The organism is Amycolatopsis sp. NPDC004772 (genome assembly GCF_053601215.1).
In genome coordinates this window covers 50592-108262 of sequence record NZ_JBSGBK010000003.1, presented here as the reverse complement: position 1 = coordinate 108262, position 57671 = coordinate 50592, and the positions used below count along the sequence as shown (strand labels likewise).

The 57671-nt window shown below is 70.6% G+C and carries 53 protein-coding genes, 1 tRNA gene and 1 pseudogene (2 of these 55 cut by a window edge); 38 read left to right on the top strand and 17 right to left on the bottom strand.

What is annotated here, in order from left to right:
* The 5 genes in view from ACWEF6_RS03105 to ACWEF6_RS03085 are tightly spaced (at most 25 nt apart) and all read right to left on the bottom strand, a layout consistent with a single transcriptional unit that may run on beyond the window.
* Positions 1-368 carry the 5' portion of an FHA domain-containing protein gene (locus ACWEF6_RS03105; RefSeq protein WP_449681384.1) on the bottom strand. 217 nt of this gene lie to the left of the window's left edge, so the window shows 368 of its 585 coding nt (coding positions 1-368); it begins with the start codon at positions 366-368; its stop codon lies beyond the left edge, outside the window.
* Entirely contained in the window at positions 365-1015 is a 651-nt protein-coding gene (locus tag ACWEF6_RS03100; protein WP_449681383.1) for a 4Fe-4S single cluster domain-containing protein, read from the bottom strand. The genes ACWEF6_RS03105 and ACWEF6_RS03100 overlap by 4 nt, the downstream gene beginning before the upstream one ends.
* Positions 1012-2868 carry an AAA family ATPase gene (locus ACWEF6_RS03095; RefSeq protein ID WP_449681382.1) on the bottom strand — a complete coding sequence of 619 codons (1857 nt, stop codon included), beginning with the start codon at positions 2866-2868 and terminating at the stop codon, positions 1012-1014. The genes ACWEF6_RS03100 and ACWEF6_RS03095 overlap by 4 nt, the downstream gene beginning before the upstream one ends.
* The gene (locus tag ACWEF6_RS03090) at positions 2865-4157 is read right to left on the bottom strand and encodes a hypothetical protein (protein ID WP_449681381.1); all 1293 of its coding nucleotides are present in this window, start codon (positions 4155-4157) and stop codon (positions 2865-2867) included. The genes ACWEF6_RS03095 and ACWEF6_RS03090 overlap by 4 nt, the downstream gene beginning before the upstream one ends.
* A gap of 25 nt (positions 4158-4182) precedes the next feature.
* Positions 4183-6534 (bottom strand): serine/threonine-protein kinase, encoded by a 2352-nt coding sequence (locus ACWEF6_RS03085; protein ID WP_449681380.1) that lies wholly within the window; start codon positions 6532-6534, stop codon positions 4183-4185.
* A 280-nt stretch (positions 6535-6814) separates the two neighbouring features.
* On the opposite strand from ACWEF6_RS03085, the gene ACWEF6_RS03080 reads away from it, so the two are divergent.
* The 9 genes from ACWEF6_RS03080 to ACWEF6_RS03040 are packed head-to-tail and all read left to right on the top strand — an operon-like array spanning position 6815 to position 20775.
* A complete protein-coding gene (locus tag ACWEF6_RS03080) occupies positions 6815-8251 on the top strand; it encodes a hypothetical protein (protein ID WP_449681379.1) in 1437 nt (478 codons plus the stop codon).
* Complete coding sequence (locus ACWEF6_RS03075; RefSeq protein ID WP_449681378.1) at positions 8248-9711, top strand: hypothetical protein; 1464 nt, start codon at positions 8248-8250, stop codon at positions 9709-9711. The genes ACWEF6_RS03080 and ACWEF6_RS03075 overlap by 4 nt, the downstream gene beginning before the upstream one ends.
* The gene (locus tag ACWEF6_RS03070) at positions 9708-11219 is read left to right on the top strand and encodes a DUF4407 domain-containing protein (protein ID WP_449681377.1); all 1512 of its coding nucleotides are present in this window, start codon (positions 9708-9710) and stop codon (positions 11217-11219) included. Before ACWEF6_RS03075 ends, ACWEF6_RS03070 begins: the two co-directional genes overlap by 4 nt.
* Positions 11220-11238: 19 nt before the next feature.
* Positions 11239-11952 (top strand): vWA domain-containing protein, encoded by a 714-nt coding sequence (locus tag ACWEF6_RS03065; protein WP_449681376.1) that lies wholly within the window; start codon positions 11239-11241, stop codon positions 11950-11952.
* A gap of 8 nt (positions 11953-11960) precedes the next feature.
* On the top strand, positions 11961-12995 hold the full coding sequence (locus tag ACWEF6_RS03060) for a protein phosphatase 2C domain-containing protein (protein WP_449681375.1): 1035 nt from the start codon (positions 11961-11963) through the stop codon (positions 12993-12995).
* Entirely contained in the window at positions 12992-15775 is a 2784-nt protein-coding gene (locus tag ACWEF6_RS03055; RefSeq protein ID WP_449681374.1) for a CHAT domain-containing protein, read from the top strand. Before ACWEF6_RS03060 ends, ACWEF6_RS03055 begins: the two co-directional genes overlap by 4 nt.
* A gap of 16 nt (positions 15776-15791) precedes the next feature.
* Positions 15792-17225 (top strand): hypothetical protein, encoded by a 1434-nt coding sequence (locus ACWEF6_RS03050; protein ID WP_449681373.1) that lies wholly within the window; start codon positions 15792-15794, stop codon positions 17223-17225.
* Entirely contained in the window at positions 17222-19603 is a 2382-nt protein-coding gene (locus ACWEF6_RS03045; RefSeq protein WP_449681372.1) for a caspase family protein, read from the top strand. The genes ACWEF6_RS03050 and ACWEF6_RS03045 overlap by 4 nt, the downstream gene beginning before the upstream one ends.
* Before the next feature lie 14 nt (positions 19604-19617).
* Positions 19618-20775, top strand: a complete 1158-nt coding sequence (locus tag ACWEF6_RS03040) for a toll/interleukin-1 receptor domain-containing protein (RefSeq protein ID WP_449681371.1) — start codon at positions 19618-19620, stop codon at positions 20773-20775.
* On the opposite strand, the gene ACWEF6_RS03035 is transcribed toward ACWEF6_RS03040, so the two are convergent.
* The 6 genes from ACWEF6_RS03035 to ACWEF6_RS03010 all read right to left on the bottom strand — a co-directional run bounded on the left by ACWEF6_RS03035 (position 20756) and on the right by ACWEF6_RS03010 (position 29824).
* Positions 20756-24646, bottom strand: a complete 3891-nt coding sequence (locus tag ACWEF6_RS03035) for a CHAT domain-containing protein (protein ID WP_449681370.1) — start codon at positions 24644-24646, stop codon at positions 20756-20758. The genes ACWEF6_RS03040 and ACWEF6_RS03035 overlap by 20 nt on opposite strands.
* 10 nt (positions 24647-24656) lie before the next feature.
* Entirely contained in the window at positions 24657-26201 is a 1545-nt protein-coding gene (locus ACWEF6_RS03030; protein ID WP_449681369.1) for an AAA family ATPase, read from the bottom strand.
* A 13-nt stretch (positions 26202-26214) separates the two neighbouring features.
* Positions 26215-26697 (bottom strand): hypothetical protein, encoded by a 483-nt coding sequence (locus tag ACWEF6_RS03025; protein ID WP_449681368.1) that lies wholly within the window; start codon positions 26695-26697, stop codon positions 26215-26217.
* A 194-nt stretch (positions 26698-26891) separates the two neighbouring features.
* Positions 26892-28628: a hypothetical protein gene (locus ACWEF6_RS03020; protein ID WP_449681367.1), complete on the bottom strand. Its 1737-nt coding sequence runs from the start codon at positions 28626-28628 to the stop codon at positions 26892-26894.
* Positions 28625-29071: a hypothetical protein gene (locus tag ACWEF6_RS03015; protein WP_449681366.1), complete on the bottom strand. Its 447-nt coding sequence runs from the start codon at positions 29069-29071 to the stop codon at positions 28625-28627. The genes ACWEF6_RS03020 and ACWEF6_RS03015 overlap by 4 nt, the downstream gene beginning before the upstream one ends.
* 111 nt (positions 29072-29182) lie before the next feature.
* The gene (locus ACWEF6_RS03010; protein ID WP_449681365.1) at positions 29183-29824 is read right to left on the bottom strand and encodes a hypothetical protein; all 642 of its coding nucleotides are present in this window, start codon (positions 29822-29824) and stop codon (positions 29183-29185) included.
* A gap of 227 nt (positions 29825-30051) precedes the next feature.
* On the opposite strand from ACWEF6_RS03010, the gene ACWEF6_RS03005 reads away from it, so the two are divergent.
* From ACWEF6_RS03005 to ACWEF6_RS02990, 4 genes are all read left to right on the top strand, one after another.
* Positions 30052-30978, top strand: a complete 927-nt coding sequence (locus ACWEF6_RS03005; RefSeq protein WP_449681364.1) for a hypothetical protein — start codon at positions 30052-30054, stop codon at positions 30976-30978.
* 263 nt (positions 30979-31241) lie between these two features.
* Positions 31242-34646: a hypothetical protein gene (locus tag ACWEF6_RS03000; RefSeq protein ID WP_449681363.1), complete on the top strand. Its 3405-nt coding sequence runs from the start codon at positions 31242-31244 to the stop codon at positions 34644-34646.
* An 89-nt stretch (positions 34647-34735) separates the two neighbouring features.
* Entirely contained in the window at positions 34736-35086 is a 351-nt protein-coding gene (locus ACWEF6_RS02995) for a UBP-type zinc finger domain-containing protein (protein WP_449681362.1), read from the top strand.
* 87 nt (positions 35087-35173) lie between these two features.
* Positions 35174-38281: a family 78 glycoside hydrolase catalytic domain gene (locus ACWEF6_RS02990; protein WP_449681361.1), complete on the top strand. Its 3108-nt coding sequence runs from the start codon at positions 35174-35176 to the stop codon at positions 38279-38281.
* Positions 38282-38298: 17 nt separating this feature from the next.
* On the opposite strand, the gene ACWEF6_RS02985 is transcribed toward ACWEF6_RS02990, so the two are convergent.
* Both ACWEF6_RS02985 and ACWEF6_RS02980 read right to left on the bottom strand, forming a co-directional pair.
* A complete protein-coding gene (locus ACWEF6_RS02985) occupies positions 38299-39063 on the bottom strand; it encodes a DUF1206 domain-containing protein (RefSeq protein ID WP_449681360.1) in 765 nt (254 codons plus the stop codon).
* A 66-nt stretch (positions 39064-39129) separates the two neighbouring features.
* The gene (locus ACWEF6_RS02980) at positions 39130-41916 is read right to left on the bottom strand and encodes an ABC transporter substrate-binding protein (RefSeq protein ID WP_449681359.1); all 2787 of its coding nucleotides are present in this window, start codon (positions 41914-41916) and stop codon (positions 39130-39132) included.
* A gap of 408 nt (positions 41917-42324) precedes the next feature.
* Here ACWEF6_RS02980 and ACWEF6_RS02975 point away from each other — a divergent pair, with 408 nt between their 5' ends.
* Together ACWEF6_RS02975 and ACWEF6_RS02970 are read left to right on the top strand one after the other, a co-directional pair.
* Positions 42325-42861 carry an AMP-binding protein gene (locus ACWEF6_RS02975; protein WP_449681358.1) on the top strand — a complete coding sequence of 179 codons (537 nt, stop codon included), beginning with the start codon at positions 42325-42327 and terminating at the stop codon, positions 42859-42861.
* A 98-nt stretch (positions 42862-42959) separates the two neighbouring features.
* Entirely contained in the window at positions 42960-43616 is a 657-nt protein-coding gene (locus ACWEF6_RS02970) for an MFS transporter (RefSeq protein ID WP_449681480.1), read from the top strand.
* Here the strand turns inward: ACWEF6_RS02970 and ACWEF6_RS02965 are convergent.
* Positions 43578-43650 (bottom strand) — tRNA-Lys (locus ACWEF6_RS02965). The two genes, ACWEF6_RS02970 and ACWEF6_RS02965, sit on opposite strands and share 39 nt — an antisense overlap.
* Before the next feature lie 165 nt (positions 43651-43815).
* On the opposite strand from ACWEF6_RS02965, the gene ACWEF6_RS02960 reads away from it, so the two are divergent.
* Positions 43816-45000 (top strand): Ig-like domain-containing protein, encoded by a 1185-nt coding sequence (locus tag ACWEF6_RS02960; RefSeq protein ID WP_449681357.1) that lies wholly within the window; start codon positions 43816-43818, stop codon positions 44998-45000.
* Here ACWEF6_RS02960 and proP read toward each other — a convergent pair.
* The 3 genes from proP to ACWEF6_RS02945 all read right to left on the bottom strand — a co-directional run bounded on the left by proP (position 44997) and on the right by ACWEF6_RS02945 (position 47645).
* Positions 44997-46424 (bottom strand): glycine betaine/L-proline transporter ProP, encoded by a 1428-nt coding sequence (gene proP / locus ACWEF6_RS02955; RefSeq protein WP_449675752.1) that lies wholly within the window; start codon positions 46422-46424, stop codon positions 44997-44999. The genes ACWEF6_RS02960 and proP overlap by 4 nt on opposite strands.
* A 275-nt stretch (positions 46425-46699) precedes the next feature.
* Positions 46700-47032, bottom strand: a complete 333-nt coding sequence (locus tag ACWEF6_RS02950; RefSeq protein WP_449681356.1) for a hypothetical protein — start codon at positions 47030-47032, stop codon at positions 46700-46702.
* Between the two features lie 178 nt (positions 47033-47210).
* Positions 47211-47645: a helix-turn-helix domain-containing protein gene (locus ACWEF6_RS02945; protein WP_449681355.1), complete on the bottom strand. Its 435-nt coding sequence runs from the start codon at positions 47643-47645 to the stop codon at positions 47211-47213.
* A 199-nt stretch (positions 47646-47844) separates the two neighbouring features.
* Between ACWEF6_RS02945 and ACWEF6_RS02940 the strand changes: the two genes are divergently transcribed.
* From ACWEF6_RS02940 to ACWEF6_RS02835, 22 genes and pseudogenes are all read left to right on the top strand, one after another.
* Positions 47845-48189, top strand: a complete 345-nt coding sequence (locus tag ACWEF6_RS02940; RefSeq protein WP_449681354.1) for a helix-turn-helix domain-containing protein — start codon at positions 47845-47847, stop codon at positions 48187-48189.
* On the top strand, positions 48186-48449 hold the full coding sequence (locus ACWEF6_RS02935; RefSeq protein WP_449681353.1) for a hypothetical protein: 264 nt from the start codon (positions 48186-48188) through the stop codon (positions 48447-48449). The genes ACWEF6_RS02940 and ACWEF6_RS02935 overlap by 4 nt, the downstream gene beginning before the upstream one ends.
* Before the next feature lie 52 nt (positions 48450-48501).
* Positions 48502-48678 (top strand): hypothetical protein, encoded by a 177-nt coding sequence (locus tag ACWEF6_RS02930; protein ID WP_449681352.1) that lies wholly within the window; start codon positions 48502-48504, stop codon positions 48676-48678.
* Positions 48679-48773: 95 nt separating this feature from the next.
* Positions 48774-48995: a hypothetical protein gene (locus ACWEF6_RS02925; protein WP_449681351.1), complete on the top strand. Its 222-nt coding sequence runs from the start codon at positions 48774-48776 to the stop codon at positions 48993-48995.
* Positions 48992-49618 carry a hypothetical protein gene (locus ACWEF6_RS02920; RefSeq protein ID WP_449681350.1) on the top strand — a complete coding sequence of 209 codons (627 nt, stop codon included), beginning with the start codon at positions 48992-48994 and terminating at the stop codon, positions 49616-49618. The genes ACWEF6_RS02925 and ACWEF6_RS02920 overlap by 4 nt, the downstream gene beginning before the upstream one ends.
* Positions 49615-49995, top strand: coding sequence for a hypothetical protein (locus tag ACWEF6_RS02915; RefSeq protein WP_449681349.1), 381 nt, complete (start codon positions 49615-49617; stop codon positions 49993-49995). The genes ACWEF6_RS02920 and ACWEF6_RS02915 overlap by 4 nt, the downstream gene beginning before the upstream one ends.
* Positions 49992-50498: a hypothetical protein gene (locus ACWEF6_RS02910; RefSeq protein WP_449681348.1), complete on the top strand. Its 507-nt coding sequence runs from the start codon at positions 49992-49994 to the stop codon at positions 50496-50498. Before ACWEF6_RS02915 ends, ACWEF6_RS02910 begins: the two co-directional genes overlap by 4 nt.
* A complete protein-coding gene (locus ACWEF6_RS02905) occupies positions 50468-50878 on the top strand; it encodes a hypothetical protein (RefSeq protein WP_449681347.1) in 411 nt (136 codons plus the stop codon). The genes ACWEF6_RS02910 and ACWEF6_RS02905 overlap by 31 nt, the downstream gene beginning before the upstream one ends.
* Before the next feature lie 121 nt (positions 50879-50999).
* Positions 51000-51269 carry a hypothetical protein gene (locus tag ACWEF6_RS02900; protein ID WP_449681346.1) on the top strand — a complete coding sequence of 90 codons (270 nt, stop codon included), beginning with the start codon at positions 51000-51002 and terminating at the stop codon, positions 51267-51269.
* Positions 51266-51538, top strand: coding sequence for a hypothetical protein (locus ACWEF6_RS02895; RefSeq protein WP_449681345.1), 273 nt, complete (start codon positions 51266-51268; stop codon positions 51536-51538). Before ACWEF6_RS02900 ends, ACWEF6_RS02895 begins: the two co-directional genes overlap by 4 nt.
* A complete protein-coding gene (locus tag ACWEF6_RS02890; RefSeq protein WP_449681344.1) occupies positions 51535-51906 on the top strand; it encodes a helix-turn-helix domain-containing protein in 372 nt (123 codons plus the stop codon). The genes ACWEF6_RS02895 and ACWEF6_RS02890 overlap by 4 nt, the downstream gene beginning before the upstream one ends.
* On the top strand, positions 51903-52655 hold the full coding sequence (locus ACWEF6_RS02885) for a hypothetical protein (RefSeq protein ID WP_449681343.1): 753 nt from the start codon (positions 51903-51905) through the stop codon (positions 52653-52655). The genes ACWEF6_RS02890 and ACWEF6_RS02885 overlap by 4 nt, the downstream gene beginning before the upstream one ends.
* 79 nt (positions 52656-52734) lie before the next feature.
* Positions 52735-53340 (top strand): ERF family protein, encoded by a 606-nt coding sequence (locus ACWEF6_RS02880; protein ID WP_449681342.1) that lies wholly within the window; start codon positions 52735-52737, stop codon positions 53338-53340.
* Positions 53337-53699 carry an HNH endonuclease gene (locus ACWEF6_RS02875; protein WP_449681341.1) on the top strand — a complete coding sequence of 121 codons (363 nt, stop codon included), beginning with the start codon at positions 53337-53339 and terminating at the stop codon, positions 53697-53699. Before ACWEF6_RS02880 ends, ACWEF6_RS02875 begins: the two co-directional genes overlap by 4 nt.
* Before the next feature lie 141 nt (positions 53700-53840).
* Complete coding sequence (locus tag ACWEF6_RS02870) at positions 53841-54203, top strand: hypothetical protein (RefSeq protein WP_449681340.1); 363 nt, start codon at positions 53841-53843, stop codon at positions 54201-54203.
* Complete coding sequence (locus ACWEF6_RS02865; protein WP_449681339.1) at positions 54200-54583, top strand: hypothetical protein; 384 nt, start codon at positions 54200-54202, stop codon at positions 54581-54583. The genes ACWEF6_RS02870 and ACWEF6_RS02865 overlap by 4 nt, the downstream gene beginning before the upstream one ends.
* A gap of 45 nt (positions 54584-54628) precedes the next feature.
* Positions 54629-54868: pseudogene (locus tag ACWEF6_RS02860) on the top strand (WhiB family transcriptional regulator); the annotation flags it as partial.
* 182 nt (positions 54869-55050) lie between these two features.
* Positions 55051-55863 (top strand): hypothetical protein, encoded by an 813-nt coding sequence (locus tag ACWEF6_RS02855; protein WP_449681338.1) that lies wholly within the window; start codon positions 55051-55053, stop codon positions 55861-55863.
* Positions 55863-56492, top strand: coding sequence for an ATP-binding protein (locus ACWEF6_RS02850; RefSeq protein ID WP_449681337.1), 630 nt, complete (start codon positions 55863-55865; stop codon positions 56490-56492). Before ACWEF6_RS02855 ends, ACWEF6_RS02850 begins: the two co-directional genes overlap by 1 nt.
* Before the next feature lie 34 nt (positions 56493-56526).
* Positions 56527-56748, top strand: a complete 222-nt coding sequence (locus ACWEF6_RS02845) for a hypothetical protein (RefSeq protein WP_449681336.1) — start codon at positions 56527-56529, stop codon at positions 56746-56748.
* Positions 56749-56751: 3 nt separating this feature from the next.
* The gene (locus ACWEF6_RS02840) at positions 56752-57297 is read left to right on the top strand and encodes a hypothetical protein (RefSeq protein WP_449681335.1); all 546 of its coding nucleotides are present in this window, start codon (positions 56752-56754) and stop codon (positions 57295-57297) included.
* A 146-nt stretch (positions 57298-57443) separates the two neighbouring features.
* Positions 57444-57671, top strand: the beginning of a protein-coding gene (locus ACWEF6_RS02835; protein WP_449681334.1) for a hypothetical protein. It continues 675 nt past the right edge of the window; only the first 228 of its 903 coding nucleotides appear in the window; it begins with the start codon at positions 57444-57446; the stop codon falls past the right edge of the window.

Here is a 57671-nt window from a genome sequence, read left to right as displayed (position 1 = left end):
AACAGCCCCGCCACCGGCGACAGTCCGGGATCGCGGCCCAGCAGCACGGAGCCCGGCTGCGGGACGTCGACCGCCTGCCCGGCGAACACCAGGCGAAGCGCCCCGCCGCCCCGCCGAGTGCGGGCCGGCGCGGCCTGAGCCGCCAGCGGCTCCAGGCATTCGACGCACACCAGGTTCGCCGGATCGGGGATCTCGGCCTGGCACGCCGGGCAGACCGCCGCCGGCGAAGCAGGTACCCGGTCCGGGGCGGGCGCCGGCTCGCCGGTCTCGGCGGACCGCGGTTCCTCCGCTTCGGCAAGCAACATTCCACAGGTCTTGCACAGGGCTTCGTCGTCGGTGTTGCCGGTGTTGCACACCGGACAGATCACGCCAGCCACGTGACGGCCTCCGAGGTGATGCCCCGCGCGGCCAGTCCGGCACGCAACCGGTCGAGGTCGCCGCGACGGGGGATGCCGATCAGCCGGACGACGTCCGCGTCGAGGGACAGCTGCATCGCCGGCGCCGGCGCCCCTGCGGACCGGCCGTAGCGTTCGGCCCCGAGCGGGGTGAGGACGACGATCTCCTGGTTGTCGGAGCCGCGCAGCGCGGTGCCACCGTTGCGGTTCTCGACGTACGGCCCGGCCACGACCGCGTCGCAGCGGCTCAAGGCATCGGAGCAGTCGGACCGGGCCGACAGCCGGGCGTGGGTGTAGCCGGAGAAGACGAGCAGGTCGATCGGGCGGTCGCGCCCGCGGCGCCATTCGTTCAGCCCGGCGAGCAGGGCGGCCAGGGCGAGTGGCTGCTGGAAGGGCTCGCCACCGGACACCGTGACCCCGTCGATCGCACCGTCGAGCGAGCCGAGCCAGCGCACGACGGCCGCGGGGTCGACCTCCTCGCCCGCCTCGGGGTCCCACGTGTCGCGGGACGCGCAGCCGACGCAGCCGATCGTGCAGCCCTGCAGCCAGATCCCGGCCCGGACGCCGTGGCCGAGCACCGTGAGCGGGTAGTGCATCCGGTTCAGGCGGATCGCGGTCATGCCAGCTCCAGTTCCACGTCGGGGCCGTGGCGGGACACACCGGCGATCGTGACCCGGGTGCCCGGTGTGTGGTTGCCGTCGAACAGTTCCCGGGCCAGCGGGTTGATCAGGAACGATTCCAGCGCGGTGCCGATGCCGCGGCCGCCGTGGGCCAGGTCCGCCGTGCACCATTCGCGGAGCCGCTCCCGGGCCGGGCCGGTGACGTCGACCGTCACCCCCTGTTCTTCGAGCACCCGCCGGAGGATGTTGTCCAGCTGCTGGCCGAAGATCTCGGCGGCAGCAGCGGGGGAAATGAAGCCGAACACCACGATGTTGTCCCCGAACCGGTTGAGCAGCTCCGGGCGCGACAGCGAGGTGGTGAAGTGGTCGGCGATGGCGGCTCGGACCTTCGTCTCCACCACCTCGTAGGCGTCGTCCGGGGAGATGTTCGGTTCACGCCTGCCGGTCGCGGGATCGACCGTGCTCACCCCGAGGTTCGAGGTGAAGATGAGCACGCACTCGGAAAAGTACGTGGTCGCGCCCCGGCCGTCGCTGAGCCTGCCGTCCTCGAGGATCTGCAGGAACTTGTCGAGGATGCGTGCGTGTGCCTTTTCGATCTCGTCGAAGAGGATCACCCGGAACGGCTGCCGGCGCACGGCGTTGGTCAGCTCGCCGCCCACCTCGTACCCGACGTAGCCGGGTGGCGCACCGATCAGCCGGTCACCGGAATGCTCGGCGGAGAACTCGCTCATGTCGAACCGGAGGTAGGCGCTTTCGTCTCCGAAGACCAGCGAGGCCACGGCTTTGGCGAGTTCGGTCTTGCCGACACCGGTCGGGCCCGCGAAGAACAGCACGCCGCGTGGCCGGTTCGAGGAGATCCGGGCCTGTGCCCCGGACAGGCCGAGTGCGGCACGCTTGAGGATGTCCAGCGTCTTGCGGACCGGGTGCTCCTGGCCGATGACCTTCTCGGAGACGCTTTTCTCGCCATCGGCGATCCGCTTGTGGAGGAAGCTCCGCCGCCACGGGTTGTCCAGCACCCCGAGCTTGTACACCCGCACGGCGTCGGGCAGGTCGGACAGCTGGAGCCCGCGGTCGCGTGCCAGCCGGGTCACCCCGGACATGTCCCGCAGCGTCAACCCCTCCGAGCGTTCGGCGAACGCGTGGTACCGCTCGGCCGCGTCCGGATCGCCGGCGCTGCCGAGGGATGGTCCGAGCAGCCGGGCGGTGTCCTCGCGGTCCCCGAGGTCGGGGCGCGGGAGTCCGATCACCCGGAACCGCTCGTTGTCGGCGGTGAGCCAGACCGGCAGATCCAGCTCGCGGTCGACCAGCCACAGGATCGGGTTGTACAGCGGGCTAGGCCGGTGGCTCGGCCCCGGACCCGGCGCGGCGGTGCGCGAAAGCTTGAGGCAGAACAGGAAGAAGTCGCGCTCGGCGGCCTCCAGCCGCGACACGTCGACGGCGAGCCGTGAGCCGTAGTCGATCAGGCAGGCCGCCCGGCCCTTGCGGGGATCGGTGACCGCGGAGAGGTAGCGCGGCAACCGGTCCATGGACGGCGGCTGGGTCTTCGCGACGTCTTCCCCGAGCATCCGGCGGGCGGCTTCGGTGGCCCGCCTGCCGCGGTCGTCGTCGGTCGAGGGATACACGGACAGGCCGTCGACCTGGTCGTAGACCAGGAGGAACTCGTACCCGCTGCGTTCGAAAACCTGCCACAGCAGCTGCCGCAACGGCACCAGCTGGGGCGGACGCCCGGGCGGGCGTCGCAGGAAGACGTCCCGGATGTTGTCGTGCAGGACGTACTGGGAGTGGACCGCGAGCGTCGAGTCGATCTCGCGGACGAAGGCGGGCAGCTCGGGGCCCGTGGGCTGGTCGGTCACCGGCCACGCTCCCGTCGGATCTGTTCGTGCTCGGGGTGTCGCCGGTCCATGCGCTTGGCCACCGGAACCACCCGTTCACCAGGTGGCACCAGATGTCGTTCGACGACGTGCATGCCGGAACCGTCGAGCGCCGTGCGGAGTTTGCCGAGGTCGTCGCACCACTGCTCTTCGCGCTCGGCGTCTTCCCTGCGGGCGTCGGCGCCGGGCCGGTCTTCGAGCCGGATGACCGCGGCGCGCACCTCGTCCTGGTTGATCACCAGCTGCACGGCGTGCCGGTGCCAGTCCGGGCGGACCAGGCGCAGCCGGTCGGGGTTGCCGGTCACGGTGGCGAAGCCTTCGTCGACGGTGTACCCGAGTTCGGCCAAGGTGTCCGCGACGGAGGCCCGCACATAGCTGTGCTCGAGCTCGCGGCGGACCTGCTCGGCGGCTTGCGCGGCCCTGGCCTGCAGGCCGGCGTCGAGCGCCCGGCGGCCCGCCACGGCCGACTCCAGCTCGGTGCGCACCGCGGCCAGCTCCGGATCGGGCGAGGCGGGGATCGCCTGCAGCAGCCGGGCGGCCGAGACCGCCTCGGCCCGGCGTGCGCGGGCCCGTGCGTCGGCCCGCTGAACCCGCAGCCGGAGCTCATCGAGCAACGTGTCGTGGTCGACGTCGGGCCGGGGCACGGCGACCTGCGCGGCGGCCGCGAGCACCTCGGCCCGGTCCTCGGCGGAGGCTTCGGGCGTAAGCCTGCCGAGGATGCGGGTCACGGCCGCGAGCGCGCTGGGCGGCGTGGTGCGCTGCTGGGTGGCCTGGTGCGCCATCGCCTCGTGGTACTTGTCGAACGCCTCCCGCGCGGTGACCGGCCGCTCGAGATCGACGGTGTGCCGCAGTACCGCCAGCACGGCGCCCTCGGTGCGCCGCCGGAGTTCCTGTTCGAAGCGGTCGAGCTCCGTGCGGGTCGAGGCGCACCAGGCGTCCAGCTGCGCGGGCGACTCCGCGCACGGCGTGAGCGGGTGCGGCAGCCCGGCCGCCAGATCCGCAGGAGCGTGCCGGCGCAGCACCTCGATCCGCGCGTTGAGGTCGATCACGCGGCGGGCGGCGGATTCCCACACCAGCAACGCCGCGTTCCCGGCCTCCCACTCCGCCCGGTTCCGCTCGGCCCGGTCGCCGACCTTGGTGAGGCCGGCGCCGAGCAGGTCCACCGACCGAGCCGCGACCAGCGCCCCGGCCTGGACGCCGCGCGCGGCCAACCAGACCGAGCCACCGACCACCGCCACCACCGCGACGCCGATCATGCCTTCGCCACTCATCGAGTACCTCTGTTCGTTCGCGCCGTCATCGGGTCAACGCCGTCCGGCGTTCTTCGTCGTGCGCCGCCGACCACCGGCGGAACCGGCCCACCGCCCAGGCGACGTGCGCGATGGTGGCGGCGACCGCGGCAAGGGGGACCAGCCAGGTCAGGAACATGAGAGCCACCAGCGTCACGGCGATGCCGACGGCCCAGAAACGGGGTGCGCCGCGGAGCCTGCCGCCGATCCGGCCCAGCGCCACCTGGAACGCCTGCCACAGCGAATACCGCGGGTGGTAGTCGGCAGCCATCGTGTACGCCAGGACCGACTCGGCCGCGAAGTGGGTGGCCACCGGAAAAGTCACCAGCGCAAGGGCGGCCGTCTTCGCGGAGAACATCAGGACGACCAGCCAGAGGCCGCCCAGCACCGCGGCGCCCGCGAAGGCACGGCCGAGCGCGCTGCCGCGGCCTGCTTCGCGAAGCCGTTCGCGGCCGGCCCACGCCGCCTGGCGAGCACGCTCGGCCTGCTCGGCCTGCTGCCGGGCGAGCACCACCTGCTGTGCTTCGGCCTGGGCGAGACCCGAGACGAACAGGCCCGCGTAGGCGCGGGCCGGCTCGCGGCCGGCCCAGCGAAGCAGGTCGGTGAACCAGTCCACGGGAACCGGGAGCCGCCGCACGCGGTCGTCGAGTTCGCGCAGCCAGTCGTCCCCGCACGGCGCTCCGGCGGCGAGCTCCAGCATCGCGGCACGCGCGGCGGATCGGTGCTTCGTCGTGCTGAAAACACTCGCCAGCCGAGGATTGCGCTTGAGCGTCGCGACGGCCGTGCGGAGCTCGCCGACGGCGGCGGTCCACCGGGTGGCCACCCCGGCCAGCTCGGCCGCACCGTCGAACCCGGCGAGCACCTCCAGCAAGCGGCCTTCCCAGAGCTCGTCGACGATCTCCCGGGCCTGCTCGGTACCGGCATCCCCGTCCGGCCCTTCCTGCGCCCGCCGCGCCAGCTGGCGCAGCTTCGGCTGATCGATGTGGGCCTGGCGGTAGATCGGTGGCTGCCGAGGGTTGAGCCCGGCCAGCAGCCGAAGCAGCTTGGCGTTCGGTTTCTCGGTGCTCTGTTCGAGGCGGCCGAGCAGGTCGAGACGGTCCTCGACCACGCCGACCGGGTACTGGTCCGGGTTGTCGAACTGGTGCAGCCACTGCGTGAGCGCCGTCCACGACGGACTCGGCGAGATGCCGTACCGGCCCGCCGCGAGGCGCCACTCGAGAGCCATCGCGACCGCGAGACTGCCGGGATCGCGGAACCGCTTGCCGCCGAACTCGAACTCGGTCGCGTCGACGGGCACCCGCCGGTCGGGTACGGCCGGGGAGCCGCCCGCGAGCCACTCGCGGACCTCCGTCCCGCTCCAGCGTTTTCCCTCGTCGGAAACCAGCAGGCCGGCGCACAGCCGGTTGAGCCGCGGGTCGGTGATCGCGTCGACCGGGACCGGCTTCGTCGTGACGAACTTCTGGATCATCAGGTCGTCGAGCCCGTGGAACGGCTGCTGCCCGGTCACCAGCTCGAGGACCAAGATGCCGAGCGACCACCAGTCCAGGGCCGGCGAGACGTGTCCGACGCCCGTTTCCGGGGCGGAGTAAGACGGGGTCCGCGCCACACTCGTGAAGTGCGTGGTCGCGTTGAGCCGGCGGCTCAGGCCGAAGTCGGCCAGCACCAGTTCGATCTTCGGGCTGGTGCCGCGGATGAGGATGTTCTCCGGTTTCAGGTCGCGGTGGGTGATCCGCCGCGAGTGCAGCGCCTCCAGGCCGTCGGTGAGCTGCCGGACGATCTCGTTGACGCTCGCGGTGTCGAACGCGTGCTTCCCGGCGCCGGCGTCGCGCAGATTCCCGTTGGGCAGGTACTCCATCAGCTCGAAGAAGCGGCGGCCGCCGGGGAGCGTGCCGGTCTCCACGACCTGCACGACGTGCTTCGACCGGATCGAGGCGAGCTGGGCCCACACGTCGGCGTCCGGCTTGATGTGCGCGTAGTACACCTTGAGCACCAGTTCGGCCCCGGGGTGCGCGGAGTCGGCGACCTTGACCAGCTCCGCCTCGCCGCCGGACCCGGGCAGCGCCTCGAAGCCGCTGAGCCGAGCGGCCAGTTCGGCCGGGAGCGCTTCGGCGGACAGCCCGGACCACGGGCGAGCCGGCGTGCCTGCTTCGCGTCGCGTGGCGTGCGGCCGGGGGACACCCCTGTCTTCGCGGCGGGTGGCGTTCGGGCCGGCGGGATCCTCGCGGCGGGTCGGGTTCGGTCCGGCGCCGGACGCGGATTCGCGGCGGGTGGCGTGGGGTGCGCTCGCGGCCTCCTCGCGGCGGGTGATCCCGGATCCGGCCGCGGCGTTTCCCCGGGGCGTCGCGTCGGGCTCGGCCATCCGATTCGTCCTCCGGCTCTCGTATTCGATACGGCAGCATCCTGACGGACTGCGGGGTGCCTGCGTGACGGGAGCACCGGGAATTGTCATCTTTCTGTCCGATAATCCTGGGCGCCGGTCCATTGGCCATCCGGCAGAATGGCTCTTGCGCAACGACTTCGTGATTTAACGGTCGGACGGGTAACGGCGATACCGGCCGGAGCGAATGAACGGAGGCGTTGCCCGTCGTGCGTCGGCCCGGCGGGTCGCGAAATCGCCCGAACCCGTCCGGAGGACACTGATGACGAGCACCGAAGCGGTCGCGACCGCGGTGGCGCAGGCGCTGTTCCAGGTCACCGCCGACGGTGCGGTTTCGGTGGTGGCGTCTTCGCTCGACGGGCCGGAAGCGGAAGCCGGGTGGCTCGGTCTCGTGCAGCCGCACCTGAGTTTCGCCGAGACGATCAGCCCGTCGACGCCGGTGTCCGCGTTGAGCTACGTGGTCTTTCCCGGAGGGTTCGCCGCTGTCCTGTACCGGACCTGGGACCCGCAGCGGCCCGGTGTCGTCGAAACGCACGCGTTGCTGGGTGACGAGAACACGGTGACCGCGGAACTGGCACTGTCCACCGCGAACTGGGAGGACCGTCCGGCCGGGACACCCGCCGACCGGCGGCTGCCGTCGCTGCTGGCCGGTGAACTGCGGGAACCGGATGCGCCCGAGCAGTTTCGGGCCCGCGCGCTGGCGCAGGCCGACCTGCTCGCGCATTCGCTCGCCTGGCTGCTGCAAGCGCCGGACGGCCCGATCGGTTTCGTCGGATGCCCACCAAGCGACCGGGTCGCAATCCTGTGGGCTTTGCGCGAAATCGCCGCGCCCGAGTTGCCGCCGCGCAGGTGGACTTTCGCCACCCATGACGACGGTGTGGTGAACGGTGGCCTCGATATCACATTCTTCGAGTCGCCGCCGGAGCCGGCCGGAACGACGGGAACGATCGTCATAGACCTGCAGCGCGGCCAAGGGGCGAGCCCGCACAACGAATACCGGGCAAATGCGCTGGTCTACCGCTATGAATACGGCGTCGAGCCGCCGGGTGCCGCCGTGATGCCCGCTGTGCTGGCGCCGCCCGCACCCGTGCCCGTGGCAGCGGCGGTCCCTTCGGAACCGGCTCCGGACCCGATACTCCGGTCCACGCTGACCTTCGCGCGGTGGACCGAGCTCGTCCGCGTCCTGGTCACCGCCCGCGACGTGCGGGCCGTCGACGGCGCACTGGTGGAGCTGGAGTACGAGACCGCCGGAATCGACGACCGCGACGACGTCCGCAGGGCGTTGGAGAACCAGGGCTGGGCGATCGCGGCCATCCGGCGGCGCGTGCCCGTGGAGCTTCGCGACGCCATCTTCGACCGGGTCGCCGCGGTGGCGTTCGGTGCGACCCGCCCGGGCCGGGAGACCGCGGCCGCTCGCGACGACGCGCGCCGGCTCGCCGCGGATTCGCGAGCCACCGACGTCGTGCGTGCCGTCGCGCGTGGCGGTTTCGGCTTCGAGCTGGTGGACGTGCTGGCCGGCCGGTGGCTGGCCGAGCAGGAGGCGGCCGAACCGCCGGCGTCGTCCGAGCCAGGCCGCGTCGCGCGGATCCTCTCTCGCGCCGGTGTGCCCGTTCCGGCACGGGGCAGCCGCGTCGTCCTGATCGCGGTCCTGCTGCTGGGGCTGGTCCTCGGCGTCTTCGTGGGCGGTGTCCTTTGGTGACGCCCGCCGGAGCGCCGGACATCGACCTGCCCCTTCGCGCGCTCGGCAAGCTGGGCGCCAAGCTGGGCTCCGGTGGGCAGGCGCACATCTACGACGCACCGCGGCTGAGCCTGCCCGACGTTTCCGGCCCGCTGGTCTACAAGCAGTACAAACCCGGCAAGGCACCGCCGCAGGGGATGGGCAAGATCATCAGCCTGCGGTCGCGGCTCCTGGCCGACCCCGCCAAGCTCCACCGCCTCGACGCGTCGACCACCTGGCCGGTACGGCAGGTCGTCGACGGCGACGGCACGCTCCTGGGCCTGGTCCTGCGCCGGATCCCGGACTCCTTCATGGACAAGCTCCGGCTGCCGAGCGGCGCTGTCGGGACCAAGCCGCGCGAAGTCCAGTTCCTCTTCATCGCGCCCGACCTCGCGGTGCGCCTCGGCACGCCGACCCCGACCCCCGAGGAGCGGCTGACGATCTGCCGTGACTTCGCCGCCACGCTCGCGTTCCTCCACGGCGAGCTGAGTGTGGCGTTCGGCGACATCAACGCGCGCAACGCGGTGTTCCGCCTCGGTGCCGACCCGACGGTGATGTTCGTCGACTGCGACGCCGTCCGGCGGGTGGGCGAAGTGGCACCGCAGCTCAACGCGCCGGACTGGGATCCGCCGGAGGGCAGCGAGGTGCTGACCCGGGCGACCGACCTCTACAAGCTCGGGCTCTTCGTGCTGCGCTGCCTGACCCCGGACCACAACAGCTCGATCAACCGCGACCCGAACCAGGCCCGCGGCGTGCTCGACGTCCACGGCTTGAAGCTGCTCACGACGGCGCTGCGCGGCGATCCCGCCGACCGGCCCTCCGCCGAGGAGTGGCACCGCTACCTGCGCCGCGCGCTCGGCGAGTCGCTCACGCCGCCGACCCTCGAGCGGGTCGACCTCGACCGGACCATCGTCGCGGCCGGCGAGCCGCTCACGATCACCTGGTCGGCCGAGGAGGCCACGACGGTCGAGGCGACCGGTCCCGGTGTTCCCGGCACCTCGGTGCCGGGCGCCGCCGGGACGGGCACGATCGTCCTCCACCCCGCCCGCACCGGCCGGATCACGGTGACCGCGCGCAACCAGCTGGGTGAGGCTTCGGTGCTGACCGACCCGGTCGCCGTCTTCGACGTCCCGTCGTTCCACGACCTGCCGGTGCCGATGCCCCAGCTGGACCTGCCCCGGCTGAGCCCGGCGCAGCTGCCACCCGTGAGCCGGGTGCTCCCGGAGTTCCCCCGCGGCACCCCCGTGCCGCTGCCGCCGATGGCCAACGCCGTCGATGCGTGGGCGGCGCCGGAAACGCCGGCGCCCCTCGAACCCGTCGCGCTGCCGGCCCCGCCGCCGCTCTTCGGGGCCGGCCTGTCCGCGGTGCCACTCGACCTCACGGCGTTCTTCGCCGATCACGAATCCGTCGACGACCACGCCGACCAGGAAGTGCACCCATGACCAGCCCCGCGCGCCGTCCGGCGCGGCGCCTCCGCTACCCACTGGCCCGCCTGGCGGGAGCCCAGCCGGACGTGCTCGCCAAGGCGAAGACCGACCGGATCAAGTACTCCGCGATGGGCGGTGTGCTGCTGACGACCGCCGGGGTCGCCGGCGTGTCCGGCGCGTTCGCGCTCATCAGCACGCTGAAGCTGCCCCCGGCGGTGGCGGCGTTGGCCGGCGTGCTCTGGGCGGTCGTCATCCTGAACCTCGACCGGATGCTGATCGTCAACATCCGGCGCCAGTCCGGCTGGCTGCGCAACCTGGGGGCGGCGGTGCCGCGGCTGCTGCTCGCCGTCGTGATCGGCTCGGTCGTCTCGATGCCTCTCGTGCTGCGGATCTTCGAACCGGAGATCGCCAACGAGATCCAGGTGATGCACTCGGACAACCTGATCGCCGCGCAGGAAAAGCTGAACCGGCAGTTCGCCGACATCGACACGACACAGAAGAAGGTCGACGAACTCCAGGCCGTCGCTTCGGGACAGAGCCAGCCCAGCGTCAGCGGGGACACCGACGTCGTCGCCGCGCAGCAGCGAGTGACCGCAGCCCAGCAGGCGTATGACAAGGCCGCGGGCGAAGCCCAGTGCGAGCTGGTGGGCAGCTGTGGTACCCACGAACCCGGAGTCGGCCAGGCGTACCTGCAGGCCAAGGCGAAAGCGGACCAGGCGAAAGGCGACCTGGACACGGCCAACTCGCAGCTGAACGACGCCAAGAAACGGGCGCAGGACAAGATCGCCGGCGGGGCCGCCTCGAACGCGAAGGCCGCCGCGGCCGAGCTCTCGACCCTCGTGCCCCGGCTCGAGGAGCGCAAGAAGGCGCGCACTGAAGCCCAGGGCCGGCTCGACCGCGGCGAACTCGGCAACGACGGCCTGCTCGCCCGGATGGAGGCGCTCGACCGGCTGACCGAGGGCAGTTCGCAGATGCAGCTGGCCAAGCTGGCCCTGGCGTTGCTCTTCCTGCTGATCGAAGTGCTGCCGGTGGTGGTCAAGCTCCTGTCGCTCGTCGGAGAGCCGACCTTGTACGACAAGCTGCTGGCCAAGGAGGAGAAGACCCTCGAGAAGCGGGCCGGCGGCCGCACCGACCTGACGCTGGAGATCGAACAGGACCTCCGGGACCAGCAGCTCCAGCAGGCGAAGCTGGCCAACAAACAGCTGGTGGACCAGCAGGCGCAGATCGCCAAGGCGGCGATCGAAACCTGGGGCCGGATCGCGAAGAGCCGCAGCGACGAGGAGCTCAAGCGGTGGTACCGAGTGCATTCCGGGGAGCCGGAACCGGCCGCCACGCCACCACCGCCCGCCACGCAACCCGTTGCCGTGACCGTGCCACTGGGGCCGCTGAAGCCGCCGGCGGCTGCGCCCGGTGCCGGGCGGCACCGGGTGAGCACGAGCCAGACCTACCGGCAGTTCAAGGCCGACGCCGGTGCGCCGCCGAACCCAGTGCCGCGCAACGGCACCGCCGTCACGCACTCCTGATCGCGAAAGGAACACCACCATGGAAGCGCACGGCGCCAAGTTGCTGCCGTTCTACATCGTCATCGACGCGTCCTATTCGATGTCGGGCAAGAAGATCGACTCCGCCAACCGGATCATCGTCCAGGTCAGGGACGCCCTCGCGCAGAACCCGATCCTCTCGGACAAGGTCCGGATCGGGCTCGTGGACTTCGCCGACGACGCCCAGGTGCAGCTACCGCTGTGCGACGTCCTGGATCCGAGCCTGTCGATGCCGGTCGTCAAGCCGCGTGGTGGCACGTCGTACGTCGCCGCCTTCCGGCTGTTGCGTTCGACGGTCGCGGCGAACATCAAGCAGCTGAAGGGGGACGGCTTCAAGGTGCACCGGCCCGCGGTGTTCTTCCTGTCGGACGGCGCACCGACCGACCCGCAGGCCGAGTGGCAGGCGGCCTTCGCCGAGCTCGTCGGGGACAAGGCTTACCCGAACGTCATCGCGTTCGGTGTGGACGACGCCGACGCGCGCGTCCTGCAGTCCTTGATCCACCCGTCGACCGGCGGGAAGCAGATGCAGATGTACCTGATGGAAAAGGGGGAGGACGCCGCCAGGGCGATCACCGCCATGGCCGAGATCATGATCTCGAGCGTGCTCGAGTCCGGGCGCAGCCTGTCCCACGGAGAATCGGGGATCAAACTGCCCGACAAGGAGGACTTGCCTGCCGGGGTCACCGCGCACACCGCCGACGACGACTTCGTGTGATGTCCGAAATGGACGGGACAGCGAGCACGACCGCGGCGGCGCACTCGCCGGAGGACGTCCTGCCGCGGACGGCCGAACCGGTCACCGGGCCGCCGGCCCCGGCGTGGCGCGGCGAGTTCCGGATCACGCCGTTCGCCGTCGGCGACCCCGGCCGGGCGGCCACCGTGCCGTCCTATCCGGATCCGGACCACTGGGACCAGCGCGACACGGTGCTCGACGGCTTGCTGCTGAACAGCGCCGAGGGACGGCCGCCGATGGCGCTGCGCGCGGCCAGCACCCGTGGCCGTGCCCACCGGTTCGCCGGCAAGGTCCGCCAGGACGCCTACGCCTTCCGGTGCGACGGCCGGTTCGTGGTCGCGGCGGTCGCGGACGGCATGTCGAGCCGCCCGCTGTCGCACCTGGCCGCGAACGTCGTCACCCGGCACGGCTGCCACCTGGTCGCCAAGCTGCTGGAGACGACGGACCCCGAAGCGCTGGATTGGGCGCACGTCCTGCGGGTGCTCGCCACGAAGGTGATCAACGCGGGCCGCCGCCAGCTGCAGGTGGCCGCGCAGCCCCGCGTCGTCGACCCGGACGCGCCGGAGGTGGCCCAGGCCCTCGCGACCACCGTCCTGTTCGCGGTCGTCGACATGCGCCCGGCTCTCGACGGCCATCCGGTTCACCTGCTGGCCCACGGCGACACCTCGGCCTGGGTGCTGCGCTCGGGTGCCCGCTGGGAGCCACAGCACCCGGTCAAGAACCAGGGGGCCACCGTGGCTTCCTCGGCCACCGCCGCGCTCCCGTACCTGCCCGAGCACCCGCCGCCGGTCGTCCGGACGCACCTCGCGCCCACCGACGTGCTGGTGCTCGTCAGCGACGGGGTGGCGGACCCCCTCGACGACGGGACCGGCCCGGTCGGAAGGTTCCTCGCCGCGAACTGGCGGCGTCCGCCCGAGCCGCTCGCGTTCGCCGCGCACGTCGACTTCGCCCGGCGGTCGCACGACGACGACCGGACCGCCGTGGCGATCTGGCCGGGGGAAGCCGGAGCGGGAGTGCTGCGGTGACGGGGACGCTCGCAGAGAACGCCGTCGTGATGCGGTGCCAAGCCACGGTGATCCGGGCGCTCACCGGCCGGTGTGCCGCGGCCGAGGTCGCCGAGGCGACTGCCCGCCTGGCGCAGCTGCCCACGGACCACCCCGAACGCGCCCGGATCGCCGCCGCGATGCTCATGGCGTTGTTCCGCGCGACCCATGCGAGCAACGGGGCGGCGACCGAGTACGCCGCCTCCGCCGGTGACCTGCTGCGGCTGGCGGAAGCCGACCCGCCCACCGACCCGCAGTGGACGCAAACGCGGGCCCTGGCCCGGATGAGCGCGCTCCTGCACGCCGGGATGCAGGGGGAGCTGACCGATCTGACGCCCCTCGACGACGAACTCGGCGCCCTTGGCGACCTCGCCGGGGACAACCCGGAAATGGCCCCGGTTCTCGGCGTGCTGCGGACGATGTCGGGGTTCATGCGCGCGGTGAACGACGGCAACGAGAGCGTGGTCCGCCGCGTGCCCGACGAACTGGCGGCCCACATCGAGCAGCTGCGGGACCGGCCGGAGTTCGCGCCGCTGCTGGGCATGCTCGAACCCATGAGCCGGGCCTTCGCGGCCAACCAGCGCGGTGACCACGCCGAGACGCTGAAGTGGTTCGAGGCGAGCCGGCAGTCGGCCCAGCAGCTGTCGGGTCAGGATCTCGTCCAGCAGACGATGATCGACACGGTGACCCGCATGGAACCGTTGCGCGCCCTGCTCGGTGGGGCCGGCGAGGAGATGACGGAGGAACAGGTCGACCGGCTGCGGGAGCTGGCCGACCGGCCCGACGCCGCTGCGCACGACCGGGCCCTGACCCACCTCGCGCTGGGCGGCGCCTACCTGCGGGCCGGCCGGGAAACCGACCTCGGCCGGATCGACCTCGCCATCGGCCACTACCGGCAGGCACTGGAACTGCTGCCGCCCGAGCACCCGGAGCAGGCGTTCTGTCGTTTGTCCGTCGCCCTCGGCCTGTTCCGGCGGTCCGAGGTGGCCGCGAACACCGATGGTCTGGATGAGGCGGAGGAGCTGCTGCGCGGAGCGTGTGACCGGCTCGGCGGCCCGCAGCACCCGCACTGGGTCATGGCGAACGAACTGCTCGGCGCGGTCCGGGAGCGCAACGGGCACCACGACGACGTGGGGGAAACCGGCCTGCTCGCGCAGCGCAGCTACGCCTGGCGCGCCCTGCTGGAGTCCGACGCGGCCGGCGCGAAGATCGCGGTCCGCGATGCCGCCGACGGTGCCATCAGCCTGGCACGCCGTTGCCTGAACGCCGACAACCTCGTGGCCGCGTTGCGTGCCTTGGACACCTGCCGTGGTCTGATGCTGTTCGCGGCGACCGAACTCGCGAAGGTGCCCGCCCGGCTCGATGCGGCCGGGCACGCCGAGCTGGCCCGGCGCTGGGAAACCGAAGGTGCCGAGTCCGGCGGGCTCCGTCGCGAGGTACTTTCGGTGCTCACCCAGGCTTCCGACGAGGCGGGCAGCCTGCTGGACCCGCCGAGCGTCGACGACATCCGCACCGCACTGGCGAACCTGGAGGCGGACGCGCTCGTCTACCTGGTACCGGCGGAATCGCCGCTGCCCGGTCTCGCGGTCATCGCTCCGGCCGACGGCCCGCTCGCGTGGATGGCCTTGCCGGAGCTGTCCGTCCACGACGACGAGGGCGTCGAACGGTATTTGATCGCCCTGGCCGACCGGTCCCGCGAACTCGTGACGCTCCCGGCCGAGCCGGAGGACATCCCCCCGGCCCGCGACCTCTCGGCCGTGCCGGAGGACGATCCGCTGACCGGCAGCTTCGACGCGTTGTGCGACTGGGCTTGGCGCGCGGCCATGGGCCCACTGCTGGACGGGTACCTCGGCGGGCGCACGCCGCGTGCGGACGGTGCTGTGCCGCGCATCGTGCTGATCCCGATGGGCGACCTGGCTCGCATCCCGTGGCAGGCCGCCCGGCGGCGAGATGGTGTCCACGCCGTGGAGCTGGCCGCGATCTCGCAGGCCGTCTCGGCTCAGCTGCTGTGCGAGAACGCCGCGCGCGCGCCGGTTGCGCTGTCCGCCGGGGGCCTGGTCGTCGGTGATCCGGACACCGGCCACGTCGCCCTCGGCCTCGACGCCGCCCGGCTCGAGGCACACACGGTCCGGCAGGAGTTCTACCGGGGCGCCCGGTACGTCGGCCGTCGGCCGAACGGGACAGTCAGCCCGTCCGGGCGTGGCACGGCGGATGAGCTCCGCCGGTGGCTCACCGATTGCGGACCCGGCGCCGGAGCCATGCTCCACCTCGCCTGCCACGGTTCGTTCGCTGCGGGGCTCGACGACGCGAAAGCCTTCCTCCTGCTGGCCGCGGCGGATCCGGCCGAACCGGGCTGCGGCGAGCTGTCGGCGGAGGAAATCCTCGAACTGCTCGTCGCCGTGCCGGAGCGGCAGGTCGGCCTGGTGGTCCTCGCCGCCTGCCACACCGGGCGGTCAGTGCACGGCTATGACGAGGCGTACAGCCTCGGCACCGCCTTCCTGACCGGCGGTGTCCGGTCGGTGCTGTCGACCCAGTGGAGCATCCCGGACGCGCAGACGCCGTCGATGATGTACCTGTTCCACCACTACTGCCGCCGGGAGGGGCTGCCGCCCTGGCAAGCGCTGCGGCAAGCCCAGATGTGGATGCTCGATCCCGCCCGGGTGCCGCCGGCGGGCATGCCCGCGGAACTCGTTGCGGCCGTGCCGTGCGGTGCACCCGCGCCGGTCGCCGCCTGGGCCGGCTTCATCCACTTCGGACACTGAACGGAAGGACGAACCGTTGACCGGAGACACGATCGCCGGGCTTCGCGCCGAGCTGGCGGACCTGGACGGCCCGGCCAGACTGAGTCCCCTCGTCCGGCTGGCGCAGCAGCTCGCTCAGCAGTACTGGCGGGCGGGCCCCGGCCGCCCGGCGGCCTTACCGGACCTCGACGGCGCGATCGCCGCCTGGCAGGAGTGCCTGCGCTACCTGCAGGAGGGCGACAGCGTTCGCGCGCAGGTCACCGCCCAGCTCGGATGGCTGCTGGGCGCGCGGTACAGCCTGCACACCGAAGACGACCGGGACCGGGACGTGGGGCTGCGGGTGCTGGGCGAGGCGTTGGACTCGCCGCACCTCGCCAAGGTGCACCGGGAGATGTGCCGGGTGCAGCTCGGGCAGCTCAGCTTGTTCAAGGTGAACAAGCTCTTCCAGACGCCGGGTGCGGCGATGCAGCTCGTGACCGGCGGTGCCCCCGCGGACGTCAAGGCCGACGTCGACCGCGCGGTCGCCTGCTTCCGCCAGGTCCTCGCCGAGGGGCCGTCCTCCGCCGACCTCGAGCGCACCGTGGAGCCGATGCTGGCGGTGGCCGAGATCATGCAGACCATGGTCGGCGGCACCGGCTTCGACCTGCAGGCGATGATGGGGGCGATGGCGAAGATGCAGGAGCTCCAGGGGCGCTTCGGCCGTCTTTCCGGGACGAATGCCGTTTTCCAGGGGACGGAAACGTTCTTCTCCTTCGCCGACATGCGGGCGGTCATGGAGACCGCGCCGATCGACCGTCCCGTCGCCGTCGTGGAACAGGCGCCGCCGGAGTCGGCTTCGCCGCAACCCCGGACGAAGCCCGAGCCGGCACCTGCCGACAGCGATCGGCTGCGGAGCTCGCTGGCGGGCAAACTGGGCACCACCGACTCGGATCGGCCGGTCTGGGCACGCGCCGCCGATCTGCTGCTGCCGGACGCTCCCGGGCTCGAGATCGACGTCGTCGACGAATTGGTCGCGCTGGCGACGATGGTCGCCGAATCGGGGGAGAGCGACGCCGAAGAGGCCGCCGTGGACCGGTTCGTCCTGGCCGTGACCCTGAACCTGCGCAACCGGCTCGACGACGACGGCGACCGGGCCGACGCGGTCGCCGGCGCCGAAAGCCTGCTGGCGGCGGTGCTCGCCCTGCCCGCCGATCACCCGGCCACCACGACGATGCTGCTGTCCCTCGGCGCGTTCCTCGACGAAGCGCGGCCGTTCGGCGAGCCTCTGGAAAGCGTCGCGGGCGAATTCGCGGACCGGGTCGACGCGGTGCTCGCGGCCGGCGTCGCCGACCCGGCCGACCTCGCGGCCCTGCACGCCCTGCGGTGCCTCTGCCGCGCCACGGAGGCCGTGGGTGACTTCCGGCGCGCCGCGGTTCCCCCGGACTACCCCTGGCGCACCGCGCTCAAGGCGGCTGCGCAGGAGATCGGGTGAGCCCGGCGGGACGGCGCCGGGCGCTGCTGATCGGCGCGCGGACCGGCCGGCTGGCCGGCGTGGAGCGGGACGTCGCCGCGATGGCCGGGGCGCTGGGCGACTGGGGCTTCACCAGTACGACTTGTGCAGGAAGCGAGGCAACCCGGTCCGGAATCCTGGACGCGTACTCGCGGTTCGTCGACGAGACCTGCGTGGAGGACGCGGCCCTCGTGTACTACTCGGGCCACGGCGGGCGCAGCATCGCCCCGGAGGGCGCCCCGATCCAGTTCATCGAGCCGGTCGACTACGACAAGTCCACCGAGCACGACTTCCGGGGCATCACCTCGCTCGAACTGTCGCTCCTGCTCACCCGGCTGACCTCGAAGACGAAGAACGTGACAGTCGTGCTCGACAGCTGTCACGCCGCCCACATGTCCCGCGACCCGGAAAAGGTGGTCAAGGCGCGGTCGGCGCCGGTCCCGTACCAGCACCTCGCGGCCCACCTCGACCGGCTGCGGCGCGAGGACCCGTGGCTCGCCCGGTGGACGCCGCCGGGCAACCCGGACGCCGTACGCATCGTGGCGTGCGCGCCGGAGCAATCCGCGTACGAGTACGTCAACGCCGACGGCGTCCGGACCGGGCTGCTGACCGACGTGCTGGTCCGGACCCTCGCCGAGGCGAAGGACAGCAGGCTCGCGGTCTCCTGGGCCACGGTTGTCGACCGGGTGCGCCGCCGGGTCCTCGCGCTTCTGCCGGTCCAGCGTCCGGAAGCCGAAGGACCGGCCCGGCGGCTGCTGTTCGACGTCGCCGAGTCCGATCCGGTCGCGACGTTGCCCGCCGCCATGGTGGCAGGCAGGGTCCGGCTCAGCGGGGCCGCGCTCCTCGGGGTCGTGCCCGGCGACGAGTTCGTGGTCGTGCCCGGCGAATCCGCCGGTCCGGACGGGCGGCGGATCGGGGAGGTGCGCGTCGACCGGGTGGATCCGGCGGCGGCCTGGGGTGACCTGCGGCCGGCGGCCGCGGAGCTGCCGCTCGGGGCGCGGGCCCACCCGCTGCGCACGGTCACGCCGGCGATGCCGGTCCGGCTGGCGGCCGCGGATCCGTGCCTCGCCCCGCTTGCCCGGGCCGTCGAGGCCGCACCACTGATCCGGCTCGGCCGCCCCGGCGAGGAATCCCCCGTCGAGGTCGGCCGCGACGACGACGGCGGCCTGGTCGTGCACGACGAATCCGGGCCGCTGCACCGGCCTCGCCCGGCCGGCTCCGAAGGCGTCCGGCGGATCATCCGGGATTTGACCCGGGTGGCCCGCGCCCGCGCTCTTCGGTGTCTCAGCGAGCAGCCGGGGGAAGCACCGGACCTGCCGGTGTCGATCGAATTCGGCCGGGTCGAGGCCGGCCGCGCCGTGCCCCTGTCCACGTCGGGTTCCGTGCTGCACCTGGGGCAGCCGATCTACGTCCGGGTGCGCAACGAAAGCCCGGACCCGATCTACGTGTCCTTGCTGGACATCGGGGTCGCGTCGGCCATCTCGGTCCTGAACCCCTCCTCTCCCAGCGGCGTTCGGCTGCCGCCCGGAGGGCAGTACACGTTCGGCGGCAACGACCTGACCGGTGCTCTGCGCGGGGTGGCGTTGAGCTGGCCCGCCGAGCTCCCCCGTACGGTTCCGCGACCCGAGACGATCGTCGTCCTGGTGACGGCCGAACCCGTCGACAGCCGGGTCCTCGAGCAGGACGGAGTCCGGGCGGCGCCGCTCCGGACCGGTCCGTCCTCGGGGAGGAGTCTTCGCGTGCGCACGATCGATTTCGAGCTGGTTCCCGCGCCCGCGCTGCCGGTGGACACCGCCCACTTCGAGGTCGATGAGCGACCGGAGACCTCGACGTGGCTGTGGCGTCCCGGAACCGGGACTTCGGCCGACGTCGCGGTGTCCCTGCGTGACGTGGCCGCGAAGCCGGGGACCCGGCTGGATGTGCTGGTGGTGACCGGAAGCCCGGACGGGCCACCGGTGCACTTCGAACGCACCGAACACGTTCGTGCTCCGCGCCTCGCCGAGCTGCCGGTCCACCGAGGAGCGGTTACCGGCTACCTCGACATCGCGGTATGGGCCTCACTCGACAGCCCGGGAAGTCCTTCCCTGCACGAACTGCTGCGCGAGCGTCCGGTCGCCGATGAGCCGGGCGAGCCGGACGTGGCGGAACCGGCGACCTTGGCCGGCGCCCGCTTCACCACGAACATCGTCAATGCCGCCGACGCCGCGCTCCGGGCGGCGTCAGCCGATTGCGCCGGGCTGTACCGGACGACGCTGCTGGGCCACGAAGAGTTCGGTGCCGGACGGCCGGACATCCGGACCACGCTGCAGGCAGGGCGGGTCTCCTTCCGGTGCCTGGTCGAAGAAGTCACACCCGATTAGACCCAGGAGGATCCGTGCGTTCGTCAACGGACAACCCGATGGCGGGCAGTGTCCCGCTGTTCCTCGACGTCCTGGTGCGGTCCGTCGATCTGGCGCCCGGCGGCATCGAGATCGGCCTGATCCGGTTCTCCGGCTGGCAGCTGCACCGGATCGATCCGCTGCCGGCCGGCTTCGCCGGGCACGCGGCGTATCTGGTCCGGGTGAACTACGAGTTCGACGTGCCTCCCGGGGAGACGCCGCCGGCCTGGGCGGAGGTGCAGTTCGCCTTCGACGCCGCCGAGGTGATGGTGGTCGACGTGATCCCCCGCGCGGTCACGGTCGCCGAGCCCGCACGCACCTACGAGCTCACCGGGCAGCTCAACTTCGTCCGCCGCGCCGACAGCCGCTCCTGCTGGGCGGCCGACGCGAGCGAAGCCAACGTCGCGCTCCCCGCCGTCCGTCCGGAGGTGGCCAGCTTCGGACTCGGGAGTGCGCGGGTGCGGTGGCGGCACTCCGGCGGTGTCCATGTCGGCACGCACACCGCGTGGCTGGTCCTGCTGACCCCACCTGACTACACCGAGCTGCCGGTGCTGGCCGGCGGTGCCTACCACCTGGCGGCGGACGGCGGGCTCGGCCTCCGCGCGAGCGGTGAGCCGGACGCGTTCACCGTGCGGCTCCCGGGAGCGCCGCGACCGGACGTCCCGGCCATGCCCGCCGGCGACGGCAGGCCCCGCGTCTTCGTCTCCTACGCGCAGGAGTCCCTGGCGCACAAGCAGGCCGTCATGAGACTGTGCCGGCTGCTGAGCCGGGCCGGCGTCGACGTGCGTGTCGATCAGGACGGCCTGGAACACCGTCGCAACTGGGACGAGTGGACCACGACCCAGCTCCTGCGCACCGATTACGTGATCGTCGTGGCGTCACCGGTGTACAAAGCGGTGGGCGACGGCGAACTGACCGACGGGACGCGCCACCGCGGTGTCCGGTCGGAGTACGGCAGGCTGGCCGACCTCCTGCACCGCGAGCGGGACCGGTGGACGAAGAAGGTGCTGCCGGTCGTCCTGCCGGGCCGGTCGCCCGACGAGATCCCCCTGACGTTCCTCCCCGCGATCGCCGACCACTATGTCCTTTCCGACATCACGGCGGACGCGGCCGCGGAGCTGCTGAAGGTCCTGTTCACCGCCCCTGCGGAGTGAAGCCGGCCCAGCTCTCGATGCCGATCGCGCGGGACCCGGGCGGCCGCAGCTCCAGCAGCGGCTCCGGCATCCCGTCGAGCGACGGTGCTTCCTCGAGCAGGGCCATCTGCGCCCGGCGCAGCGCCTCGGCGGGGGCGAGGCCGTGGCGGCGCACGTTCTCGTGGAACAGCCACATCAGCGCGGCCGTGCACCAGCCGGCGGGCACCCGCCACAGGGAGCCCACGACGGTCCGGGCGCCGATCGCCAGGAAGGTCGCCGAGAGGGACAGCGCCTCGTCGTAGTCCACTCCGGACACCTGGGTCGTGCACCCGGCCAGGACGACCAGCGCGAGTTCGAGGGGCCGGGCCGGGCTCAGCTCCAGGAGGTCCCGCGCCGACAGCGCGCCACCGGCCAGCTCGATCCGGGACTGCAGGGGGCTGCGCATGTCCGCGAAGGCGTGGCAGGCAAGGTGCAGCACGCCGAGCGGGTCGCGCAGGTGGTCTCGCACCTGTTCGGAGGTGCCCGAACCGGCCGGGGCCGGGACCCACCAGTGCGCCTGGCCGGTGCCGCCCAGGAAGACACCGCCGGGGTAGCAGGAGTCCCGGATGGCCACTGCTTCGGCGGCACCGTCCGGCAGGTCGCCGACGGGATTCCCGACCAGCAAGGCGGCGTCGTTGCGCACGTGGGGGCGGGCCACGGCTTCGCAGAGCAACCGCCCCGAAGGGACGTACGAGACGGTCGCGTCCTGCACGAGGTGCCGGTCGTGGCCGTCGACCTGACGATACGCGGCGTGCCACGGCACCAGCCCGAGGACGCCGAGCGGCACCAGGACGAGCCGTGGATCGCGTCCGGCGATCTCGGTGGCGTGGGCGAGGAGTTCACCGGCTGCGGCGTCCCAGGCCCAGCCGCAGACTTCGCGCAACTCGGTGCACCACTGCCGGTACTCGGGCCCGGTCGGGTCCTTCGCGTCGTCCCACGCGGCGTAGGCCTCCTGGTAGCGCTTGACCGGCTCGGCCTCGCCGAGCTTCGGCAGCGGCCGCACCACCGGGTCACCCTCCGCAGAAACGAGAACGGCGAGCGCCCCGTGGTGGTCGTTCGCCGGCAGGAGATAGGCGAGAACGTCGGAACCCTGCGTGCGCAAGGCGTTCCGGAGCTCCTCGACGCCGGGCGGGCTGAGGAGGTCTTCCGAGTCCTTGGCCAGCACTCGGAGCACCTTGCGCCGCAGACCACCCCAGCGGGTGCCCGGCCCGCCGTGCTCGGGAGTCAGCGGCTCGTCGACGCCTCCGGTGGACTCCCATTCGAGCGCGAGCCGGTCCTCGCCGAGGCTGCTCAGCTGGGCTGAGGCCGCCCGCGTCGTGTTGGCCGACCGCAGCACCAGGCTGCGCCGCGCGTCGACGATCTGGACGAGTTCCGCCACGGCACCGTCGTCGACGCACCAGGCGGTGAGCCGGTCGGCGGCGTCCATCGCGGTGCGCGCGATCTCCATCGCGTGCTCGCTCTCGGACTGGATCAGCACGCGCCAGGCGGCGTTCTCCACGATCTGCCGGGCGAGCTTGCGGCTTTCGGCGAAATCTCCGGAACGGCCGCGCCGCCGCAGCGCGGCAGCGAGCGAGGTCGCCTGCTCGGTGACCAGCGGGGTGCCGTCCCGGTGGATCCCGGTGAGACACGCCCGGTAGGCTTCGATCGCCCGCTCCAGCGCCTCGGTGTCGCTCGGGTCCAGCAGCGAGAGGTTGTCGTACGCGACGGCTCGCGGCAGATGCACCCCCAACGCTTCCTCTTCGTCGGCCGGAACCTCCATGCTCGACCACCGCGCGCAGATTTCCCTCAGCGCACCGGCATCTTTGTTCCTGATGGCGACGAGCACTTCGTCGCTGGCCATTACCGGTGCCAGCAACTTCCTGAGCCACGATTCGGCGCGCGCGCTGTCACGAGCGGGCGGCGGGTCGGTCCCCAAGGCGGCTGCCCCGGTACGGAGGACAATTTCGAGCATGTCGTAGAGCGGCTCGTTGGTGGGGTTGGGCGGCAGTGCGTCCAGAAGGTCCCAGGCACTCCGAGCGAGCTGGAAGACTTCCGGTATCTCCTTCCCCGCCTGGACGGCTCGGTTCACCTCGTAAACCCGGTGCATCGCCGCGGCTTCGGCGCGGGTGGCCGGATCCGCGGCCTGGTCGTCACGGACGCCGGCGAAATAGGCCAGCCCTGCGTCGAAGGCACTCAAGGATCCGGTGGCCGATCCCACCATGGCGAGCAAGGGGTGCATGAGCAACGGAAGGTCGTCCAGGCCCTCCGACAGCTGCGCTTCGGCGAGCGTCCTTCGCAGGGCGGAGAAGTCCGCGTCGCCGTCACCGGTGACGATGCGGGCGGTGTTGCCGAAGAATTCCGTCATCGCTTCCAAGACCGACCGGAGCTCCGGAGGCAGCTCCAGGACATCGAGGGCGTTCCGGAACAGCGGGCTCATCGAGTTGAGGAGGGTGCGGAACGCGACGAGGTCGGTGGTCACCCCGTGGCCGCTCTTGGAGACCAAGTAGTACCAGGACATCCCGACCGTGTACGAGAGCCAGGCCGCTTCTTCGGAGAGCGCGCCTGCGGCCGCCGCGTCGTCGACGGCCGCGTGTGCCTGCCGCACCCACTCCACCACGGGCTGCCGGGCGATCAGCTCGCGCAGGTCCGGCCGATGGCCGTCCTGGAAGACCGCCTGGAGCCGCCGAGCGTGGAATTCGTACGTCAAGGCGGGTTCCGGAACCGGGAGCCCGATGCCGTGGCCGACCGCTTCCAGGACCGCGTCCGCGTGGCGCTGGTCTCCGGTCTGTTCGAACAGGTCGCTGTGCGTCTCGGCGAGCCGGCTCCAGACGAGCCAGTCGTCCCCGGCGTCCGGGCCCTGTCCGGTGGCGCCGTGGGCCAGCCACTCGGCGGCCGCGGTGAGATCGGCGAGGCTGCCGGTTTCTTCCCCACGGTCGAGCAGCGCTTCGCCGTACCACACCGCGGTTTCCGGTTCGGCCGGGTCGGCGACGACGGCGAGGCTTTCGATGATCCGGTCGAGGTCGTCGGGGTCCGGGTTCCCGGCCCGGCGCGTCAGCAGGAGTCTGGCCAGCAGCAGGTGACGCATCGGCCGCGCGGGATCGTCGTGCGGGGTGGCCTCGACGGCCGCCGTCGCCAAGGAGAGGGCGGTGTGGAGGTCGTCCGGGTCCTCGTCCTTCGCGTAGCGGTCGCGGTGGAGTCCCGCCAGTGCCGACATCCCTTCCGGCAGCATGGGATGCCCGGCCGGTAGGCACCCCACAGCGTTGTCCACCAACCGGATCGCGTGCCGCAGGTCGATGTCGGCGGCCAGGATGTCGTACCGGACGCTGAGCAGCCGGCCGCGGTGCAGGTCCAGCAGCGCGCGATCGGCGGGGTCCGCCAGCTGCTCGCCCAGTGCGGACAGCGCCGCCAGTGTGTCGTCGAGTTCGTGCCGGCGCGTCTCGGCGGACAGGTATTCGTCGTTCCACAGCGCTGCCAGCCGGTCCGCGTGGATGTCGGCGACCGTGAGCACCGCTTCGGCGAGCTCATCGGCGGCCGTCGCGGTCGCGACGGCCTGCTCGCCCCAGTGCAGCGCGGCGGTCCACTGTGTACCGTCACCGGTGATGGCCTGGTGGGCGCGCCCCACCGCGAGCGCGGTCCGCCAGGAGCACGACAGCGGGTCGTCGGCGGCGAACGCGAGCCCGTGTTCGAGCAGGAGTGCCGCGGTGTCGAGGTCGGCCGCGAAGCCGGGGGCCGAGTCGTCGAGCGAATCCACGAGGAGGTAGCCGACGGCCCCGGTCCGGCTCGCATCCACGGCCGTCGGATCCCGCTCGACCTGCGCGGCCAGTTCGCCGGCCCGGTGGCGGAGCTCGGCTTCGCTCAGGTGCCCGGTCGTCATCGGAACAGCATCAGCCGAGCACCACTCGGCGCGAACCGACCTTCTCGGCCGAATCCCGCACCTTTCCCGATGCCGGGATGGCCCGGTCGCGCAACTGGCGGACCTCGTCGATCCGCTCCGGTGCCGAACGCACCAGGGGCACGATGTTGCGGAAGGCGTTGCGGTAGAACTCGACCGGCACGTCCCGGTCGTCGGCGGCGGCGATCGCCTCGTAACCGATCTCCTTCACGGCCGCTTCGACGTCCGAGCCGGCGAACCCGTCGCTCAGCTGCACGAGCTCCTCGACGACGTCGTCCGCCACCGGGACGCGCAGGTACTTGCGAAGGTAGATCCGGATGATCTCCCGGCGCTCGTCGGCGTCGGGCAGATCCACGAAGAACATGTCGTCGAACCGGCCACTGCGCAGCAGCTCCTGCGGCAGCGCCCGGACGTCGTTCGCCGTCGCGACCACGAAGACCCGGGCCGGGGACTCCTGCAGCCAGTACAGGAACTGGCCGACCAGCCGGGTGGTGACGCCGGTGCTGTCCGTGCCCGAGCCGGCCAGCCCCTTCTCGATCTCGTCGATCCAGAGCACGCACGGCGCGACGGCGTCGGCCGTGGCGAGCGCCTCGCGAAAGCGGCTCTCGGACTGGCCGACGTAGTTCCCCAGCACCGACGCGATGTCCAGCCGGTACAGCGGGAGCTGCCAGTCACTCGCGATCGCTTTGGCCGACAACGACTTTCCGCACCCCGGGACGCCGACGAGGAGCACCCCGCGGGGCGGCCGCATCCCGCGGTCGCGCAGGTCCATGGTCAGCAGCGGACGCTTGCGGTCCAGCCACCGCCGCAGCCCGGCCAGACCGCCGACGAGGTGGTCGCCGGCACGCACCGGGACCCGCTCGATGCCGGCCAGCTCGCTGAAGATGGAGTCCTTCGCCCGGCCCAGCTCGACCAATTCGGCCTTCGTGATGGACTTCCGCACCACGAACGTGGCGAGGATGTTCAGCGCCTCGATCTTCGTGACCCCGGTGAGGATCGACGCGGCCTCCTCACACTCGGCGGGACCCCATTCGATGCGGATCTCGCCCGCGTACTGGTGCAGGAAGCCCTCGATCTCCGCGCGCATCTCGTCCACGTCGGGCAGGTCGAGCGTGACCGCCATCCCCATGCGCTGCAGGGCGTTCCAGGTCGGATCGGCGGTGATCACCATGATGCACCCGCCGTGCTCCTCGGCCAGCTGGGCGAGGTCGACGAACCGCCGCGAGATCTCGTTGTCGTCGCCGAGGTGCTGGACGTCGGTGAACACGACGGTCTGGTTCGCCCGCGCCTGGAACCATTCGCCGGCCAGGTCGAGCGCGCCGAGCAGCGACTTGTCGTCGGAGAGCACCTGCCGGTTCTTGAGGTCCCGCAGGCCCTGGCTGAGCGTGTGCACGACGATGTCGAGCTGTTTCTTCGTGGCGAGTTCGCCGAGCATCTCCAGCGCACGCCCGCGTTCGACCGTGCGGACGGACACGAACGGAATGCGCGCCAGCAGGTACGACTCGATGCGAGCCTTGGTCTCCGCCCCGTTGGGCATGGTCCTGTTCTCCCTAGTCGAGGATGACCCGGCGGCCGCGCGCCGGTCCGGCGGGCGAGGGGGCCGCCGGCCTGGTCAGCGCGGGCTCGAGGCTGTTCTGCCGGACGGCGTTGCGCAGCGAAACCGGCGCGTCGCGCACGGAGTCCTCGAGACTTCGCTGCGCTGACGAGATCGTCTCCCGGAGCGCGTCGGCCACGCTGGTGCGCAGCTCGGCCGGCAGTCCGGGGTGGACGGTGAAGGCCACCAGGGGGCCGAGCCGCTTCCGCGCGTCCGCGAGGACGACCGGGAGCACGGTCATCGCCCGCTGTGGCTGGGCGAGCAGCAGCTGCTGGTCGCGCGAGAAGGCCTCCTGCCAGCGGCGCACGCGGTCGTGGAACGCGTCGGCGACGTGCCGGGCCAGCCGTTCGGCCATCTGCGGCCCGAGTTCGGCGTCGATCGGCGGCAGGTGACCCGACGGCAGGTCCTCGCCCCGGCCGAAGGCCGCGAGCCAGCTCACCCACGCGGCGTACGGTCCGGGCGTCCGGTACACGCCGTCACTTCCGGGGGTGCCGTCGAAGGAATTCGGCAGGCGGCAGGAGGTCCCAGCCGGGCAAGTCCAACGCGACCTCGTCGTCCTGGAGGGGGTGCCGGGGCTGCGGCTCCTCGGGGCGTTCGGGGACTTCCGGTCGACCGGTCATCGCTCTCGGCATTTCACGCTCCTCGCTTCGCGCCGGGCGCCGGTGCCGCGAACGCTGTGCTGTTCAACCGGTTCAGGTACGAGCGCAGGGCTTCGGCGAGGGCGAGTTCGCGCTCCCACTCGGCTCGCAGGTCCACCAGCTCGGCGATGCCACCTCGCAGCTGCGCTACCGCGACGGCCCGGCGCTGCTCGCCTTGGCGCCGCAGTTCCTGGCGGCGTGCGGGTAGCGCGCGGGCCTGGTAGGCGGACCAGCCGGCGAGGCCCGCCGTGGCGAGGAGGAAGAACACCGCGAGTCCGGGATTGTGCGCCAAGCCCGCCCACAGCGCCAGCAGCAGCACCATCCCGGCGGTGATCGCGGACGCCAGCGGCGGTCCCGTGAACCTCACCTTCGCGACCGCCGCTTCGGTCTCGGCGTCGATGTGCGCGGCCAGGCCGGTGACGAGGTCGGCCTCGCCGGTGGTCTGGTCGATCCGCGCCGACCACCCCTCGAGCCGGAATTCGACGGCCGCGGGCTGCGCGGCGACGTTGGCCGCCTCCAGCCGTCCGGCGCCCTCGACGATCCAGTCCTTCGCGAGCGCCACCGCGAACCGCTGGGTGCCCGGCGAGGTGCCGGTGCGCGAGTCGCCCACCGCCGCGTTGCTGACCAGGGTGAGGAAGTCGACCGTCTCCTCGTGCAGCGGCGCGGCCGTCTGGACTGCCTTCGCCGCCTTGGTCTTGTCGCCGTCGGCCTTGACGATCTCCTGCAGCTCGTGCTCCTTGCGCCGCAGGGGAGCTTCCTCGACGTCGTAGCCGGTGACGAGCCCGTCCAGGATGTCGTCGACGCGCTTGCGCAGGTCCTCGCTCTGCGGCAGCTCGCCGGTGAACAGGCCCCGGAACCGCTCCTCCGCGGTGCGGTGCACGGTCGCCCCTTCGTAGAGCTCCTTGAGCTGCGGCCAGGTGGGACTGATGTCCGGCAGCACGGTGTACCGCGGGTCGACCGGCCGCCGGTCGCCGTCGAGCAAGCGGGCCCACCGGTCCACCTGCCGGTCGACGATGGCGCGGTCGTCGGCGAGGCGCTCGTACCACTCGCCGAGCTGCCGCATCACGAGGTGCTTCGACTCGTGCCCGAACGCGCCGGTGCTGACCGCGTCGAGGATGACGGTGAACTCGCGCGACAGCCCGGTGGGGTCCTGGCGCGCGGTGTACTGGCGCAGCCACCGCGCGGTGGCCTCGTTGCGCTGATGCCGGCGAAGCACCAGCGCGAAGAAGAGGGCGGCCTTGTCGTTGTCCCGGCGGGTCGTCTCCACCAGGGCCTTTTGCGCGAGGTCCGGATCGTCGCGGATCCAGGCGGCGACGGCCACGAGCGCGGGGGCGAGCCAGTAGCGCGGGGTGACCAGCATCAGCTCCTCGGACAGCTGGCGCATCGTGCCGTGCGTGACGATCCCGACGTCCAGCGCCTGCAACGCGCCGGTGGCGAGCCGGCGAACCTCGGCGAAGTGCCCGAAGTTCGTTTCCAGCTCTTGGCGCACCTGGATGATTTCGGTGTGGGCGACCTGCAGGTTGTGCCGGAGCTCGTCGCGGCGCAGGAACTCGGTGAACTCCGCGCGCAGGCCGAGCAGCTCACCCTGGGTCCGGTCCTGCGCGACGGCGACCTGGCCGATCGACTGCTGGAGCACGGCCTGCTGCTGGTGCAGTGCGTCCTGCGAGGCCGTGAGCTGGCCGACAGCTCGGCTGACGTCGTTGAGCTGCCGGGATATCAGGACCTCGTTCACGACTCACCTTCCAGCAGCACGACCGAGCCGTCCGCGCGCACGCAGACGAGCCGGTCCGGATAGACCTCGACGGCCAGATAGGCCGGCGACACGGCGAGGGCACGGGCGCGTTCGAGTGCCGCGGGCAGCGCCTGACCGCGGCGGTAGTGCTCGACGATCGACCCGTCCAACGCCAGGGTGTGCACTTCGAACGGTTCGCCGAGAAAGCATTCGGCCACGATCCCGAACGGAATCGTGTGATATTTTTCGGCGAATTCGCGGCGAACTCCGTCGACGAACTCGTCGGTCTCCACCGCGCTGAGACTTCCCGACGCGTCGAGTGCGCGAACCGCCCGGAGGTAGTTCTCGGACCGGCGACCGGATTTCAGCCTGCCGCCGCTCGCCGACGTGCTGTTCGTGGCGCGCTGCGACCGGGAAAGTATCCCGTTCTGCCGGGTGATCAATGGTTTCGGCACTGTGCCGGCTCCCTGGGGTGAGGCATTTCCTGTCCCTAGTCGTCGCGTGAGCGGCGGCTATTACGGATACCGTCAGCATCACCCGGATGGCCCAACGGGTCAGCTCGCCGCCAGGACGAGCAGGGTCGTCGCGGCCGCGAACCAGGCCGCGGCGGCGGCCGCCGCGAAGACTCGGGTGAGCCGGCCGGACGCGGGCCGCCGGGGTCGCAGGATCCGGCCGGTGTCGGCGACCACCAGCTGCCGCACGATCACCCGGCCCGATCGGTCGCGCCGCCCGTAGGCTTCGACGGCCGTACCCGTTCCCGGCGCGCCGGGGCCCAGGTTCCCGGCCACGACGCAGACGTGTTCCGTTCCCGTCACGTCCTTCAGCACGAGGTCGGCGACGTCCACGGTTCGTGACCGCACTCGCTCCTGCAACGGCAGAACCCACAGCCACCAGGGTGTTCCGGGCTCCCTGGCGGACCGGGGCAGCGTCGACCTCAGGCCGGCGCCGACCAGCGGGAGAACCGCCGCGGCGGCGCCGCAGGCCACCAGCAGCGGGCCGAGTGACGCGTGTGCCAGCACGGCGAGAACCAGCGCTGCGGCCGTGAGTGCCGCCCCGATCCGGCTCGCCCACACGAAGCTCCGGTCCACGACCGGTTCCTGGCGGACGGGGCCGGACCGGACGACCGTCCCGGTCGCCAGGCGGCCGGGCACGCGGGGTGGCGGTTGCGCGCCGGCCGCGACTCGTCCCGTGGGCACCACCGGGCGGCCACCGCACGCCGGGCAATCGGTGTCCGTCGTGCTCAGTGGTGCGCCACAGGAAAGGCAGGATGCCGGCATGATCGTCATTCCTCACCATCGCGGAGTTCGCGGAACCCGAAACAGAACGCGAGCCGGATGCGATTGTGTCGGGTGATGGCGCGCCCGGGAAGTCTCGATTGAGAAACGCTCACCCCGCGCGGCCGCCGAGGTGAAAGGTGCCCGAAGTGAACGGATCTCCGGTTTTCGACGATCCCGGGAACGAGCCGCCCGCGCGGAGTTCGTTGTGGGGTCCGGCGCGGGCTCCCGCGGAATCACCGGCCCGACCGGAATACGCGGAGTTCCGGCCCGGCGGCCCGCCGACGGAACCGATCGCGGCGATCCCGCCCGAGCCGTCCGGTGCGGTCGAGGAGCCGCTACCGGCGTCCGGAGAGGCGAAGAGCACCAGCCGGGTGAAGGTCGTGGTCGGCGCGGCCGTGACCGCGTTCGCCGCGGTGACGGCGGTCATCGTGGTTTCCGCGGTGACCTACCGGCCCGCACCGCGGTCCGACGCGAACAGTCAAGTCCTGGGGGCCGGGAGCGGCGCGGGCGCGTACTCCGGCTACGCCCCGACTTACGCTCCGACGTACGTCTTGACCGAGACGCCGACACCAACACCAACAACGGCGTCCACGACGGAACCCACTTCAACGACGTCGATGTCGTACTCCCCGGGCGCGGTGCCCGACGGCTACCAGCGGGTGACCGGCCCGGCGGGCGTGTCGGTCAGCATCCCGGCCGACTGGTCGGTGCAGCGGGGGGCGTTCGCGACGACCGACGAAGCCGACGCCCCGGACGGGTCCGGCTCGATCATCCGGTACAGCGGAAGCCCGACGCCGGTGCTGTCGCTGCAGGACGCGGTGGCGGAGCTGGAGCGGAACACACCCACCATCCGCAAGGACTACGAGCGGCTCCGCCTCGACGAGCTCGCCTCCGGTGATGTCGTGTGGGAGTTCCGGTTCACGACGAAGGCGGGCGTCCAGCGCCATGCGCTCGGCCGGTACTGGCGCGCGAACGACCACGACTACGCGGTCTACGGCTCGGTCGACGAATTCCGCTGGACGGACTTCCAGCCGACCCTCGACGTCCTGGTGCAGACGGCGGCGCCACGCTGACCGGCGGCTGCTCGTAACGACACCGGCGATGGCAGCGAATGGTCCGGTGAACCGCCACACCGAGACCGAGCACGGCCGATCCGGCGCGAGCCAGCGCGGTGATCGGTGCCAGCCACGGCCATGCGGCCACGAGATCGAGCAGGGTGATCAGCATCGTTCCTCCTCCAAGCGGGGATTGCGGCCAGGACAGCGTCACCTCCCCGGTGTTCAACCTGCGGCAGCTGTCCTGAACTGAACGAACTGAACGAAGCGGGGGAGCGCCGGTGCGGGCGGAAAGCGGCCACGACGTGTTGCGGCTCTTGTACGAGGCCGTCGGATCGCCGGGCTACCAGGATCTGGTCGACTCCGCCGACCGCAAGGGCGCCCTGCTCAGCAAGGGCACGATCAGCAACCTGCTCGCCGCCAGGACCGAGCCGCGACGCCGCACGGTGCTGATCTTCGTCGAGGCGTGCCTGACCCACAGTCCGCGCGCGCGGACGTCCGCGCTGTTCCGCGAACTGCCCGCCGAGGCGCGCGACCCGGCCTATTGGGTCGACCGCTGGGACAAGGTGACCGGCAAGCCGGCCCGGGTGCCCGCGAGAGCCGGATGGGACTTCTTCATCGTCTGCCGCAGGCCGGACGCGCCCGCTGCCCAGCGCCTGACGGAACTGCTGCAGCCGCGCAGCCGTGTGTGCGGCAGCGTCGTCTTGGCACCGGACACCCCGCGGCAGGAGTTCGAGCAGCAGCACCGTGCCTCCGCCGTGACGGTCGTGCTCGTCTCCGGAGCCGGCGTCGGAGAAATCCGGCCATCGGTCGAAGTCGCCGCCGACCTCGTCCGGTGTGATCCGGACAGCCACCTCGTGGTTTCCGTTCTGCTCGACGCCACGGCGAAGCTCCCCGGGGAACTCGCCGGGACGGAGGTCCTCGACGATGCGCTGCCCGTCATCGCCGAACGCCTGCTGAAGCTCCTTTCCTCCCGGCGCCGCCCGCACGCAACCGGAGCGTCGGAGCTGACCGATACGACCGTCGGCCTCCTGAGCGCGATCGACGACCACCTGCTGGGCCTGGCGAGCCGACACGGCCAGACGGTCGAGGCGCTGCTCGAAGAGTTCGGTGATCCCGCCTTCACCGATCGGGTGCGCCGGCACGGGCTGCAGGCCGCGCTCGTCCTCCGCGGAGCGGAGAACCACGACGAAGCAGTGCGCCACTGGACCCGGGACGACGACGGGACCGCCGCACTCGCGCTCGACCGCTTCCGCGACCACCTGTCCGAGGCGATCGAGGCCGGCCGGTTCTCCCTGCCGGCCGCGCTCGCCGAGCAGGTCGCAGCCACAGTGCGCGGTGGTGCGACCGGGCAGCGCCTGCTCCAGGGTTTCACCGCGCCGGTCCGGTCGACCTCTCGCGAAGTCGTCGTGGCGGAGAAGGCGCAGCTGGAAACCTTCCACGCGAAACTCGACGAACGCGGTCGCCGGTTGACGCCGGCCGCTCGGCAGATGTGCGTGCTCCCACCGGTCGATCAGCGCTTCTGCGGACGGGACCGGCTGCTCGAAGCCGTGCCGGTCGCCTCCGTCGTCTGGCTCTTCGGTGCGCCGGGGACGGGGACGTCGGCGGTGGCCGTGCACCGGGCCCACCAGGTGTCGGAAGACTTCGACACGGTCCTGTACCTCGATCTGTACGGCATGACCCCGGAAAGCCGCCGCAGTGCGCGGACCGCTGCCCGGATCCTCCTGGATGCGCTGGGCGAGCGGATGGTCGCCGACCTCCGCGAAGACGAAGCACTCTACGAACGGCTGGCCGCGGCCCTGCGCCGGACGAAAACCCTGCTCGTCCTCGACAACGCCAGGGACGCCGACCACGTCGCACCGATCATCCGGGCCGGCGGCCCGCAGGCCACCCTGATCACGTCACGTCAGCGAGTGCAGAGCTTCACCGAGCGCACGGTCCGGGTCCCCGCCTTGGACCGGACGGCGTCGGTCGAGCTCCTGGACAGTTACGCGTCCGACATCACGGAAGACCTCCTCGACCGGCTGGCCGAACTGTGCGACGACCTGCCTCTCGCGTTGCGTCTCATCGCGGCCCGCCTCGGTGATCCCGAGCTGCCACCCGACGAGATCGCGCGACTGCTGGCCGCCGAACGCACCCGCCTCGACCTGCTGCAAGCCGGTGACCGAGCGGTCCGTGCCGCGATCGTCTTCACCTACAAGGACCTCAAACGGCTCGCCCGGCGTGCCGCCCGGTACCTGTCGATCGGCTTCGGCTCGGTGAGCGACGCCGAGGAGATGGCGGCCGGGCTCGACGACTTCGAGGACCGCACTTCGCTGGCCCTGCACCGGGTCGTGGACGCCAGCCTGGCGCGGTGCGCGCGGGGCCCGAACGGCCCGATGCGGTTCCGGATGACGCCGCTGGTCCGGCTGGCCATGCGCGAACGGTCGGCGAAGGAGGACGCGAGCAGCGACATCGCCGACTACCAGCGACGCGTGGCCCGGTACCTGGCCGACCAGCTCACCGCGATCGTCGGGCGGACGGGCGGCGACCCGGAACTCGAAGTCGACCCGACCAGGGCCCACGCGGCGCTCACGGCGGCGGTGACCGGCGAGTGGTGGAGCACGGCGTTGGACATCGGCGAGAACCTGCGGGCGATCTACCAGGCCGAATTCGATCTCGCCGGGGTGGACGCCACGACCACCGAGCTGGTGAAGGCCCACCTGGCCCTCGGGGAACCGGAGAAGGCCGTGCGAGCGGCCAAGGGCGCGGCGGTGGACCTGAGAGCGAGCGCCCAGCACCGATCCTCGGCGCTGGGCTGGGCGCAGGAGAGCGTGGCACTGGCCCGGGTCCACGACGTCTCCGGCGAGAAGGTCGGATGCTGCTTGTTGTGCGCGGGCATCGCCTTCCAGCTCGAAGACAAGGAAAAGGCCATCGAGTACTCGCGGATGGCGGTCGAACTGAGCGATCCCACAGCGGCGGGCGCCATCCGGCCCCTGGTCAACCTGGGAAAACTGCTCGTCGACGTCGGCGAGCTGGAAGAGGCGGCGGTCACCCTGCGTCGCGCCGCCGATCTGGCCGATCGGGCCGGCAGCGTCGGGGACCGGGCCGCCGCCCACTTCGCCTTCGCCGCCGCGTTGAGCAAGCTGGGAAACAACGCCGAGGCGGCAGCGGCCTGGGCCCGGTCCGCCGAGTTGTACGTCGCGGGGAACGAGTGGATGAACGCCGCCATCGCGAAGGAGAACGAAGCCGGGGTTTCTCCCGAGCCCCGAGCGGTCACGGCGCTGACGGACGCGGTGGCCAAGTTCCGGAAGGCGGACAAGCCCGCCCGTGCGCTGGCCGCCCTCTGCGAGCTGTCCACGTCCGTCTTCGTAACCACGCAGGCACCGGAGAAGGCGCTGCAGGTGCTGGACGAAGCCCACGACATCACGTCGGGCCAGCCGGAACTCGCCCACGAGGTGGAGGTCCGCAAGACGTGTCTGCGCGCCGTGCTCGGGCGGCCGGCGAAACTGCCCGACGGCGAGCCGCCCCAGCGCCTGGCCGAACACGACGCCTACCGGAGCGCCCGGGACGCGCTGCTGCACAGCCGTGACCCCGTGGCGCTCCTCCGGCTCGTTCTGCATCCGGTGATCGAGCAGCCGGAGTACCCGGATCCTTGGGTGTTCGAAGAACAGGGCGGCCACGACCGCAGACTCGAGATCGGTTAGAGCCAGCCCGGCGAGGTTCCGGCCGCCGCGGCCCGCCGGCTCCACCGCACATAAGGTGGGCAGAGGTCGTGACGAGCAGAGGAGTTCGTATGGAAGGCATCAACCCCGCGGTTCCGCCCAGCGGCACCGGCTGCGCGGACTGCGACAGCGCGAACCCGCAGGGCTGGTGGTTCCACCTGCGCCGCTGTGCCGAATGCGGGCACATCGGCTGCTGCGATTCCTCGCCCGCCCAGCACGCCAGTGCCCACGCCGCCGCCAGTGGGCACCGGATCGCGCGCAGCTTCGAGCCCGGCGAAGCCTGGTTCTGGGACTACACCGACGAGGTCCTCTACGAATCCGGCCCGGCGCTCGCCGCTCCCGAACACCGGCCGCTCAGCCAGGCCGTGCCCGGGCCTGCCGGCCGCGTGCCCGAAGACTGGACTCAGCACTTGCACCGGTAATCGTTCCTGTCTCGTGGACAACCTGGGCGTCACACGAGCAGGCTGCTATTCTGGCTTGAAACGTTTCAACAAAGCCGTGGAGCGTTCATGCTTGGATATCGCGTGCTGCTCGCCGTCCTGTCCGCCCTCCTCGTGAACGCCCCGCCGAGCGTCGCCGCGCCCCAAGCGGCCATCCAAGTCGGCGACCTGCGCGTCGACAACGTTGTCAACCCTCTCGCCGCCGGTCCCGGCCCGACGTTGAGCTGGAAACTGCGCTCGGACCGGCCCGGGGAACGGCAGACGGCCTACCGGATCCTCGTCGCCAGCGATCCGCGGCTCCTGCAGGACAACCGCGCCGACGTCTGGGACAGCGGCCGCGTCACCGGCGCCGACTCGGTGGCCGTTCCCTACCGCGGGCCCGCCGGGAAACGGAACTACTGGACCGTCGAAGTCTGGGGCACCCGCGGCGGACCGCCCGCCAAGGCCGCGCCCGCCTGGTGGGAGACCGGCGCCGACTGGTCCGGCGCCCAGTGGATCGCCCCGGGCGACGCCTACGCCTGGCAGGACTTCGTCCTCGACGTCGACTTCACCATCAAGTCCGCGGCCGCGAGCGTTCTCTTCCGCGCCGCCGGCCCCGACGATTTCCTGCTGTGGCAGGTGAACGCCGCCGAGGCGCCGGGCAAGGTCCTGCTGCGGCCGCACGTCAAGAGCCACGGTTCGTTCACCCTCCTCGGCGAAACCGACGTGAGCCGGCTCGTCACCGTGAACGCGCCGCACCACCTGCGGATCGACGCGCGGGGGAGCACCGTCGTCACGTCGATCGACGGCACCCAGGTCGACTCCCGGACGGTCGACGCCGTGCGCACCGGCACCATCGGATTCCGGACCTCCGTCAGCCAGGGCACCCCCGAAGCCGCCGCCTACGACAACCTCACCGTCCACGGCATCGACGGCACCCCGCTGTTCTCCGACGACTTCGAGTCCACTCCGGACGCCCGCTTCCCCGGAGCCACGATCACCGACGGCCGGCTCGAACCCCAGGGCGACCCGCTCCTGCTCGCCCGGTCCCCGGACGCGCCGTTGCTGCGGAACGAGTTCGTTCTCGACAAACCCGTCGCGAGCGCCCGCGCGTACGTCTACGGCCTCGGTCTCTACGAACTGCACCTCAACGGCGGCAAGGTCGGCGACCAGGTGCTGACGCCGGGGAGCACGCCGTACGACCGTCGGCTCCTCTACGACTCCTACGACGTCACGAACCAGGTCCACAAAGGACGCAACGCCGCCGGCCTGTGGTTGGGCAACGGCTACGGTGCCCGCTTCAGCCAGTACGGCTTCCGCTGGACCGGCCCGAAGCAGGGCATCCTCGCGCTGGCCGTTACCTTCACCGATGGAACCCGCCGGACGATCACGACGGACGACTCCTGGCGCTGGTCGGACGGCCCAGTGACGGCGAACGACCTCTATGCCGGCGAAAACCACGACGCCCGGCTGGAGAAACCCGGCTGGGACCGGCCGGGGTTCGACGACTCGGCCTGGCACCCGGTGCGCACCGCCGCCGCCCCGAGCGGCGAGCTCATCGGCTCGACCGCGCCGCCGATCCGGGTCGTCCGCACGCTCCGGCCGGTGGCCATGACACAGCCGCGTCCAGGCGTGTACGTCTACGACTTCGGCGAGAACTTCGCGGGCTGGGCCCAGCTGCGCGTCGCCGGGCTGGCCGATACGACCGTGCGGATGCGCACCGCGGAAGAACTGGCCGAGGACGGCATGCTCGACACCGCGACCAACCGCAACGCCGCGTCGACCGACGCCTACACCCTCGGCGCCGCCCGCGGAGTCCAGGTGTACGAGCCCCGGTTCACCTACCACGGCTTCCGCTACCTCGAGCTCACCGGCTACCCGGGGACGCCGGACCTGGGCAGCGTCGCCGGCCGGGTCGTGCACGCCGACGTCGCCGCCACCGGGCACGTCGAGACGTCCGATCCGCTGCTGAACACGATCTGGGCCGACAATCGGCGGGCTGTGCTGAACAATTCGATGAGCCTGCCCACCGACAACCCGGTCCGCGACGAACGGACGCCGCCGGGCATGGACGTGCAGGCTTATCATGACGCCGCCGTCCTCGACTTCGGCATGGAACCCTTCTATCGCAAATACCTGCTCGACCTGCCGCCCGGGACGGCGTTGCCCAGCGACGACGGGAACGCCCAGCTGCCGGACATGGGCGGCGGCTCGGTGGACCTGGCGTGGTCGCTCTACGAGCAGTACGGCGACCTCCCGCGGCTGGCCGCCGCCTACCCGTTGATGAAGGCGTTCGTGGACACCAACGCGGCCGCCTACCCCGGCCGCATCTGGCCCGAGGACCGCGGCTTCGGCGACTGGTGCCCACCCGACCGGAGCCCGAACGCCAACGGGGGACAGGGAAGTCCGTCAGCAGGAGCGTGCTTCAGCGAGCGTTCGCTGGTCAACACCGCGTTGTCCTACCGGCAGGCCGAAGACGTCGCGAAAGCCGCACGGGCACTGGGAAAGACCGCCGATGCGACGCACTTCGAGGAGCTGGCGAGCGCGATCGCCACCGCGTTCAACGCGCACTTCCTCGTCGGCGCAACCTACGGCGACGGCCGTCAGACGACCAGCATCCTGCCGCTCGCGTTCGGGATGGTTCCCCCGGACAAGGTGGCGGCGGTCGGCGCAAAGCTCGTCGAAACGATCCTGACCAAGGACGCCGGGCACCTCGACACCGGCATCTTCGGCACCCGCTACCTTCCCGAAGCGCTCGCCAAGGCCGGCCGCATCGACGTCGCGCTGACCGTGCTCCGGCAGCGGACGTACCCCGGTTTCGGGTACGAGATCAGCCGGGGCGCGACGACGCCGTGGGAGCAGTGGACGTACGAGTCGGGCATGGAAACCCACGACCACGCGATGTTCGCCGGGATCAACGCCGCCTTCTACACGCAGTTCGCCGGCATCACACCCGCGGCACCGGGGTACGCGTCGATCGCCATCGCACCTCAGGTACCGCCCGGCCTCCGGCACGTCGCGGCGTCGATCGACACGGTCCGCGGGCCGGTCGGCTCCGAGTGGACGCAGACCGGGTGCCGCTTCGACCTGACCGTCACCGTCCCGGTCAACGCGACCGCCACGGTCACCCTGCCCACGGGGGAACGGATTCCGGTCGGCTCAGGGACGTCGAAGTTCACCGCCCGCCACTGCGCCTGATCGAGCCGCGGTGTCGTTCACAGCCGGCGGAACCGGGCCTCCAGCAGCGCGAACACGCCGAACACGGCGATCCCCGCCGCGAGGGTCAGCAGCAACGCCTGCCCGTACGGCTGCACGGCCAGGGTCTTCAACGCCGGATCCAGGCCGCCGGCCTTGGCGGGGTCGTAGCGGACGGCCGCCAGGACGAACATGGACCCCACTGTGGCGTACAGGACGCCCACCGCGCACCAGCCGATCTGGCCGAGGCGGGTGGTCGACGTGCGCAGGGTGGGGGAGGCGCCGCCGAAGTCGAGGTCGCGGAGGAACTTCTTCCGCGCCCCTCGGTAGGCGAGCCACGCCGCGACCGCGATGACCACGATGCCGGCCGCGATCACCGCGACCGCGCCCCACGGCCGGCTCAGCACGCTCGCGACCACCGAGCCCGCCTTGCCGGACGCGCCCATCGCCGTCTTGCCCGCGCTGTAGGCGACGAGGCCGTACAGCACCACTTCGACGCCGCTGACCGAGCGCCGCACCCACCGCCGCCGGGGTTGCACGTGCCGGTGGCCGGTGATCGCCTCGGCGAGCTGCCACAGGGCGAGCACCCCGGTGCCGGCGGCGACCAGCCAGAGCAGCCACGCGCCACCCTCGGAGGCGAGGATCTGCAGCGCGCCCGCCTTGTCGGCCCGCTCGTTGTCGCCGAGCGCCACCTGCACGGCCAGCCACGCGACGATGAGGTGCACCGCCGCGTAGCAGATCAGCCCGATCCGGGCGAGCAGGCTGAAAACTCTCAGTTCGGGCATGAAGGTGAGTTTTACTCACCTTGGCGGATTCGGCAGCGCGAAGGTGGGCCACGTCGACCCGGCCGATCAGGCGTCGGGCGGGCACCAGGTGTCGGACGTCGGCCCGTCGGCGGCGCCGCAGAAGCCGTGCAGCGACTTGTCGACTTCGCCGCCCGACACGCCCATCACCGCGACCGGCTTGTTCTGCGGCACGTTCCGGCCGATGTCGCCGCCGTAGTCGATCGTGCCGGTGACGCCTTCGAGGTACTTGTTGACCTGCTCGGCCCCCGGGCGCGAGGTGTGGATGGCGGTGATCTCGCGCCAGATCGCGCCCGGCGTCACCGGGATCTCGGCCGCCGTCTCGCGCAGGTACGCCGCCGCGACGATCATCACCTGCGCGGCGTCGTAGGCGAGCGCGGCGTGGCCGTCGTACGAGCGGCCCTCCGGCGTTTGCTCGAACGGGAACAGTGTCTCGTCCAGCGTCTTGTAGAAGTCCAGCGCGGCGCCGCTCGGCTCGGTGACCGGCGAGGTGGCGAACGACAGGTAGTAGTAGGGCAGTGCCCGGTTGCGCTGCCGCTCGCCCTGGTCGGCGACGAACCGCGTGACGTCGTCGTCGCCGATCACGGTGGCCCGGCTGCCGCACTGCGCGGCGCTGCTGAGGAACTGGCCGAAGTCGGGCACGCCCCGGCCGGCGAAGAACGCCAGGCCGTCGAAGGAACAGGTGTCCCGGCCGGCCGCCCCGGCGTTGCCCAGTAACGTCTCGCCGTACCGCAGGTGCGACGGGGGCCCGCCGAGGCCGCCGTCCGGGGTGAACGCCCGCGCCTCGGCCTGGAAACCCTTGTCGCGGAACGACTTCAGGACGTCGTCGCGGAGGTTGGTGCTGTACACGTCGGCGTCGTCGTCGGAGTAGTAGACGCGCACCACCCGCGGACCGGGCAGCTGCTCGGCGAACCCGGCCGCCACCGCGGCCTCGCGCCGGTTCTGCGGCGTCACCTGGAAGTACATCGGGTTGAGGTCGGCCAGCGGGTCCGCGGACAGCGTCGAGGCGACCATCGGCAGCCCGGCGTTGGTCAGGGCGGCGATGGTCCGCTGGGTCGGCGCGCTGCTCAGGTCCAGCCCGACCACCCCGACGATGCTCTTGTCCTGCTCGGCCTGCTGCCGCAGCCGGTTGGCCACCCGCACGCCTTCGCGCATGTTGCGGCCCGCGTTGGCGATGAGCAGCCGGACGATCGGGTCGGCCGAGCCCGGCGCGTTGAGCTGCCGCAACTGGGCGACCGCGAACCCTTCGAGGGATTCGCGTTCGGTGGTCAGCCCCTCCGCGAGGTTGTTGGACGAGGTCAGCGCCTCCAGCACGACGAGCGTGATGTACGGCCGTTCCGGGTGGGCTTCGTGCAGCCGTTCCGCGCGGTGGTTCTGGTCCAGCACGACCGCTTCGACCTGCCGGATCGTCGCGTCCGACGGCTGGAAGACGTCCTCGGAGCCGTCCGTGGCGCCGACGCACTCGGTGCCCGTCCAGGTCAGCCAGGGGTTGCCGGAGCCGCAGTGCTCGGCCCAGGTGTCGTGCCGGTCGTAGGCGACGAACCCGGCGACGAGCGCGACGAGGACGACCGGCACGCCGATCCGCGTCCACCGGCTCGCCCACCACGGCGGCCGGACCTGCTTGCGGAACCGGTAGTCGCTGCCGAGGGTCTGCAGCATCTGCCGGACCTGCGGCTCGTCGTCGTCCCCGGGCGGCTGGACCCCGACCGGCAGGTACCACGCGGTCGGCCGGCGCTCCCGCCGGTCGCGTTCGAGCTGGTTCTGCCAGGCCACGTACGCGGCGCGCGCCTGCGCGGCCTGGAACTGCGGCCGGTGCGGCGTCGGTTCGGCGTCCGGCGGCGGCGCGGGGCTGGCGCTGACCACCAGCAGCGGGTCGAACCGCCCGACCTGGTTGCGGACGGAGTTGACCAGCTCCAGCAGCCGGTAGCCGCCGTTGCCGACGCTCACCTCGTCCAGCAGCAGCACGGGGTAGGTCATCCGGCGCCGCCGCCACACCCGCCACGGCCGCAGCCGGTAGGCCCGCCGCAGGTCCTCGAGGAAGGCGTTGAGCAGCAGGCGGCAGACGTACTCGGGGGCCTCTTCCTGCCATTGTCCTTCGGTGAGCCGCCGGGCGAACCGGACGAAGCTGCCGGACATCTCCGGCGCCAGGTGCGGTTGCCGCAGGAACCACCGGTACCGCCCGGAAAGCAGCGGCACCCGCCCGGTGACGGCGATCCGGAAGGTCAGCAGGGTCAGCCCGCGCACGAGCAGCGAAAAGACCTTCCAGATGCCCTGGTTTTCGGGTAACTGCTTGACGGCGTCCTCGGCGGAAGAGCTGAACCGCTCGGCGAGGCTGATCCGCCGGATGGCCCGCCGCAGCACCCCGTCGGGGTCCTCGCGGCCGTCGTGGTCCTGCAGCATCAGCCAGTAGACGAGGTCGAAGAGCGGGAAGGGAAGCCGGCTGGTGTGCGCGGTCGCGCTGTCACCGAGTGCTTTCCGGGCGTCCCGCAGGATGTCCCGCACCACGGTGACGGAGTCGGCGGTCGCGGGCCCGGCTTCATCCCGCCCTTCGTGCGCGGTGAGCTCGGGTCGCGCGTACCGGATGCTGCCCTGCGGTTTCGCGGTCTTGAGCCGTTCCGCGACGGCGGCGACCACGTCCCCGTTTTCGGCGGGCCGCACGAGGCACACCATCGGCAGGCCCCGCCGTTCGGACCGTTCGTCCTGGTATTCGCCCCAGTGGCATTGTTCGTCGAGTTTCCGCGGCCGGTCCCCGAGCCGCGGCCGCAGGCAGAGCGCCCCGAGCAGCTTGACCAGTACGTCGGCACCGAGAAAGCCGAGCGGCCCTGTTCTCCCCATCGGAACAGAATGGCACATTTTCGGCGAAACCGGTTCCGCAGTTTTACCGTCACGGGCGCAACGGGCCGGGGCACCGGGCTGTGCGGCGTGGCGGCTCCCGCCTTCGAAGCCCGGTTTGAACGGGGCAAACCGGACAGGTTTAGCCTCCTGCTTCCGCGGATTCCGACAAATCTCGTCAGATTGCCGGCGCAGTGCGTGATTGACGGTCCGTCGGATTCCGCGGTGTATTCAATCGGGCACCAAAAGTGTCGAGTGTCCCCACTGGACTGTCCACAAAGAGCACGAACCGATAGGCCGAAATCCTTCCAGCCAAGCCAACCTGAGTGGACCGCATCTCGCGGTCCAGCGGTCGAAAGACCTTTAGCTTGGGGGAGTCCACCGATTCGCACGTGCCACCGGGAAACCGCAGTGGGCACTTCTAAGACCGTTGTGCCCTATTCGCGTGAGCTGCTCGGCTGCCTCGCCGAATTCGCCGAAACCCGGGCGAAATCGACCGCGCTCGTCCTGGGCGACGAGCGGGTCACCTACGCCGGGCTCGCCGCCATGGCCATGTCCGCCTACCACGCCATCGACACGCTGCCCGCGCCCGAAGGCAGCCGGGTCGCTCTGCGCGCGGCCAAGTCGCCGCGCACCGTGGCGCTGATCGTGGCCTGCCTGCTCGCGCGGCGGCCGTTCCTCGTGCCCTCCATCGAGTTGGGCGAGGACGCGCTGGAGACCATGCTCGCGCGGGCCGGCGCCACCCACGTGCTCACCGCCGAGGTCGACGGCTCGATCGCCGGCCGGGAGGAGCACAAGATCGACGTGACGGCGGGCCCGTTCGACCTCGGCGGCCTGCGGGACCCGGATCTGACCGCGGATTCGGTCTCGTTCATCTTCACCACGTCCGGCTCACCGGGCCCAATTCTTCGCCGCCTGATCTCGTCTCCTGCCTTGCCGGTACGGTGAGACCGGTGCCGATCCCGACATCGAACTGATCGGCGTGCCGATCAACGCACGAGGCAAGCCTTCGACGACCCCGGCCCCTTGCGCAATCCGGGGTTCCGGTGGTTCTTCCTGGGGCGCGTCGTCTCGCTCGCGGGCAGCTCCATGGCACCGGTTGGTCGGTGGCGTTGCCGCGGACCGGTTTCCCGCAGGGCGGTCCTGCTGGTGTCCAACTTCGGCGCAGCGTTGTCGCAGGGTGCCTTTTCATTTCCGGGAACTTCCACCTTGCCGCGATCGTCGCCCTGGAGTTCGCGAACGGCACGCTGACGGCGTTCACTTCGCCCGCCCTGCGGGGAATCGTCCCCCAACTGGTCGACGCCGACCACCGGCAGCGGGCCAATTCGCTGCTGGGGTCGTCGAAGAACCTGACCTCGATCGTCGGGCCTTCGCTGGCGGGCGGGATCGTGCTCGCCTTCGGCGGAGGCTGGGCGATTGACATCGACGCCGTCAGTTGCTTGTCGCGGCGTTCCGCCTGGCCAAGGTGCGCCTGCCGGAGCGGGGCACAAAGGGGGAACCGGACGTCATTGCAGCGGCTACGCTCCGGCCGTCGGCCTAGGAGAGGCATGCACCCAGCGGGTCGGCCACATTCGGCCCCACACTGGTCCCATCCCATGATCAAAGCCCACCGGCGAAATCCTCTTGATCAAGGATACCCGCAGGTAGGCTTCGATTCAGTGGGGTGCGCCATCAGGGACTCGAACCCCGAACCCGCTGGTTAAGAGCCAGCTGCTCTGCCAATTGAGCTAATGGCGCCGGTGTCTGCCGGAGGCTTCCCTCGGCGACGTGGAAAAGATTAGCACCCCTCTCCGAGGCCGTTTCAGGGGGGTCCCCCAAGCCGGTTGTGGCATAGCTGCCCCGGCGTCGCGGCTGGTCGGGCACACTGTAGTCGGACATCGACGGCGAAACAGGCGGGTGGGCATGCGGGGTGTGACGGTGCGGCTGCTGGTGGCCGCCGGGTTGGTCGGGCTGGCCGGGTGCAGCAGTAGCCCTTCGGGTGAACCTCCCCGGGAGACTGCGCCGCCGCCGTCCAGTCAGAGCAAGTCCGCGCCGAAGCCCGCCACGCTCAGCCTTACGCCCGCCAAGGACGCGAAGGACGTCGCTCCCGGGGAGCCGGTGAGCGTCACCGTCAAGGACGGGAAGGTCGGGGACGTCAAGCTCACCGGGGCCGATGGCAAGGTCGTCGGCGGCAAGGCTCGGGCTGACGGCTCCGGGTGGGACTCCGCCGAGCCGCTCGGCTACAACAAGACTTACAAGCTGACGGCCACCGCCACCGGCTCCGACGGCAAGCCCGTGACGCAGGAGTCGTCCTTCAGCACCGTCAAGCCCGCCCGGCAGCTCGGCGTCTCGGTGAACCTCGGCGAGGGGGAGACCGTCGGGGTCGGGATGCCGCTGATCTTCACCTTCACCGGCAACGTCGCCGACAAGGCCGCGGCCGAGAAGGCGCTGAAGGTCACCGCGGAGCCGGCCACCGAGGGCGCCTTCCGCTGGTTCGGCGACAAGCAGGTCACCTGGCGGCCGAAGGACTACTGGAAGAGCGGCACCAAGATCAAGGTCGACGCCGCCGTCTACGGCAAGCCGCTCGGCAACGGCAGCTACGGCCGGGAGGACAAGGGGGCCAGCGCGACCGTCGGCGACAAGCTCGTCGCCGTCGCCGACGGACAGACCCACCAGATGACGGTCACGATCAACGACAAGGAGGTCAAGACCATGCCGACCTCCATGGGCAAGCCCGGCCACAACACGCCGCAGGGCACCTACACCGTCATGAGCGAGCACACCGGCTACACGATGAACTCCGCCACCTACGGCGTCCCCGAGGACGCGCCCGGCGGCTACAGCACCTTCGTGCAATACGCGGTCCGCCTGTCCTGGAGCGGCATCTTCTACCACTCCGCGCCCTGGTCGGTGCGGCAGCAGGGCCACAGCAACGTCAGCCACGGCTGTCTGAACCTGTCCACCGAGAACACGAAGTGGCTGATGGACACGTCCAAGAAGGGCGACATCGTCACCGTCCAGAACAGCGGCGGCCCGAAGCTCGAACCGACCGACGGCTGGAGCTTCTGGCAGCTGTCCTGGGACGAGTGGCGGACGGCGGCGAACTAGCCCGAGCCGCGGACCAGCTCCCGCGCCTCGGCCTCGGTCGACACCGCGGGCCCCGAGCCCCACAGCGGCTTGTTCGCCGTCTCGCGGCTGAAGTACACCGCGACCGCGCCGATCGCGCCGGCCGCCATCAGGTACCAGGCCGGCCAGAAGTCGTGGCCGGTGGCGGAGATCAGCGACTGCATCACCAGCGGGGTCGTGCCGCCGAAGAGCGACACCGAGATGTTGAACGCGATGGACAGCGCGCCGTACCGGATCGCCGTCGGGAACAGCGCGGGCAGCGCCGCGGGCATCGACACCTCGAAGCAGAGCAGCAGCAGGCCCAGCCCCATCAGCCCGAGGAACGTGAGCACGAGCCCGCCGTCGTGGACGAGCAGCATCAGCGGCCAGGACAGCACGAGGAACCCCAGGCAGCCGGCCATCATCACCGGCTTGCGGCCGACGTGGTCGGTGATCCGCCCGCCGACCATGATGATGAGCATCATCACGACCATGACGACGATGATCAGCAGCAGGCCGTGGGTGGCGTCGAGGTGCAGCTGCTCCGACAGGTACGTCGGCATGTAGGACAGCAGCATGTAGTCGGTGACGTTGAACACGAGCACCAGGCCGACGCAGATCAGCAGCGCGGGCCAGTATTCGGTGAACATCTTCCAGAACGGCTCCCCGGACCGCCCCCGCTTCTCGGCCTCCTCGGCGTGCTTCTGGAACGCGGGCGTCTCCTCCAGCTTGAGCCGCATGTAGAGCCCGATGATGCCGAGCGGCCCCGCGACCAGGAACGGAACCCGCCACCCCCAGTCGAGCAACGTCTCGTGCGGCACCCAGGCCTTCATCCCGGTGACGACGGACGCGCCCAGCACGTACCCGGACAACGTCCCGAACTCCAGCCAGGACCCCATGAACCCTCGCCGCTTGTCGGGTGAGTACTCGGCGATGAAGGTGGTGGCGCCGCCGTACTCGCCCCCGGTGGAGAAGCCCTGCACCATCCGCGCGAGCACCAGCAGGATGGGCGACCAGACGCCGATCGAGCTGTACGACGGGATCAGCCCGATGCACAAGGTCCCGATGGCCATCATGATCATGGTGACGGCGAGCACCTTCTGCCGCCCGATCCGGTCGCCGAGCGGCCCGAACACGAGCCCGCCGAGTGGCCGCATCAGGAAGGCGGCGGTGAACGCGCCGAACGTCCCGATCAGCCGGACGCCGGGGGACACACTGGCCGGGAAGAACACCTCGGCGATGGTGTCGGCGATGTAGGCGTAGACGCCGAAGTCGAACCACTCCATGGCGTTGCCGAGCGCGGCGGCCCCCACCGCCCGCTTGAGCAACGACCGGTCGACGACGGTGATGTCCTCGTACCGCAGCTTCTTCTTACGACCCCGGATCTTCGGTGCTGAACGTGCCACCAGAACACCGTGCACCGGCATTCGGCCGTTCGCACGCTGAGCCATCCGGTCGTGAGCGTTGCCACGGACGGCGGAACGCAAAAACCCCAGCTCGGACCGAAGATCCAAACTGGGGTGATGGGGTGAGCGACGGGTTTCGAACCCGTTTTTCACCCAAGTGGAGGAGCAAAATCCGCAAGAAACTGCACGTCAGGAGTCCCCTGGAAGACCACCAAGGAACACCGAGGAATCCCAAGTGTCCCCACAGGGGACACGACCGAGGGCCCCAGCCAGACGGCTGGGGCCCTCGGTTCGAGTCAGTTTCCGAAGCGCCCTTCGCGGACGTTGTCCAGCAGACGGGTCGCCGTGGCCACCTTCGCCGCTTCCTGCTGATCAAGCATCTCCTTGATCTTCTTGCGCGTCGTGACGTGCTCGGCGTGAACGATGATCCGATCCTGATTCCATGCCTGCTCGCGGTCGCGCCGGATCGCGTCAAGGTGCAACGCGGCGATGATCGACACCCATACGACGATCATCACCCCCAGCATGAAGTTGAACGGCGGGATGGGCCAATCGTGGTAAGCGGTAGCCCAGCCCAGGAAGGCCGTTGCGAGTGTGACCAGGGTAGCGGCGAGTACTGACAGAGCCATCCGGACCGGCACAGTCCGTGAGCTCTGAGTCTGGTCTTCAACCGGTTGGGACAACGTGCCCTCCCATTGGTGTAGTGCGGCTGTACCCCGATCGCCCTAATCGTCCGAATCGATCAGCTGAGTGTTACCAACTATCGCGGGCTGTCACTCGATCAGCGTCGAAACGTGATCCATGCTCCTACCCAGCGTCCGCCTGCTCCGTTGGCCGATCACCCGTTCGACGGCGTGCCTTCTCGGCCAGGACATCGCGGACGAACTTCTCCCCCTCGGCTTCCCCGTACACCTCTGCGACGATCGCGCCAGGTCCGGCGACCAGCTCTTCCAGCGACATGTCGTAGACCGATCGCCGCTGCGGCGTCCCAGGCGCGGCCGGCTCGGGCCCGCGGCCCTCCGCGAAGGCGACGAACGATCCCTGCGGGTAACCCAGTGCCATCTCGATCAGGTTGAGAGTCTGCGGCTCCACCTTGCTGCCGCGCTCGGCGAGGCTGATCACGCTCACCGACAGCCCGGTAGCTGCGGCGAGGTCGCTTTGGGTCTTCATGCCTACCTGTCGGCGTCCCTGCTTGATGATCGCGCCCAAACGCGCGCGTGCTTGCGGTTTTTGCGGCTCCACGGGTCGAGCATGACGCGCGGGGGTGCATGGCGATACACGCTCGTCGGGCCGCCAACCGCTGAGCGTGCGCTTCCTGAGTCGGTCAGTACGCAACATCCGCATGGCACTTAAGGTACTTAATCGGTGTGAACACGGCTAGCGACCGAATGGGTGCGCAAGACGACCTTGCGCTCTTACGTATCTTACGTATTCTGTGTGCATGCCCCTCCTCCGCAACCTCCGCGCCAAGCGCCTCGCGCTCACCGTGGCAGTAGGCCGCAAGGTCACCGCCGGGGAGATCGCTACCCAGCTCGGCGTCACCGACAAGCACTGGTCCAACGTCGAAGCCGGCCGACTGCCCGGCTCGGAAGAGCTGGCACTCCTGGCCGCCAAGTACTTCGAATGCGACCCCGCCGAAATCCTTCCCATCGGCTGGCAGTTGCCGGAGGGCTTCGAGATGAAGCAGAAGCCCACCACGCCTCCGAAACAGCCCACCCCGACCAAGGCGCCGCCGAAGAAGAACGACACGAAGTCACCGACCAGGTTCCAAGAGGGGGCGGCATGAAGACCTACAGCCTCGGCGAAGTGGTCGAGATGTTCCGGCCCGGACGCCCGGACGCGTGGCTCCGCCGCGGAACCCAGCGGGGCAAGTTCCCCTGCTTGAAAGTCGGTCGCGACACCCGGTTCACCGACGACCACATCAAGCAGATCGCCGCCGTCCTGGAGAAGCAGGCCAAGCCGCAGGAGCGCTCCGCGCCGGCTGACGTGGCGGTGATGGGGGCGACGTCCCGGTCGGCGAAGCGGCACCGCAACCGCGCGTCCTAGTTCTTCCGGCGGCCCAGCTTTGTGTCCGAATCCCTCTGAAACGGAGATGACCATGTCGTCCACGATCACCAATCCGCAGCAGTCGGCGTACGGCCTCGCGATCCTGCGGGGTCTCGGCGACCCGCGGAAGCACGTGTACGGCGGCACCGTCCCGGCGGCGACCGTGGCGCGGCGGCGCGCGAAGAACCGCGTGGCCCGCCGCTCCCGCGCGGTGAACCGCGCGCACTGACCCCGAACGCAAGAGCGGTCCCGCGCCTGCAACGCGGGACCGCCTGAACAGAGGGAGTGATCCTCTTGTCCGAACAGCAGCGTAACCGATCAGTCGTGGAGAACACGGCGGAACGCGACCCGATCCTGGAGCAGCTGCTGCGGGAACGGGAGGACCGCGAGTGGTTCCCTCCGGTGTCGGGTGACCTGACCGACGACGTGCCGACGGTGGAGTTCCGGCCGGTGCCGCGGTGGCGTCGGTGGGGTCGGGTGTTGGTGGCGGGGTTGTCGGCTGCGGTGTTCGTGGTGACCGGCGCGAGGTGGGGGTGGTTCCTGTGACCCTCAAGACGAGCGTCGCGATCGGCAAGGCGTACCCGGTGCGGGAAGTGTTCGAGGTCTGCCGGTCGCTGCTGAACACCCCCGAAGGGACGCCGTTTGAGCACGAGGACGTCACGTCGTCGTGGCGCAAAGGGCAGCGGCAGATCTTGAACCCAGGCGGCATCGGCCTGGACGCGTGGCTGTGGATCTACTACGGCGCAGACGGTCCGATGATCCACAGCCACGATGACTGGTGTGCCACCGAGGTGGACCCGTGCAAGTGGGACGACACCGGGAAGTACAGCCACGGCGCGGAAGACGTGCGCAGGCACGTCGCTGACATCGCCGAGGACCCCACCAAAAACGGTTGGGCTGCGATCGAAGTCACCTTCGACACCGCGTACGGGTATCGCGGCAAGTCGGGCGAGAACTGCTCCATGCTCCACGCTCGCCTGATCGCGGAACTGGGCCGCTGGCTCGACGAGAAGGCCCTGCCGTGGAAGTGGCAGAACGAGTACACGGGCGAGTGGTTCGACCGCTTCGAAGGGTTGGGCGAGTTCGTCAACGCCCACCAGTCGACCGGTGCTGACTCGTGGTTCCGCGAGACAGTCGTCCCGATCATCCTCGCTGGCGGTGTGTCGTGACGGCCCGCCTGCACATGCCGAAGATCTTCGGTCACCGGGCGGCGGTGCCCGCCGAGATCCCCGCGCAGCCCCTCCCCGGTGCACTGCTCGCCCCGGTGGACGAACGAGTCGCCCAGATCGAGGCCGCGTTCCCCTACGCCCACGTCACCGTCGACCCCCACTTCGTCCTCGGTGAGTGCGGCTGGTGTTGCCCCACGATCCCGGAGCCGGCGTCGGTGCGGGTGTACGGGGACCCCCGGCATGACGACCGGGTGAATCAGCCGCTGGAGATGGTGGAGGTGTGTCAGCGGTGCGCGGTGAACCCGCGTGGGCCGATCTGGCAGGCCGCCGTGGAATCCAAGACGAGCGCGGACATCCGCGTGGAGGTTTCAGCATGACGAACATCCTGTTCGAGGTCGACGGCAAGCCGACGCCGATTGACGACTGCTCGTGGTTGATGTACGCGCCGTGCGGCTGCCTGTGTGGCGTCTCCTCGGTGCGCGACGTCGCGATGACGGCGGAGCGGGCATGGGAGTCGCTGGAGCCGTCGGCGGAGCAGCGCCGTCGGGACAAGGCGGCGGGGTTCCGTGTGGAGATCGGGCTGCGCGGCGACGTGATGAAGCTGAAGGACGAGTGCCCGCACGACCCGAAGTGGGGCGTCGTGAAGACGCCCGTTCCGGAGGGCTACCAGTGGGCGCGCCAGTTCTCGTCCAAGCCGGGAAGGCGTAAGCACCTCGTGCCGGACATTGGGGTGGAGAACTACGCGGAGCAGCGCTGGAGTGCGGGCAACACGTCCCCGCTGTGCGGCGGCAAGGCGGAGTTCCACTGGAGCACCAAGTGGTACGCGCTGGACGCGCCGGAGTGTCTGGCGTGCGCGAAGAAGGCGAAGGCGGTGGCGTGATGTCCGAGCGGATGAACCCCGAGGTGAAGGCGAAGTGGCTCACGGCCCTCCAGGATCGGGTGCGCTTCGCGATCGCCGAGTTCGTCAACCGGTTGCCCGGCCAGTGCTGGGCTGACCTTGTCATCTGGGCCATGCGCGGTCGCAACTCGAAGCTGCCGTGGATGCCATCCCCGAGCTGCCGCGAGGACATGCAGCGCACCGGGTCCTGCTACTGCGGAAAGTGGCGTGCTGTCTCCCTCCGCGACCGTGACGGCGAGGTCTGGATCCCGGAGGGCGGAGGCACCTTCACCGCCTTGGATGGCACGTTCAGCGGCTGGCGCCGGGAGGACATCGAGGCTCAGTACGGCCCGGTCATCGAGATCGCCGAGGCGGGTGCGTGATGGACCGCATTCAGCGTGAGGTGGAGCGGGCCCGGCAGGACGCCGCCCGAGAAGCCCGCGAGGAACTGGCAGCGAAAGAGCGTGACGCGCGCCGCACCGACCAGCCGAAGGACACACCCCGATGAGCGCCCTCGGAGACTCGCTCCGCGAACTCGCCGAGCTCGTCGACAACGACCAGCACCTCGCCGCGATCTTCGAGCGCTCCTCGTACGGCACACACCTCGTCAGTGGGGACGCGTCCCTGTTCGACACGTTCGCGGACCGGTTCGGCCGTCGGCAGACCACATCGGGCGGCGACTCCTACGTCGTCTCGGAGGGCCACGTCGGTGCCGTGAAGGTCTGGTGCCAGGCACGCGAACTCGACTACCACCGCGCCTCGGAGGCGTCATGACCACGCTCCACGAGGGCTCGAACTACCACCAGACCCGGCGCCACTACGCGACGGATATGGGGCCGTCGAAGTACTACGACGGTCTCGAAGGTCACGCCCTGTGTTCCTCCACCGGGCTCACCACTGAGATCTACGACCAAGCGGCGCAGAACGACATGGGTGTCCGCTACGCCTCGTTCGGCCACAAGGTCAAGCAGGTGTCCGAACTCCCGCTCTGCAAGCGCTGCGAGAGGTCGGCAGCGAAGCGCGGCCTGGAGGTGGCGAAGTGACCACCCGGAACATCGCCCTCGCCGTCGACGACACCGTCCTCCCTGACGTCGCCGCCGAACTCGCCACCCGAGGCATCCACCTCGGCCACCCCACCACCATCAACGGAGTCCGCTGCTACCACGCCCACGGCCCGTTCCCCGTCACCAAACCCGTCGACCTGTCGCAGAAGGACGTGACCATCCTCCACGCCCTCGCCGACGGCCACACCTACGACCAGATCGCACGCATCCTCGGGGTCTCGTCGGTGTCGGCGCGGAACTACGCGAAGCGGCGCCTGTACCGCCGGCTGGGTGCGCGGGACAGGTGCGAGGCCGTCGCGATCGCCTACCGCATGGGTGCCCTCGACCAGTGGGAGGCAGCAGCATGAGTGTCCAGTTCTTCGAGTCGTCCCACCGCTACAAGATCGATGGCCAGTGGGCCACCTCCGTCACCACCGCCCTCAAAGGCATCCCCAAGGACTTCCTCACCCGGTGGGCCGCGAAGACCGTCGCGAAGCACGCCCTCGACCACATCTCCACCCTCGCCACGGACATCGAGCACCACGGCTACGGGCCGACCCTGTCCATGCTGGCCGGTATCCCGGACGAGAAGCGTGACACCGCCGCTGTCCGCGGCACCGAGGTGCACGCGCTGGCGGAGCGGTATATCGCCGGGGACGAGATCGAGGTCGACTCGCACCTGATGCCGTACGTGCGGGGGTACGCGCAGTACATCGAGGACTGGAACCCCAGCTCGCTGCACGAGGAGTTGATGGTGGCGTCGCGGAACCACCTGTATGCGGGCCGGCTGGACTCCATCCAGCACATCCCCGGGTTGGGGGTGTGTCTTGTGGACTACAAGACGTCGTCGGGGGTGTACGGGGCCTACGCGTTGCAGTGCGCCGCGTACCGGTGCGCCGAGGTGATGGTGGTCGACGGGGTTGAGGAGCCGATGGTTCCTGTGGAGCGGGTGCTGATCCTGCACATCCAGCCGGAGACCTACGACCTGATCCCGGTGCAGGCCGACGAGGTGGCGTTCGCGAAGTTCCTGGTGGCGAAGGAGAACTACCTGGAGAACGTCCAGTCCCGGAAGCTGGAGAAGCTGATCGGCGAACCCCTCGTCAAGGCGGTGGCGTGATGCCGCAGCGAATCCAGCGCAAGCGCACCAAGCCGTGTCACGCGGATGTCCTGCTGGAGATCGCCAACGGCGGTGCCTCGTGACCGAGACGCCCACCATCCACCAGGCCCTCAACGCCGTCATGCGACAGGTCACCGAAGTCCGGAAGACGCAACGCAACGACCACTTCCGCTTCGAGTTCCGCGGCATCGAACAGGTCATGGAAGCCACCGCACCCGCCTTCCGCGAACACGGCATCATCGGCCCCGTCCCCAAGCTCCTCAACGTCACCCGCTTGGAAGCAAAGGACAACGGCACCAAGGACCCCATCACCCTCGTCCAGGTCGAGTACACCTTCTACGGCCCGGCCGGCGACTCCGTCGTCGCGGTCGTTCCGGGGGAGGCGAAGGACACCATCAAGGCGATGTCCATCGCCGAAAGGATCGCGCTGATCCAGGTGCTGCACATCCCCACCCAGCAGCGGGACGCCGACGCACCGCCACCGGTGACGACTGCGCGGGCGAAGCTCCAGGCCCGTGGCCGCGCGCTGATGGCGGAGAAGGGCTGGTCCGGCGAGGACCTGAAGGAGGAGTACTTCCAGTGGTCGCAGGGCGCAGAGATCGAAGTCGCGTCGGATGCTGACCTAGAGCAGTTCCTGAAGGCACACGAGCCGAAGCAGACGATGCAGCGCGGGCGGAAGCCATGAACCCGCGCGGCACCTTCCCGATCGGGAAGGCCAGGACCCTGGTGTACGCCCGCTCATCAGGCGCGTGCGAGAAGTGCGGGCTCCGCCGGGCCGTCCACTGGCACCACCGCTTGAATCGCTCGCAGGGCGGCACGTGGCACCCGTCCAACGGGCTCCACCTGTGCCTCGAAGACCACCTGCTGATGGACGGCTCGGACGACGAGCTGTTCGACAACGGCTGGCGGATCAAGGCGTGGGACAAGCGCCCGTACACGGAGATCCCTGTCCTGCATTGGCAGTGGGGCTGGGTGACGTTGGACGACCTCGGCGACCTTCACCTGACGGAGCGCCCGGAGGTGGTGCCCGATGACGCGGCATGAGTGGTTCACCCGGGCTGGTGACCGCGTCACCCTGGCCGGACAGTGACTCGTCACGGCGGTGTTCATCCTCGCCGCCGCAGCCTCCGGCGCGGTCCTCGGCGTCACCGGATTCCTCTTCCTCCTCCAACTGATCGGAAAGCTATGAGCACCGAAGCGTCTCACCTCAACCCCGTCGGCACCGTTCGCCGCGACAGCAACGGACGTGTCGCGGTGAAGACCTCCATGGGCGACCACACCGGCAAGGGTCAGCATGTGTGGGTCGTCACCGACGAGAACCTCGACCGCCGCTGGCTACACCACGTCGAGGTCAACCGCTGGACCATCGTTCAGCACCCGACGGTGGCCGAGTTCGTCGCCGAGCGAGACGAATACGTTAATGCGCTGGCTCAATGCACCGAGCCGAGTCCGGACTACCACCGCTGGCAGGGCCACGCCGAGGCACGGCGGCAGCTGTCCGAGCGGCTCGGACAGCCCACCGTGCGGTCCGCGGAGGTGTCCGAGTGACCACCACAGTGGACACCCTCGTCCCCGCCACCTTCTACATCCCCGGACTGTCCTTCCGCGGCCAGATCAACGACGGCGACGTCTCCATCATCGCCCACAACGCCAACGGCGCCATCCAGCTCGCCTGGCCCGCCGGAGACGACCCCGCTCCGCCCGGCGGGATGGTCACCACCCACTCACCCCACCGACGCCCCGGACCGGGCGTCGGGTTCGTCGGCAACTGCCTCGTCCTCGGCGGCCGCTGCTGGGCCACCGGCTCCACCACCGCCTACACCGACGGATTCCGGCACCTCCTCCACGCCGGCGACATGCGCATGGTGTGCCGCGTCCTCGCCGACTGGCACGACGAAACCTTCGCGGCCCGGCCGGTCACCACCTGACCCCACGCACACCCCGTCCGACAACAACGACACCAGGAGGTGACCATGACCCCGGGCTACCTCACCCGGCTGCTGGCCGAACGCCCGGCCTGGTACCAGGATGCGCTCTGCGCGCAGACCGACCCGGACGCGTTCTTCCCGGACAAGGGCGGCTCCACCCGCGACGCGAGGCGGGTGTGTATGGCCTGCCCGGTCAAGCAGGAGTGCCTCCAGGATGCCCTCGACACCGACGAGCGGTTCGGCGTGCGCGGTGGACTCTCGGGGCGTGAACGCCGCAAGCTCAAGCCCTCCGAGAAACCCCGCCCACCACTGAAGCGCACCACCTTCACGGTCGAGGAGGAGGCGTACATCCTCGCTCAGCACGCCGCCGGTGTGGGGCGCGAGCGGATCGCCGGCGAGCTGGACGTGTCCCGGCACGCGGTGGCCCGGTTCATCGCCAAGCACAACCAGAACGGGGCCGCTGCCTGATGCGCATTCGATCGACCAAGCCTGAGTTCTGGCGGAGTGAGCGAGTCGCCTCCGTCAACTGGGACGCGCGGCTCGTCCTGAAGGGCTTGGAGTCCTACGTGGACGATAACGGCGTCGGCAAGGATGACCTCGCGCTGATCGTCGCGGATGTGTTCCCCCGGGACCTTTCCCGGAACCCTACGGGAACCCTCCAGAAGGTTTCCGAAGCCCTCACCCAGCTCTCCGAAGCCGGTCTCCTATGGCGATACGAGGTCGAGGGGACCAAGTTGCTGTACATCGCGTTCTGGGAGTCGATCCAGCGAATCGAAAAACCGACCAAGGGACGTTTCCCCAGGCCAGACGGCACGATGAACTACCGAGACTCGGAAATACGGGAGGACTCCCGGAACCCTCCCGGAACCCTCCCGGAACCTTCCGGCCTGGAACAGGGGAACAGGGGAACAGGGGAACAGGGGAACACTCTCGCGCCGCCGAGCGACGCGGTGATCCTCGCGATGCCGACCTCGGCTCCGGCGTCCCCGAAGTACCCCGAAGCCTTCGAGCAAGCCTGGGCCGCCTACGGCCGGAAGGGCGCCAAGAAGACCGCCTACGCCGAGTGGCAGCGCGTCGCCAAACGCGCCGACCTCCAAGTCGTCGTCGCCGCGATTCCCGCCTACGTCAAGGCCACCCCGGACCTGAAGTTCCGGAAGGACTTCGAACGCTGGCTCAAGGGCGACTGCTGGGAATCCGCAGTAGTCCCTCAACGCACTGGATCCGGCTACACCGCCTACCAAGACCCCGACGATCTCTCCGGCTACTACGAGGACCTGTGATGGACGACCTGAAGATCCCGCCGAGCGACACCATCGACCGTCACTGGCTGGAAACCAACGCCGAACGCGGCCGCGAGTCATGCAAGCGGATCCCCGCCCACTACGAGCACGCCGAGGTGACGAACAAGGACATCCGCGCCTGGGTGGCCCGGCTGCTGCGGGACGTCGTGGTCGGCACCCGCGCCGGCAACCCGGTTCTGAAGCGGGGTCGGTCGCTGCTGATCCTCGGTCCGGTCGGGACGGGCAAGACGTTCGAAGCGTTCGGTGTAGTGCGTGCACTCACGACGTCGGGGGCTGCGTGCTCGTGGCAGTTCGTCACCGCCGCGGACCTGTACGCCACGCTCCGGCCCCGGTCGGGGTCGGACTCGGAGACCGCGTTCCGCGGGTTCGCTGACTGCCGTCTGCTGGTGATCGACGACCTCGGGGCGGCGAAGACGTCGGAGTGGGTCGAGGAGATCAACTACCGGTTGGTCAACTACCGGTACGAGCACGAACTCCCGACGATCATCACGTCGAACCTCCAGCCGAAGGACCTCGCTCCCGGCCTCGGTGACCGAGTCACGTCCCGGCTGGCGGAGATGACGACCCGCGTGGTGCTGGCTGGCGCGGACCGCCGCCGCGTCGCCTGACCTACGCCGAACCCCAACCACGAAGGGACAACCCATGACCACCCGGATCTACAAGATCGTGATGACACCGGAAGACACCGACGACCGCGTCGCCTACATGATCGACCGCACTGACGAGCCGCCCATCACCGAGGAGAACGCCGGGGACGCGTTCGACATCGTGCTATCGGCGAACGAGGGCTACGAGCTGAATTCGTTTGAGGAGATCGCTGAGTGCGACATCCCCGCCGACGCCGACGCGTACGAGGTGGGCTGACCCATGACCGACGAGATCCCTCGGATCGGCGGCGAGCACCGACAGCCGACTGCGGCCGTCCAGTACGGCGTTCGCCTGCGCAGCGGCCAGGTCGTCACCTGCGCCGACCGCGCCGCCGCCGACGAGTTCCTGGCCGCCTGCTCGACCGGCGGCGTGCTGGTCCAGCGCAGCGAGTGGACCGACGTCGAGGACATCGCCGCGCAGTTGCGGGAGGAGCGTGCGGTGGCCGAGGCCCGACCGCACGACCCCGAGCCTTGCCCGGCGGGCGAGTGCAACCAGGGGATGTGCGGCGGCACCTCGGACCACAACGGTCCCTGCGGTGGCTGCTGCGGCTGCCTCGGCGGCTGCCTGGACTTCCAGCACCAGGCCGAGGCCCGACCACGCGACGATGAGCCGCGCCCCGGCGACCTGGTGCTCGTCTACAGCCCCACCCACAAGAACGGCGTGGGCTCGACCGTGGACGAGCACGGCAACTACGACGGCAAGGACGTGGTCGACGCTGGCGCGGCTCGCATGACGATCTTCAAGCGGGCGGGCGACCGTGGCTGACGACGCTGCCGGCGCCGTGCGCCGCACCCCACGACCCGCGCAGGTCGAGCACCGTCACGGACCGTGCGACTCGACGTGCCCCAGCTACGCGCACGGCTGCCTTGGTTGCCGCGCCTGCGAAGCCGAGCGGTCCGAGGAGGGAATCGATGAATAACCAGATCCCCGACCTGTGGTGGTCACCGTCCCACGGCGGGTTCCTCACCCGCCACGAGAACAACGCCGACGAGCACCTCGTGTGGATCGTCCACACGACCCACGAAAGCCTGCGCCACCACCTCGGCACCGGCGCGGACAGCAACCCCCCGCTGCCCACCGACGCGGTGCGCCTGGTCCTCGACGACCCCGAAACGCGCCGCCCGGTCGTGCTGCTGCGC

What these genes read in the sequence shown, in the direction of transcription:
- ACWEF6_RS02855 (WP_449681338.1), top strand. Translation starts at nt 55,051, where the DNA reads ATGCGCATTCGATCGACCAAGCCTGAGTTCTGGCGGAGTGAGCGAGTC.
- proP (WP_449675752.1), bottom strand. Translation starts at nt 46,424, where the DNA reads ATGCCGGTGCACGGTGTTCTGGTGGCACGTTCAGCACCGAAGATCCGG.
- ACWEF6_RS02950 (WP_449681356.1), bottom strand. Translation starts at nt 47,032, where the DNA reads ATGGCTCTGTCAGTACTCGCCGCTACCCTGGTCACACTCGCAACGGCC.
- ACWEF6_RS02995 (WP_449681362.1), top strand. Translation starts at nt 34,736, where the DNA reads ATGGAAGGCATCAACCCCGCGGTTCCGCCCAGCGGCACCGGCTGCGCG.
- ACWEF6_RS03080 (WP_449681379.1), top strand. Translation starts at nt 6,815, where the DNA reads ATGACGAGCACCGAAGCGGTCGCGACCGCGGTGGCGCAGGCGCTGTTC.
- ACWEF6_RS03065 (WP_449681376.1), top strand. Translation starts at nt 11,239, where the DNA reads ATGGAAGCGCACGGCGCCAAGTTGCTGCCGTTCTACATCGTCATCGAC.
- ACWEF6_RS03100 (WP_449681383.1), bottom strand. Translation starts at nt 1,015, where the DNA reads ATGACCGCGATCCGCCTGAACCGGATGCACTACCCGCTCACGGTGCTC.
- ACWEF6_RS02885 (WP_449681343.1), top strand. Translation starts at nt 51,903, where the DNA reads ATGAGTGTCCAGTTCTTCGAGTCGTCCCACCGCTACAAGATCGATGGC.
- ACWEF6_RS02960 (WP_449681357.1), top strand. Translation starts at nt 43,816, where the DNA reads ATGCGGGGTGTGACGGTGCGGCTGCTGGTGGCCGCCGGGTTGGTCGGG.
- ACWEF6_RS02985 (WP_449681360.1), bottom strand. Translation starts at nt 39,063, where the DNA reads ATGCCCGAACTGAGAGTTTTCAGCCTGCTCGCCCGGATCGGGCTGATC.
- ACWEF6_RS02895 (WP_449681345.1), top strand. Translation starts at nt 51,266, where the DNA reads ATGACCACGCTCCACGAGGGCTCGAACTACCACCAGACCCGGCGCCAC.
- ACWEF6_RS03090 (WP_449681381.1), bottom strand. Translation starts at nt 4,157, where the DNA reads ATGAGTGGCGAAGGCATGATCGGCGTCGCGGTGGTGGCGGTGGTCGGT.
- ACWEF6_RS02875 (WP_449681341.1), top strand. Translation starts at nt 53,337, where the DNA reads ATGAACCCGCGCGGCACCTTCCCGATCGGGAAGGCCAGGACCCTGGTG.
- ACWEF6_RS02910 (WP_449681348.1), top strand. Translation starts at nt 49,992, where the DNA reads ATGACGAACATCCTGTTCGAGGTCGACGGCAAGCCGACGCCGATTGAC.
- ACWEF6_RS03085 (WP_449681380.1), bottom strand. Translation starts at nt 6,534, where the DNA reads ATGGCCGAGCCCGACGCGACGCCCCGGGGAAACGCCGCGGCCGGATCC.
- ACWEF6_RS02935 (WP_449681353.1), top strand. Translation starts at nt 48,186, where the DNA reads ATGAAGACCTACAGCCTCGGCGAAGTGGTCGAGATGTTCCGGCCCGGA.
- ACWEF6_RS02980 (WP_449681359.1), bottom strand. Translation starts at nt 41,916, where the DNA reads ATGGGGAGAACAGGGCCGCTCGGCTTTCTCGGTGCCGACGTACTGGTC.
- ACWEF6_RS02900 (WP_449681346.1), top strand. Translation starts at nt 51,000, where the DNA reads ATGAGCGCCCTCGGAGACTCGCTCCGCGAACTCGCCGAGCTCGTCGAC.
- ACWEF6_RS02990 (WP_449681361.1), top strand. Translation starts at nt 35,174, where the DNA reads ATGCTTGGATATCGCGTGCTGCTCGCCGTCCTGTCCGCCCTCCTCGTG.
- ACWEF6_RS03070 (WP_449681377.1), top strand. Translation starts at nt 9,708, where the DNA reads ATGACCAGCCCCGCGCGCCGTCCGGCGCGGCGCCTCCGCTACCCACTG.
- ACWEF6_RS03030 (WP_449681369.1), bottom strand. Translation starts at nt 26,201, where the DNA reads ATGCCCAACGGGGCGGAGACCAAGGCTCGCATCGAGTCGTACCTGCTG.
- ACWEF6_RS03035 (WP_449681370.1), bottom strand. Translation starts at nt 24,646, where the DNA reads ATGACGACCGGGCACCTGAGCGAAGCCGAGCTCCGCCACCGGGCCGGC.
- ACWEF6_RS03060 (WP_449681375.1), top strand. Translation starts at nt 11,961, where the DNA reads ATGGACGGGACAGCGAGCACGACCGCGGCGGCGCACTCGCCGGAGGAC.
- ACWEF6_RS02850 (WP_449681337.1), top strand. Translation starts at nt 55,863, where the DNA reads ATGGACGACCTGAAGATCCCGCCGAGCGACACCATCGACCGTCACTGG.
- ACWEF6_RS02940 (WP_449681354.1), top strand. Translation starts at nt 47,845, where the DNA reads ATGCCCCTCCTCCGCAACCTCCGCGCCAAGCGCCTCGCGCTCACCGTG.
- ACWEF6_RS02870 (WP_449681340.1), top strand. Translation starts at nt 53,841, where the DNA reads ATGAGCACCGAAGCGTCTCACCTCAACCCCGTCGGCACCGTTCGCCGC.
- ACWEF6_RS02845 (WP_449681336.1), top strand. Translation starts at nt 56,527, where the DNA reads ATGACCACCCGGATCTACAAGATCGTGATGACACCGGAAGACACCGAC.
- ACWEF6_RS02930 (WP_449681352.1), top strand. Translation starts at nt 48,502, where the DNA reads ATGTCGTCCACGATCACCAATCCGCAGCAGTCGGCGTACGGCCTCGCG.
- ACWEF6_RS02840 (WP_449681335.1), top strand. Translation starts at nt 56,752, where the DNA reads ATGACCGACGAGATCCCTCGGATCGGCGGCGAGCACCGACAGCCGACT.